Origin of the sequence: Hydrogenophaga atypica (assembly GCF_042665215.1) — a bacterium.
Lineage (GTDB): Bacteria > Pseudomonadota > Gammaproteobacteria > Burkholderiales > Burkholderiaceae_C > Hydrogenophaga > Hydrogenophaga defluvii_A.
This window is the reverse complement of record NZ_JBHTCA010000002.1, coordinates 1-56,756: the sequence shown is the minus strand read 5'-3', so window position 1 is coordinate 56,756 and position 56,756 is coordinate 1. Positions and strand designations below refer to the sequence as shown.

Annotated in this window: 49 protein-coding genes, 3 tRNA genes and 1 pseudogene (1 of these 53 running past the window's edge); 28 read left to right on the top strand and 25 right to left on the bottom strand. The window is 63.0% G+C overall.

Annotated elements, in window-relative coordinates; genetic code table 11:
- A protein-coding gene (prmA, locus tag ACFQPB_RS02640) for a 50S ribosomal protein L11 methyltransferase (RefSeq protein ID WP_382203186.1) crosses the window boundary here: on the top strand, positions 1–701 show its 3' portion. The gene continues 184 nt to the left of window position 1, outside the view; 701 of the gene's 885 nt are visible here — the last part of the coding sequence; the start codon falls outside the window, past its left edge; the stop codon is at positions 699–701.
- A 7-nt stretch (positions 702–708) separates the two neighbouring features.
- On the opposite strand, the gene ACFQPB_RS02635 is transcribed toward prmA, so the two are convergent.
- A complete protein-coding gene (locus tag ACFQPB_RS02635; RefSeq protein ID WP_382219562.1) occupies positions 709–1,875 on the bottom strand; it encodes a methyl-accepting chemotaxis protein in 1,167 nt (388 codons plus the stop codon).
- Positions 1,876–1,980: 105 nt separating this feature from the next.
- On the opposite strand from ACFQPB_RS02635, the gene ACFQPB_RS02630 reads away from it, so the two are divergent.
- Positions 1,981–2,913 (top strand): zinc-ribbon and DUF3426 domain-containing protein, encoded by a 933-nt coding sequence (locus ACFQPB_RS02630; protein ID WP_382219561.1) that lies wholly within the window; start codon positions 1,981–1,983, stop codon positions 2,911–2,913.
- 19 nt (positions 2,914–2,932) lie between these two features.
- A complete protein-coding gene (locus tag ACFQPB_RS02625; RefSeq protein WP_382219559.1) occupies positions 2,933–3,841 on the top strand; it encodes a carbohydrate kinase family protein in 909 nt (302 codons plus the stop codon).
- A 57-nt stretch (positions 3,842–3,898) separates the two neighbouring features.
- On the opposite strand, the gene ACFQPB_RS02620 is transcribed toward ACFQPB_RS02625, so the two are convergent.
- The 8 genes from ACFQPB_RS02620 to ACFQPB_RS02585 all read right to left on the bottom strand — a co-directional run bounded on the left by ACFQPB_RS02620 (position 3,899) and on the right by ACFQPB_RS02585 (position 14,019).
- Positions 3,899–4,384, bottom strand: coding sequence for a histone (locus ACFQPB_RS02620; RefSeq protein WP_382219557.1), 486 nt, complete (start codon positions 4,382–4,384; stop codon positions 3,899–3,901).
- A 210-nt stretch (positions 4,385–4,594) separates the two neighbouring features.
- Entirely contained in the window at positions 4,595–5,821 is a 1,227-nt protein-coding gene (locus tag ACFQPB_RS02615) for a ribonucleotide-diphosphate reductase subunit beta (protein WP_382203551.1), read from the bottom strand.
- A 154-nt stretch (positions 5,822–5,975) separates the two neighbouring features.
- Positions 5,976–8,873, bottom strand: coding sequence for a ribonucleoside-diphosphate reductase subunit alpha (locus ACFQPB_RS02610; RefSeq protein WP_382219555.1), 2,898 nt, complete (start codon positions 8,871–8,873; stop codon positions 5,976–5,978).
- A 362-nt stretch (positions 8,874–9,235) separates the two neighbouring features.
- Positions 9,236–9,799 carry a 1,6-anhydro-N-acetylmuramyl-L-alanine amidase AmpD gene (gene ampD, locus ACFQPB_RS02605; RefSeq protein WP_382219553.1) on the bottom strand — a complete coding sequence of 188 codons (564 nt, stop codon included), beginning with the start codon at positions 9,797–9,799 and terminating at the stop codon, positions 9,236–9,238.
- A complete protein-coding gene (locus tag ACFQPB_RS02600; RefSeq protein ID WP_382203191.1) occupies positions 9,789–11,258 on the bottom strand; it encodes a sigma-54-dependent transcriptional regulator in 1,470 nt (489 codons plus the stop codon). The genes ampD and ACFQPB_RS02600 overlap by 11 nt, the downstream gene beginning before the upstream one ends.
- Before the next feature lie 2 nt (positions 11,259–11,260).
- Positions 11,261–12,976: a sensor histidine kinase gene (locus ACFQPB_RS02595; protein ID WP_382219551.1), complete on the bottom strand. Its 1,716-nt coding sequence runs from the start codon at positions 12,974–12,976 to the stop codon at positions 11,261–11,263.
- 9 nt (positions 12,977–12,985) lie between these two features.
- A complete protein-coding gene (locus tag ACFQPB_RS02590) occupies positions 12,986–13,231 on the bottom strand; it encodes a PP0621 family protein (RefSeq protein ID WP_382203193.1) in 246 nt (81 codons plus the stop codon).
- Positions 13,228–14,019, bottom strand: a complete 792-nt coding sequence (locus ACFQPB_RS02585) for a cytochrome C assembly family protein (protein ID WP_382219549.1) — start codon at positions 14,017–14,019, stop codon at positions 13,228–13,230. Before ACFQPB_RS02585 ends, ACFQPB_RS02590 begins: the two co-directional genes overlap by 4 nt.
- A gap of 78 nt (positions 14,020–14,097) precedes the next feature.
- Here ACFQPB_RS02585 and ffh point away from each other — a divergent pair, with 78 nt between their 5' ends.
- From ffh to ACFQPB_RS02560, 5 genes are all read left to right on the top strand, one after another.
- Complete coding sequence (ffh, locus tag ACFQPB_RS02580) at positions 14,098–15,477, top strand: signal recognition particle protein (protein WP_382219547.1); 1,380 nt, start codon at positions 14,098–14,100, stop codon at positions 15,475–15,477.
- Between the two features lies 1 nt (position 15,478).
- Positions 15,479–16,105 carry a hypothetical protein gene (locus ACFQPB_RS02575; RefSeq protein WP_382219546.1) on the top strand — a complete coding sequence of 209 codons (627 nt, stop codon included), beginning with the start codon at positions 15,479–15,481 and terminating at the stop codon, positions 16,103–16,105.
- 62 nt (positions 16,106–16,167) lie between these two features.
- A complete protein-coding gene (lpxC, locus tag ACFQPB_RS02570; protein ID WP_382203196.1) occupies positions 16,168–17,091 on the top strand; it encodes a UDP-3-O-acyl-N-acetylglucosamine deacetylase in 924 nt (307 codons plus the stop codon).
- A gap of 26 nt (positions 17,092–17,117) precedes the next feature.
- Positions 17,118–17,294 (top strand): hypothetical protein, encoded by a 177-nt coding sequence (locus tag ACFQPB_RS02565; RefSeq protein WP_382203197.1) that lies wholly within the window; start codon positions 17,118–17,120, stop codon positions 17,292–17,294.
- An 85-nt stretch (positions 17,295–17,379) separates the two neighbouring features.
- Positions 17,380–18,258, top strand: a complete 879-nt coding sequence (locus tag ACFQPB_RS02560; protein ID WP_382219544.1) for a DMT family transporter — start codon at positions 17,380–17,382, stop codon at positions 18,256–18,258.
- Between the two features lie 6 nt (positions 18,259–18,264).
- Here ACFQPB_RS02560 and ACFQPB_RS02555 read toward each other — a convergent pair whose 3' ends face one another.
- The 4 genes from ACFQPB_RS02555 to ACFQPB_RS02540 form a co-directional block, all read right to left on the bottom strand.
- The gene (locus ACFQPB_RS02555) at positions 18,265–18,669 is read right to left on the bottom strand and encodes a type II toxin-antitoxin system VapC family toxin (protein WP_382203199.1); all 405 of its coding nucleotides are present in this window, start codon (positions 18,667–18,669) and stop codon (positions 18,265–18,267) included.
- Complete coding sequence (locus ACFQPB_RS02550) at positions 18,666–18,902, bottom strand: ribbon-helix-helix domain-containing protein (RefSeq protein WP_382203200.1); 237 nt, start codon at positions 18,900–18,902, stop codon at positions 18,666–18,668. Before ACFQPB_RS02550 ends, ACFQPB_RS02555 begins: the two co-directional genes overlap by 4 nt.
- A gap of 67 nt (positions 18,903–18,969) precedes the next feature.
- Positions 18,970–19,605: an FMN-binding negative transcriptional regulator gene (locus ACFQPB_RS02545; RefSeq protein WP_382219542.1), complete on the bottom strand. Its 636-nt coding sequence runs from the start codon at positions 19,603–19,605 to the stop codon at positions 18,970–18,972.
- 12 nt (positions 19,606–19,617) lie between these two features.
- On the bottom strand, positions 19,618–20,268 hold the full coding sequence (locus ACFQPB_RS02540) for a LysE/ArgO family amino acid transporter (protein WP_382220113.1): 651 nt from the start codon (positions 20,266–20,268) through the stop codon (positions 19,618–19,620).
- 81 nt (positions 20,269–20,349) lie between these two features.
- Between ACFQPB_RS02540 and ACFQPB_RS02535 the strand changes: the two genes are divergently transcribed.
- From ACFQPB_RS02535 to ACFQPB_RS02515, 5 genes are all read left to right on the top strand, one after another.
- Entirely contained in the window at positions 20,350–21,249 is a 900-nt protein-coding gene (locus ACFQPB_RS02535) for a LysR family transcriptional regulator ArgP (RefSeq protein ID WP_382219540.1), read from the top strand.
- Positions 21,250–21,328: 79 nt separating this feature from the next.
- A complete protein-coding gene (locus ACFQPB_RS02530; protein ID WP_382219538.1) occupies positions 21,329–22,387 on the top strand; it encodes an aldo/keto reductase in 1,059 nt (352 codons plus the stop codon).
- Between the two features lie 10 nt (positions 22,388–22,397).
- Positions 22,398–22,889 carry an aminoacyl-tRNA deacylase gene (locus ACFQPB_RS02525; protein ID WP_382219536.1) on the top strand — a complete coding sequence of 164 codons (492 nt, stop codon included), beginning with the start codon at positions 22,398–22,400 and terminating at the stop codon, positions 22,887–22,889.
- 17 nt (positions 22,890–22,906) lie between these two features.
- Positions 22,907–23,536 carry a glycerol-3-phosphate 1-O-acyltransferase PlsY gene (gene plsY, locus ACFQPB_RS02520; protein ID WP_382219535.1) on the top strand — a complete coding sequence of 210 codons (630 nt, stop codon included), beginning with the start codon at positions 22,907–22,909 and terminating at the stop codon, positions 23,534–23,536.
- Entirely contained in the window at positions 23,533–23,892 is a 360-nt protein-coding gene (locus tag ACFQPB_RS02515) for a RidA family protein (RefSeq protein ID WP_382219533.1), read from the top strand. The genes plsY and ACFQPB_RS02515 overlap by 4 nt, the downstream gene beginning before the upstream one ends.
- Positions 23,893–24,038: 146 nt before the next feature.
- On the opposite strand, the gene ACFQPB_RS02510 is transcribed toward ACFQPB_RS02515, so the two are convergent.
- Genes ACFQPB_RS02510 through ACFQPB_RS02500 form a run of 3 tightly spaced genes read right to left on the bottom strand, consistent with a single transcriptional unit; the run spans position 24,039 to position 26,151 of the window.
- Entirely contained in the window at positions 24,039–24,998 is a 960-nt protein-coding gene (locus ACFQPB_RS02510) for an HD-GYP domain-containing protein (protein ID WP_382203207.1), read from the bottom strand.
- An 11-nt stretch (positions 24,999–25,009) separates the two neighbouring features.
- The gene (locus tag ACFQPB_RS02505) at positions 25,010–25,657 is read right to left on the bottom strand and encodes a retropepsin-like aspartic protease family protein (RefSeq protein ID WP_382219531.1); all 648 of its coding nucleotides are present in this window, start codon (positions 25,655–25,657) and stop codon (positions 25,010–25,012) included.
- An 8-nt stretch (positions 25,658–25,665) separates the two neighbouring features.
- Positions 25,666–26,151, bottom strand: a complete 486-nt coding sequence (locus ACFQPB_RS02500) for a YajQ family cyclic di-GMP-binding protein (protein ID WP_382203209.1) — start codon at positions 26,149–26,151, stop codon at positions 25,666–25,668.
- Positions 26,152–26,189: 38 nt separating this feature from the next.
- Here ACFQPB_RS02500 and murB point away from each other — a divergent pair, with 38 nt between their 5' ends.
- Entirely contained in the window at positions 26,190–27,242 is a 1,053-nt protein-coding gene (gene murB, locus ACFQPB_RS02495) for a UDP-N-acetylmuramate dehydrogenase (RefSeq protein ID WP_382219529.1), read from the top strand.
- Positions 27,243–27,260: 18 nt separating this feature from the next.
- Here the strand turns inward: murB and ACFQPB_RS02490 are convergent, their stop codons facing one another.
- The 4 genes from ACFQPB_RS02490 to ACFQPB_RS02475 form a co-directional block, all read right to left on the bottom strand.
- Complete coding sequence (locus tag ACFQPB_RS02490; protein ID WP_382219527.1) at positions 27,261–27,971, bottom strand: response regulator transcription factor; 711 nt, start codon at positions 27,969–27,971, stop codon at positions 27,261–27,263.
- A 162-nt stretch (positions 27,972–28,133) separates the two neighbouring features.
- Positions 28,134–29,474, bottom strand: a complete 1,341-nt coding sequence (argG, locus tag ACFQPB_RS02485) for an argininosuccinate synthase (protein WP_382219526.1) — start codon at positions 29,472–29,474, stop codon at positions 28,134–28,136.
- A gap of 16 nt (positions 29,475–29,490) precedes the next feature.
- A complete protein-coding gene (ppnP, locus tag ACFQPB_RS02480) occupies positions 29,491–29,808 on the bottom strand; it encodes a pyrimidine/purine nucleoside phosphorylase (RefSeq protein WP_382219524.1) in 318 nt (105 codons plus the stop codon).
- Between the two features lie 30 nt (positions 29,809–29,838).
- Positions 29,839–30,183 (bottom strand): ArsC family reductase, encoded by a 345-nt coding sequence (locus ACFQPB_RS02475; RefSeq protein ID WP_382219523.1) that lies wholly within the window; start codon positions 30,181–30,183, stop codon positions 29,839–29,841.
- A 54-nt stretch (positions 30,184–30,237) separates the two neighbouring features.
- Here ACFQPB_RS02475 and folC point away from each other — a divergent pair, with 54 nt between their 5' ends.
- The 11 genes from folC (at position 30,238) to ACFQPB_RS02420 (ending at position 41,110) form a co-directional block, all read left to right on the top strand.
- Positions 30,238–31,599 carry a bifunctional tetrahydrofolate synthase/dihydrofolate synthase gene (gene folC / locus ACFQPB_RS02470; protein ID WP_382219521.1) on the top strand — a complete coding sequence of 454 codons (1,362 nt, stop codon included), beginning with the start codon at positions 30,238–30,240 and terminating at the stop codon, positions 31,597–31,599.
- A 44-nt stretch (positions 31,600–31,643) separates the two neighbouring features.
- Positions 31,644–32,372, top strand: coding sequence for an SPOR domain-containing protein (locus ACFQPB_RS02465; protein ID WP_382219519.1), 729 nt, complete (start codon positions 31,644–31,646; stop codon positions 32,370–32,372).
- A 34-nt stretch (positions 32,373–32,406) separates the two neighbouring features.
- Entirely contained in the window at positions 32,407–32,892 is a 486-nt protein-coding gene (locus ACFQPB_RS02460) for a CvpA family protein (RefSeq protein WP_382220111.1), read from the top strand.
- Between the two features lie 11 nt (positions 32,893–32,903).
- Positions 32,904–34,409: an amidophosphoribosyltransferase gene (purF, locus tag ACFQPB_RS02455; protein ID WP_382219517.1), complete on the top strand. Its 1,506-nt coding sequence runs from the start codon at positions 32,904–32,906 to the stop codon at positions 34,407–34,409.
- A gap of 3 nt (positions 34,410–34,412) precedes the next feature.
- Positions 34,413–35,609 (top strand): O-succinylhomoserine sulfhydrylase, encoded by a 1,197-nt coding sequence (locus ACFQPB_RS02450; protein WP_382219515.1) that lies wholly within the window; start codon positions 34,413–34,415, stop codon positions 35,607–35,609.
- Positions 35,610–35,611: 2 nt separating this feature from the next.
- The gene (gltX, locus tag ACFQPB_RS02445; protein WP_382219514.1) at positions 35,612–37,006 is read left to right on the top strand and encodes a glutamate--tRNA ligase; all 1,395 of its coding nucleotides are present in this window, start codon (positions 35,612–35,614) and stop codon (positions 37,004–37,006) included.
- Between the two features lie 89 nt (positions 37,007–37,095).
- Positions 37,096–37,171, top strand: a tRNA-Ala gene (locus tag ACFQPB_RS02440).
- A gap of 95 nt (positions 37,172–37,266) precedes the next feature.
- Positions 37,267–37,342: transfer RNA gene (locus tag ACFQPB_RS02435), tRNA-Glu, on the top strand.
- Positions 37,343–37,395: 53 nt separating this feature from the next.
- A tRNA-Asp gene (locus ACFQPB_RS02430) sits at positions 37,396–37,472 on the top strand.
- A gap of 188 nt (positions 37,473–37,660) precedes the next feature.
- A complete protein-coding gene (locus ACFQPB_RS02425; RefSeq protein ID WP_382219512.1) occupies positions 37,661–39,271 on the top strand; it encodes a DUF6538 domain-containing protein in 1,611 nt (536 codons plus the stop codon).
- A gap of 141 nt (positions 39,272–39,412) precedes the next feature.
- A complete protein-coding gene (locus ACFQPB_RS02420) occupies positions 39,413–41,110 on the top strand; it encodes a hypothetical protein (protein WP_382219510.1) in 1,698 nt (565 codons plus the stop codon).
- Between the two features lie 728 nt (positions 41,111–41,838).
- On the opposite strand, the gene ACFQPB_RS02415 is transcribed toward ACFQPB_RS02420, so the two are convergent.
- The 3 genes from ACFQPB_RS02415 to ACFQPB_RS02405 form a co-directional block, all read right to left on the bottom strand.
- Positions 41,839–42,153 (bottom strand): single-stranded DNA-binding protein, encoded by a 315-nt coding sequence (locus ACFQPB_RS02415; protein WP_382219508.1) that lies wholly within the window; start codon positions 42,151–42,153, stop codon positions 41,839–41,841.
- Between the two features lie 64 nt (positions 42,154–42,217).
- Complete coding sequence (locus ACFQPB_RS02410; protein WP_382219506.1) at positions 42,218–42,868, bottom strand: hypothetical protein; 651 nt, start codon at positions 42,866–42,868, stop codon at positions 42,218–42,220.
- A gap of 69 nt (positions 42,869–42,937) precedes the next feature.
- Positions 42,938–44,134 (bottom strand): hypothetical protein, encoded by a 1,197-nt coding sequence (locus tag ACFQPB_RS02405; RefSeq protein WP_382219504.1) that lies wholly within the window; start codon positions 44,132–44,134, stop codon positions 42,938–42,940.
- Positions 44,135–45,010: 876 nt separating this feature from the next.
- On the opposite strand from ACFQPB_RS02405, the gene ACFQPB_RS02400 reads away from it, so the two are divergent.
- The 3 genes from ACFQPB_RS02400 (at position 45,011) to ACFQPB_RS02390 (ending at position 55,180) form a co-directional block, all read left to right on the top strand.
- Positions 45,011–45,634 (top strand): hypothetical protein, encoded by a 624-nt coding sequence (locus tag ACFQPB_RS02400; protein ID WP_382219503.1) that lies wholly within the window; start codon positions 45,011–45,013, stop codon positions 45,632–45,634.
- Between the two features lie 291 nt (positions 45,635–45,925).
- A complete protein-coding gene (locus tag ACFQPB_RS02395; protein WP_382219501.1) occupies positions 45,926–50,650 on the top strand; it encodes a hypothetical protein in 4,725 nt (1,574 codons plus the stop codon).
- A gap of 273 nt (positions 50,651–50,923) precedes the next feature.
- On the top strand, positions 50,924–55,180 hold the full coding sequence (locus ACFQPB_RS02390) for an NACHT domain-containing protein (protein WP_382219499.1): 4,257 nt from the start codon (positions 50,924–50,926) through the stop codon (positions 55,178–55,180).
- Positions 55,181–55,390: 210 nt separating this feature from the next.
- Here ACFQPB_RS02390 and ACFQPB_RS02385 read toward each other — a convergent pair whose 3' ends face one another.
- Both ACFQPB_RS02385 and ACFQPB_RS02380 read right to left on the bottom strand, forming a co-directional pair.
- On the bottom strand, positions 55,391–55,657 hold the full coding sequence (locus ACFQPB_RS02385; RefSeq protein WP_382219498.1) for a hypothetical protein: 267 nt from the start codon (positions 55,655–55,657) through the stop codon (positions 55,391–55,393).
- Between the two features lie 389 nt (positions 55,658–56,046).
- Positions 56,047–56,630, bottom strand: a pseudogene (locus tag ACFQPB_RS02380) (IS5 family transposase); the annotation flags it as partial.
- Between the last annotated feature and the right edge of the window lie 126 nt (positions 56,631–56,756).

Below are 56,756 nucleotides of genomic sequence, written 5' to 3'. Positions count from 1 at the left end.
TGGCCTTGTTCGGTGAAGAGGCCGCAGCGCGTGAAGCGGCAGCGTTGCTGCAGGTGCAGGATTTTTTCGATGGCTGCGAAGTGCTGGCCATCACCACCCTGGCCGACCAGGACTGGGTGCGCCTGACACAGTCGCAGTTTGATCCGGTCGAGATCACGCCCACTTTCTGGATCGTGCCGAGTTGGCACGAGCCGCCGGCCCAGGCGCGCCAGGTCATCCGCCTGGACCCGGGCCTGGCCTTTGGCACTGGCACCCACCCCACCACACGCATGTGCCTGCGCTGGGTGGCCGCGCGCGATCTGGTGGGGCAGCGCGTGCTCGACTACGGTTGTGGCTCGGGCATCCTGGCCATAGGCGCGGCCAAACAGGGTGCAAACGACATCGTGGCGGTGGACATCGATCCTGCTGCCGTGGAATCCACCCGCTTGAACGCGGCCAACAACCACGTGGCCTTGCACGCGGGTTTGCCCGACCAGGCGCAGGGCGTCTACCAGGTGGTGCTGGCCAACATCCTGGCCACGCCGCTCAAGGTGCTGGCGCCGCTGCTCTGTGCTTTTGTTGCCGACGGCGGCCACCTGGTGCTGGCCGGCATCCTGTCGCGCCAGGTCGACGAGCTCAAAGCCGCCTACGCACCCTGGCTGGTGCTGGACGTGGCCGACGAACTGGACGGCTGGGTGCTGATGACCGCACGGCGTGGCTGAGCCAGCATCACGCTGCCCAGGCGATGGCCTGCTGTGATCCGCGCAACCTGAACATGCTCACGGCACCCACCAGTTGTTGCGCCTGCTGACGCAGCTGGTCGGCTGCGGCGGCAGATTCTTCCACCAGGGCCGCGTTCTGCTGGGTCATGTGGTCCAGGTCCTCGATGGCCTGCTGCATCCCCGTCACGCTGTGGGCCTGCTGTGTGCTGGATTGGCTCAGCCGCCCCATCACGCGGCCCACCTCGCCCACGGTGTGGACGATGTCCTGCATCGCCTGGCCGGCGTCGCGCACCAGTGTGGCACCGTCGGCCACCTTGCGCGTGGAGGTCGTGATCAGCTGCCGGATTTCGGCGGCCGCCGCGCCGCTGCGTGTGGCCAGCGTGCGCACCTCCGCCGCCACCACAGCAAAACCACGCCCCAGTTCGCCCGCGCGTGCCGCCTCCACCGCCGCGTTCAGGGCCAGGATGTTGGTCTGAAAAGCGATGCTGTCGATGACGCCGATGATGTCGTTCATGCGCTGGCTGTCCGCGTGCATGCCGTCCATGGTCAACACCACCCGGGTGACCACCTCGCCGCCTTGCTGGGCCGCCGTGGCAGCGCGGGCCGCCAGTTGATCGGCTTCCTGCGTTGCCTGACCGGCTTGAGCGATGTGCTGGCTCAGGGTTTGCATGTCCAGCACCACCTGTTGAAGGCGCTGGGCGCCTTGTTCGGTGCGCTGGCTCAGGTCCATGTTGCCTTGTGCCATCTCGCCCGACACCTCGGAGATGGTGTGGGTGGCTGTCTGAATGCGCCCCAGGCTGGACTGCAGCTGCCCCACCAGCTGACCCAGCGAGGCCATCAGGCTGCTTGCGGGCGCTTGGGGGATGTCCATGTCGAGCTGGCCCGCTGCCAGGTCCGAGAGGACACGCCGCGCGCGCGACGGATCGGCGCCGAGCACCCGGGTGGCGGTGCGCCTTATCCAGACCGTGAAGCCCAGGCAGGTGGCCACACAGGCAACGGTCAGCACCACCACCAGCCAGCCGCCGGTGGCGATCCAGGCCGCCAGTTGTTCGGGCGTGGCTTGGGCCGCCTGTGCGTGCAGCCACCAGGCGCCCAGTCCCACCGCACCGCCGGCGCCGGCCACCATGCCTGTGGGCACCAGCATGGAGAGTGTGAGTTTTTGCGTGTAGTTCATGGCATCTGAAGGCGAAACAAGGGAACCACTTTAGCGGCAACACCCGCCCCATGTGAAGCTGGCCCTGCACAAGGGGTGGCGTGCGCCCCCCTACAATCGCCGGCAATGAGCTTCGTCACCCGATGCCCCGCCTGTGCCACCCATTTCAGGGTGGTGTCCGATCAGCTCAAGATTTCGGATGGGTGGGTGCGTTGTGGGCAATGTGGCGAGGTGTTTGATGCCTCGGCCCATTTGACGCCGTTGCCACCGTCCGCCCCTGAACCAGCCCCCACGGTCGAGGCGCCAGCGGAAACCTGGTCGGCGGTGGTGCCCCCGTCGCCAGAGCCAGAGCCAGAGCCAGAGCCAGAGCCAGAGCCGCCGGTGGTGCCGTTGGCCGAGCCGCCGAGTGCCTTGCCATCCGATGACGATGCGCAGGACTCGATGTACGACCTGCCACCTGCGGCACAGCTGCTGCCGCCATCCGCACCCGAGGCAGACGATCTGGCGGCCAACGAAGCGGTGCTGGCCGCATTCCCCGAGCAGGTGGGGTTTGTGCGCCAGGCGCAGCGCCGCGCTTGGTGGGCGCGCCCAGCGGTGCGATGGGGTCTTGGCGTGCTGAGCCTGCTGTTGTGCGCTGGCCTGTTGTTGCAATGGGTGTTGTTCGAGCGCGATCGGATCGCGGCCCTGCGGCCCGATCTGCGCCCCGCCCTGGAAACCTTGTGCCAGCCGCTTGGGTGCCAGATCGAGCCGTTGCGGCTGGTGCAGGCGTTGAGCATCGACAGCACCACTCTGGCGCGCCGGGGCAACGGCCGCTACGCACTCGAGGTCGTTCTGCGCAACGCCTCGGTGTTCGAGCTCGCCATGCCCGCGCTCGAATTGAGTCTCACCGATGTGCGCGACCAACTGTTGTTGCGTCGCGTGATCCTTCCGGCCGAGTTGCCTGTGGCGCCGGCCACCGTGCCCGCCAACAACACCTTGACCTTGCGCATCGATGTGCTCATCGATGGGCCGGCGGGGGACGCGCTGGCCGGCTACCGGACCCTGGTTTTTTATCCCTGACCGCTCACCTCTTCACACCATGTCCATTTACGTTTGTGGCTCGCTGGCCTTCGACACCATCATGTCTTTTGAGGGGCGTTTTGCCGAGCAGATCCTGCCCGAGCAACTGCACATCCTCAACGTGTCCTTTCTGGTGCCCGCGCTGCGGCGCGAGTACGGCGGTTGTGCCGGCAACATCGCCTACGGTCTGCGCCAGCTCGGGGCAACGGTCACGCCGGTGGCCACGCTGGGCAACGACGGGCAGGACTACCTGGCGCGCCTGAAGGCCTTGGCCATCGACACCAGCCACGTGCAGGTGGCGGGGGCCGAATACACGGCACAGGCCATGATCATGACCGACCGCGACAACAACCAGATCACGGCCTTCCACCCCGGCGCCATGGCGCAGGCCCACCTCAATCCCATTCGGGCAGAGGGAGCAGGCCACATCGGCATCATCGCGCCCGATGGCCGAGAGGCCATGCTGCGCCATGCCGAGCAGTTCCATGCGGCGGGCATCCCGTTTGTGTTCGACCCTGGTCAGGGCCTGCCCATGTTCGACGGCGCCGAGCTGCGCCATTTCATCGAGCTGGCCGATTGGGTGGCGGTCAACGATTATGAAGGGCACATGCTCAGCGAGCGCACCGACTGGAGCCTGGGCGAGGTGTCGCAACAGGTGCGTGGTCTGGTGGTGACGCTGGGTGAACACGGTGTGGATCTCTGGGAACAAGGCCAGGCCCATCGTGTGACGGGCGAGCGTGCCGAACAGGTGCTCGATCCCACAGGGTGCGGCGATGCGTTCCGTGCGGCCTTGCTGTGGGGCTTGTCTCAGGGGTGGTCCCTGGCGCGTTGTGCGGCGCTGGGCAACCGGATGGGCGCGCGCAAAATTGCCAGCCGGGGTCCGCAGAACTACCAACTCAGCGACGCTGACCGCAACGTGGCGCCCTGACCATGAAAAAAGCCCGGTGCAATGCACCGGGCTTTTGGCTTTCAGCGAGGCCTGAAATCAGGGTTTGCTGGAAGTGGGGAAAGGCCATGCGGCCTGCGGGTTCAGCGTGGTTTGTGCTGCGGGTGCAGGGGCAGGCTTGGCGGGCGCCTTTTTCGCGGCGGCTTTTTTGGCGGGAGCGGCTTTCTTCGCCGGTGCAGCGGCCTTTTTGGGCGCAGCGGCCTTCTTCGCCGGAGCTGCCGCCTTTTTGGGCGCAGCGGCCTTCTTCGCCGGAGCTGCCGCCTTTTTGGGCGCAGCGGCCTTCTTCGCCGGAGCTGCCGCCTTCTTGGCTGGAGCGGCCTTCTTCGCCGGAGCCGCCGCCTTCTTGGCCGGAGCGGCCTTCTTCGCCGGAGCCGCCGCCTTCTTGGCCGGAGCGGCCTTCTTCGCCGGAGCTGCCGCCTTCTTGGCCGGAGCGGCCTTCTTCGCAGGCGCTGCCGCCTTCTTGGCCGGAGCGGCTTTCTTCGCCGGAGCGGCTTTCTTTGCCGCAGCTTTTTTCGCAGTTGCCATGTTGTTCTCCTTGATCAAGTTGCACAGTGCACCACACGCCCCAGGATGGACGTGCAGCGATTCAGCGGGTTGGGAGCCGGTGGATGCATGCCACTTGTGGTGCCCAGCGCGTTGAATGGGGAGACAAAACCCGCGCGCGGCGTTGCCACAGCGTGTTGGTCGGGTTTTGAAAATGAAGGCCGCATGTGAAGAAGGCGTGGTCTTGTCCGGTCAGTCCCAGGACAGGGCGCCGCCCGATTGGTACTCGATCACACGGGTTTCGAAGAAGTTGCGTTCCTTCTTGAGGTCGATCATCTCGCTCATCCAGGGGAACGGATTCTCTTCGTTGGGGAACAGGGCTTCGAGGCCAATCTGCGTGGCGCGCCGGTTGGCGATGTAGCGCAGGTAGCCCTTGAACATGGAGGCGTTGAGGCCCAGCACGCCACGTGGCATGGTGTCCTCGGCGTAGCGGTACTCCAACTCGACCGCCTTCTCGAACAGCGCCTTGATCTCGGCCTTGAACTCGGCCGTCCACAGGTGCGGGTTCTCCAGCTTGAGCTGGTTGATCAGGTCGATGCCGAAGTTGCAGTGCATGGACTCGTCGCGCAGGATGTACTGGTACTGCTCGGCGGCACCGGTCATCTTGTTCTGGCGGCCCAGGGCCAGGATCTGCGTGAAGCCGACGTAGAAGAACAGGCCTTCCATCAGGCAGGCAAAAACGATCAGCGACTTCAGCAGCGTCTGGTCGTTTTCGGGCGTGCCGGTCTTGAAGGACGGGTCCATGATCGCCTCGATGAAGGGGATCAGGAACTGGTCCTTGTCGCGGATCGAGGCAACTTCGTTGTAGGCGTTGAAGATCTCGCCTTCGTCCAGGCCCAGCGACTCGACGATGTACTGGTAGGCGTGGGTGTGGATGGCTTCTTCAAAGGCCTGGCGCAGCAGAAACTGGCGGCACTCGGGCGCGGTGATGTGGCGGTAGGTGCCCAACACGATGTTGTTGGCGGCCAGCGAGTCGGCGGTGACGAAGAAGCCGAGATTGCGCTTGACGATGCGGCGCTCGTCTTCGCTCAGACCGTTGGGGTCCTTCCAGGTCGCGATGTCACGCGACATGTTGACCTCTTGTGGCATCCAGTGGTTGGCACAGGTGGCGAGGTATTTTTCCCAGGCCCACTTGTACTTGAAGGGCACCAGCTGGTTGACGTCGGTCTGGCCGTTGATGATGCGTTTGTCGGCGGCCGAGACGCGGCCACCGGCGTGTGCGCTGCGCGGGGCAACGGCCGCTTGGGCCAGTGCCTGCGCGTGGGCCGAAGCCTGTGCGGCGGCCAGCGAAGCGGAGGCGGGAGAGGGGGTGTGCATCGCCAGAGACGGCGAGGCGGTCACACCGCTGGGGCTGTTCGATGCCGGCGGCGTGTGGGTGCGTTGCGGTGAGGGCGTGACTTCGTCGTCCCAGGTCAGCATATCGGTTTCCAAGTGTGCGAATTATCAAAGCTGCGAATCGAAAAGCAAAGCGGCATCTCGATCCATCGCGCGTGTTTGTTGTGTGGGTGCATCGAAAAAAGGCACAAGCACATGCGACACCTGAGTGACCACATGTGCCGTGCCTTGAGTCATGTCACTGGCAGGCTTCGCAGCCCGCGTCGTCGATGGCCGAGAAGGTCACGTCGGTGGCCGCCACCACAGCCACAGGGGCTGCCACGTTGGATGCCGCCATCGCGTTGTGCGCGCCACCAGAACCCCCCATGGGCACCGCATTGAGCTGCCCCGTGCGACCGGTGGATTTCTCCACGTGGGTGGCGCTGCGGGTGCGCAGGTAGTAGGTGGTTTTGAGGCCACGCAGCCAGGCCAGCTTGTAGGTGTCGTCGAGCTTCTTGCCCGAGGCGCCGGCCATGTAGATGTTGAGCGATTGCGCCTGGTCGATCCACTTCTGGCGGCGTGCGGCGGCTTCCACCAGCCAGTGTGTGTCGACTTCAAAAGCGGTGGCGTACAAAGCTTTGATGTCTTGTGGCACACGGTCGATGGGCAGCAGCGAGCCGTCGAAGTGTTTGAGGTCCATCACCATCACGTCGTCCCACAGGCCCAGGCGCTTCAAGTCCTTGACCAGGTAGCCGTTGATGACGGTGAACTCGCCCGACAGGTTGGACTTGACCGAGAGGTTGCCGAAGGACGGCTCGATGGACGCGTCCACACCAATGATGTTGGAGATGGTGGCGGTGGGCGCAATGGCCACGCAGTTGGAGTTGCGCATACCGTCCTGTGCGATTTTGACGCGCAGCGCATCCCAGTCCAACGTGGCAGAGCTGTCGGTTTCGACGTAACCACCGCGCTGTTCGGCCAGCAGGTTCAGCGAGTCCAGCGGCAGGATGCCACGGTCCCACAGCGAGCCCTTGTAGCTGCTGTACTTGCCCCGCTCCTTGGCCAGCTCGGTCGATGCCCAGTAGGCGTGGTAGCACACGGCTTCCATGGAGCGGTCGGCAAATTCCACTGCTGCCTCCGATGCGTAAGGCACACGCAGCTGGTACAGCGCGTCCTGGAATCCCATGATGCCCAGGCCCACAGGACGGTGGCGCAGGTTGGAGTCGCGCGCCTTCTTGACCGCGTAGTAGTTGATGTCGATCACGTTGTCCAGCATGCGCATCGCGGTGGCGATGGTGCGCTTGAGCTTGTCCTGATCGATCTGGCCGTCCTTCAGGTGTTGGGCCAGGTTGACCGAGCCCAGGTTGCAGACGGCGGTTTCCGTGTCGCTGGTGTTGAGCGTGATTTCGGTGCACAGGTTGGACGAGTGCACCACGCCCACGTGCTGCTGCGGGCTGCGCACGTTGCAGGCGTCCTTGAAGGTGATCCAGGGGTGGCCGGTCTCGAACAGCATCGAGAGCATCTTGCGCCACAGGTCAGACGCAGGCACCTGGCGGTAGGGCTTGATCTCGCCGCGCGCGGCCTTTTCTTCGTAGGCCACATAGGCCTTTTCAAAGGCGGTGCCGAACAGGTCGTGCAGATCGGGCACGTCGTTGGGCGAGAACAGGCTCCACATGCCTTTTTCCATCACGCGTTTCATGAACAGGTCGGGAATCCAGTTCGCCGTGTTCATGTCGTGGGTGCGGCGGCGGTCGTCGCCGGTGTTCTTGCGCAGCTCCAGGAATTCTTCGATGTCCAGGTGCCAGGTTTCCAGGTAGGTGCACACGGCACCCTTGCGTTTGCCACCTTGGTTCACGGCCACGGCGGTGTCGTTGACCACCTTGAGGAAGGGCACCACGCCCTGCGATTCGCCGTTGGTGCCCTTGATGTGGGAGCCCAGGGCGCGCACACGGGTCCAGTCGTTGCCCAGGCCACCGGCAAACTTGCTCAGCAGCGCGTTTTCCTTGATGGACTCGTAGATGCCGTCGAGGTCGTCGGGCACCGTGGTCAGGTAGCAGCTGGAGAGTTGCGAGCGCAGCGTGCCGCTGTTGAACAGCGTGGGGGTGGACGACATGAAGTCGAACGAGGACAGCACCTCGTAGAACTCGATGGCGCGCGCTTCGCGGTCGATTTCGTTGAGCGCCAAGCCCATGGCCACGCGCATGAAGAAAGCCTGTGGCAGCTCGATGCGGGTCTTGCGCACGTGCAAGAAGTAGCGGTCGTACAGGGTTTGCAGGCCCAGGTAATCAAAGCCCTGGTCGCGCTCGGCCTTGAGGGCGGCGCCCAGGCGCTTGAGGTCGAACTGCAGCAGCTTTTCGTCGAGCAGTTCGTTTTCCACGCCCTTCTTGATGAAACCGGGGAAGTAGTCGGCGTAGCGCGCGGCCATGTCGGCAGGCAACACCTCTTCGCCCAACACCTCCTTGACGATGGTGTGCAGCAGCAGGCGCGCGGTGGCGTAGGTGTAGTCGGGGTCTTTTTCGATCAGGGTGCGGGCCGCCAGGATGGAGGCCTTGTGCACCTCTTCCAGCGGCACGCCGTCGTACAGGTTGCGCAGGGTTTCGGTGACGATGGGCTCGGGCTTCACGTCAGCGCCCAGGTTGGCGCAGGCACCGGCGATGAGGGTTTGCAGGTGGCCCATGTCCAGCGGCACGCGCTGGCCGCCATCGGTGACGTGCAGTTGTGGTGCGGCAGCGGCAGCGGGCACGCCTTGCTGGGCGCGTTCTTGCGCGCGGCGCTCGCGGTACAGCACATAGGCACGCGCCACTTCGTGGTGGCCGCTGCGCATCAGGCCCAGTTCCACCTGGTCTTGCACGTCTTCGATGTGGAAGGTGCCACCGCTGGGGCGCGAACGCATGAGCGCGCGCACCACGGCCTGCGTGAGCTGGTCCACGTCTTCACGCACGCTGGCCGAAGCGGCGCCCTGGGTGCCATGCACCGCCAGGAAAGCCTTCATCAGCGCCACCGCGATCTTGTTGGGCGCAAACGGCACCACCGCGCCATTGCGGCGGATGATCTGGTAATGCGACAGCGCGTCTGCGCTTTGAGCGCGGCTTGCCTGGGTCGCCGCAGGCTGGGCGGCCAGGGACGCGTGGGTGGGGCTGGATTCGGTGATCTGCATGGGCTTCCTCTTGGGATGTTGTTGGGCCTGGCGCTGTCGATGGGGGTGTCTCAGCGGCGGATGTTCGGCGTGGTCGAGAATCTCGGAAGGCACTATAGCTAGTGTGTCAACTTCCGACAAGCCACTACAGGTAGTGTATCGACCCAGTTTTCAATAGGCAAAAAAAGACGCGCTTCGGCGAGAAAAAACGGCTGTTTCTGCGCGGGCCTGTGGGCGCCAATGGCCAAGCCTGTGTGCGTGTTGGAAACGGCTTGCCACGGGCCTTGGAGCGCCATTTGCCGCTGTACCCCGCACCGTGCTTGGGCTTTGGGTGGCCTTCGGTGCGTGGGGGCTGCGCGGGCCTTTCCAGGTCGGGGCTGCCGCTATTGGGGAAAACACCGGGCCGGCCACGCCAGCCGGTTTTGCAGCTGGGCCCAGTCAAAGCCGGCGCCTGGGTCGGCCTTGCGACCGGGGGCCACGTGTTCGTGGCCGGCCACCGCGCGCACGGGGTAACGCCGGGCCAGGCGCTGGCACAGGTCGACCAGTGCGCCGTATTGCGCGGGCTCAAACAGGCCACCTTCCAGCCCTTCGAGCTCGATGCCGATGGAGAAATCGTTGCAGTTGTCGCGTCCCGCCCAGTGCGAGCGGCCGGCGTGCCACGCGCGCTGGTCGCAGGCCACAAACTGGACCACCTCACCGTTGCGCCGGACCAGGAAGTGGGCCGACACCTCCATGCCCCTGATGGTCTGGAAATAGGGGTGGGCGTCCCAATCCAGCCGGTTGCAGAACAGGGCTTCGATTTCGCCGCCACCAAAACAGCCCGGTGGCAGGCTGATCGAGTGCACCACGATCAGCGAGATGTCGGTCGGGTCGGGTCGGGGGCCGAAGTTGGGCGACGGCACGTGGCGCACCCCCGGCAGCCAGTGGGGCGCCACCTCACTCGTCATGGTCCACGGCGTCTTTGGGCATGGGAATTTGCAGGCGCTGGATGCGGTAGCGGATTTGCCGCAGGTTCAGGCCCAGGCGGGTGGCGGCCAACGTGCGGTTGTAGTTGGCCTCACGCAGCGCACGCACCAGCACCTCGCGTTCCTGCTGGTCCAGAAAAGCCTGCAGGTCCGACGGTGCGGCGGCGGGCGGCGCTGCGGCCTCGGGCAGGGCCTCGTCGCTGGCCGTTGGTGGGGCGTCAGGCGTCGGTGTCTCGGCCCATTCGCCGGCCCCGTCGCTGAGGTCGTTCAGGGTGATGATCTGTCCGTCGCACAGGGCCAGCGCGCGGTGCAGCAGGTTCTCCAGCTCGCGCACGTTGCCGGGCAGCGGATGGTGGTTCAGCCAGTCCTGGGCCAGCGGGTCCAACAGGGGCAGGTGCTGGCCCGACTCGGTGCAGATGCGGCGCAGCAGCGCCTGCACCAGCTGGGGCAGGTCTTCGCGTCGTTCGCGCAGGGCAGGCATGCGCACCTCGATCACGTTGAGCCGGTAGAACAGGTCTTGGCGGAAGTGACCGGCCTTGACCTCAGCGGCCAGATCTTTGTGCGTGGCACTGACCAGGCGCACGTCGATGTTGTCTTCCTGCACGGCGCCCAGTGCGCGCACCTGGCGCTCCTGCACCACGCGCAGCAGCTTGGCCTGCATGGCCAGCGGCAGATCACCGATTTCGTCCAGAAACAGCGTGCCGCCGTGGGCCGCCTGGAAGTAGCCTTCGCGGTCTTGTGATGCGCCGGTGAAGGCGCCTTTGCGCACACCAAAAAATTCGGCCTCGATGAGCGACTCGGGAATGGCGCCGCAGTTGACCGCCACAAATGGGCCGCTGGCGCGGTGGCTGCAACCGTGCAGGGCGCGCGCGACCAGCTCTTTGCCGGTGCCCGACTCGCCCTGCACCAGCACCGGTGCCATGCTGCGCGCCACCCGCTCGATGCGCTGGCGCACCGCCACCATGGGTGCCGACACGCCCACGATGCGGGCCAGCGGCGGTGCGCCGCTTGCGTCCGGTGACGGCACGGCGCTGGCCCCCCGTGTGGCCAGCGGACCGCTGCCCGGCATGCTCTGCAGGGCCGAGGCCACCACGCTGCGGAACTGCTTGAGGTCCACCGGTTTGGTCAGGTAGTCGAAGGCGCCGCATTTCAGGGCTTCCACCGCGTTTTCGGCCGAACCGTGGGCGGTGATGACGATGGCGCGCTCGTTGCGCTGGGCCCGGCTGATTTCGCGCAGCAGCTCGATGCCCTGGCCGTCCGGCAGGCGCATGTCGGTGATGATGGCGTGAAAGCGCCGGCCTTCGAGGGCGGCGCGTGCCTCGCGCAGGTCCTGAGCGGCTTCCACCCGGTAGCCCTCGCGCAGCAGCGTGAGCTCGTAGAGGGTGCGCAGATCGGGCTCGTCATCGACGACCAGAATCTCGAAGGGCGGGGTGGTGGACATGGTCAGGCTTGGGGCGCGAGGCGGTTCAGGCGCGGCAGATCGACGGCAAATTCATTGCCATCGCGTTGCTCCAGCAGGCTGCGCTGGTAGCTGATGTGGGCACCATAACGCTCGCACAGTTCACGGCAAATGTACAAGCCCAACCCGCTGCTGCGGCTCTCGGAGGAAAAGAAGGGCTCAAACAGGTGGCGGCGCACGCCCGCATCCAGCGGTTGGCCGTCGCTCCACACGCTCAGGCGCACCCGGTGCAAGCCCACCGGCACGGTGCTCACCAGAATGCAGGCGGGCGTGCCGCTGGCGTAGCGCAAGGCGTTGTCCAGCAGGTTGACCAGCAGGCGCCGCAGGTGCTCGGGGTCGAAGCCCACATGTACCTGTGGGCAGTGTGCGCGCACCTCCACCAGCGGCTGGCAGCCATTTTGTTGTGCCCAGTCGTGGGTGATGGTGTGGGTGTGCAGATCCAGCGGCAGGGCCGGGCCCTGGCCCGTCGATGCCATGCCGGGCTCCAGCCGCGCCACGTTGAGCACATCGTCCACGATGCGGGCCAGCCGTTGCGCGTTCTGTCCGATCATGGCCGTGAGCCGGCGTTGGGTGGGCGCCTGCAGCTCTTCGTCGAGCAGGGCGTTGGCCTGCGAGATGGCCGCCAGCGGGTTGCGAATTTCGTGCGCCACGGCGGCCGACATGCGGCCCATGGCCGCCAGTTTTTCGGTGCGCACACGCGCTTCCATCTCGCGCAGGTCTTCCAGAAAGACCACGCACAGGTGCTCGGAGGCCTCGCCATGTTGCCCAGTCAGGTGGGTGCGCGCGAGCAGCTTGCGGTTGACACCCTGGCCGAGGTCAAGCCGCACCTCCTCCTCCATGGCGGTGCCGGTGGCAAAGGTGCGCTGCACCAGTTGCAGAACGGCCTGCCAGGCTTGTGGACTGCCCAGATCGACGGCGTTCGACGCGTCCACCGGGACGCCTTCGGTGTGCAACATGGCTTCGGCGGCCGGGTTGGCATGCCGTGCGCGGCCTTGCTGGTCAATCACCAACACCCCCTCGGACAAGCCCTCGATCACCAGTTCGTTCACCCGTGCTTGCGTGCGCGCGGCACGCTGGCTGCTCTGGGCCAGCGCCTCCTCGCGCGCCAGGCGCAGTGCCAGCTGGTTGGCCAGCAGCGCGACCAGAAAAAAGCCGGTGCCGGTCAGCCCGGTCTGCAACAGCCGGGTGGTCGATTCGGCGCCACTGGACAGCAGGTTCCAGCCCGTGTCGAACAGCAGGAACAGCGTGACAGCTGCTGCGGTGGCCAGGCTCAACAACAGCGTGCCCAGCACCGATGCCAGCAGCAAAGGCAGCACAAACAGCGGCGTGTAGTTGAAGTTGCCTTGCTGGAAAAACTGCAGGCAGCCGAAGGCCGTGATGTCGATGACCAACGTCCAGATCCAGCGCAGATCGACCCGGCGCCCACCATCGCTGCGTGGCGCCCACCGCAACGAGGCCAGGGTGGACACGAGGTAGGCGGCCGTCAGCCCCACCAGCCAGGGCGTGCTGCTGCCAGCCATGGTGTTGACCCAGGCCTGCAGCCCCAGCAACACCACTGCCACCAGCACCCGGGCCTGCATGAAAGCGGTCCACAGGCGGTTGAAGGACTGAGCGTGGGTGTCGCCGGGTGCCTGTGCACCGTGGTCGGACGGCTGGAACCAGCTGGGCACGAAGGTCGATGCCGCATCGGTTCGGTTCATGTCAGGGCCTCATGCCTCGTGTTGACGCAGGTGGTCCTGACTGCAGTAGGTGCCTCGCGCGCCTGCCACAGCGTCCAGGGCCGGGAGGTGCAGGCCACAGTGCGCACAAGACACCATCTCGGCCGGGGGCTGTGCTGCTGGCGGCGGCATGGGCGCCTGAGGCGCGGGCGGCTCGTCGCGGGCTTCTTCGGCGCGGTTGCGCCGCCACAGCCAGACGCCGGCCAGCACCACCAGGATGACCAGCACGAACTTCATGCGCGTTGCAGCAACACTTCGAGCACGAAGCGCGACCCCACGTAACCCAGCAGCAGCAGACCCGCGCCCGCGTACAACACGCGCACGGCGGTGCGGCCACGCCAACCCAGGCGCCAACGGCCCCACAACAGCACGGCGGTGGTCAGCCAGGCCAGCAGCGAAAACACGGTCTTGTGGTTCCAAACCCAGCCGCCGGTGAGCTCGTGGGCAAACCAGCCGCCGACCAGCAACGTGGCGCTCAGCAGCACAAAACCCGCACCCACAAAACGGAAGGTGAGGCCTTCCAGTGCCAGCAGGGGCAGACCAGGCGAGGCATCGCGGCCGGTGCGCATGGCCTGTTCGGCCCGGCGCATCAGCCAGGCGTGGAACACGGCCAGCGCAAACATGGCGTAGGAGGCCACGCCCAGTGCCCAGTGCACCGGCAGCCACTGGGTGGGCAGGTTGTGCTGGTCGCTGCCGGGAAACACCCAGGCCAGCAGCACCGCCAACGTGCCCAGGCCGGCCAGCGCCAGGGTGGATTGCAAGCGCGGGTAGACCCAGGTTTCCACGGCATAGACCGCCAACACCAGCCACGCGGTGACCGACAAGGCCGGTGCAAAGCCGAATTTGGGCGGATCGGCGCTGAAGCCGGCGATCAGGGCCGCCGCGTGCAGCAGCCATGTGGCGCTCATCAGGGTCCGCTGTGCAGGGGCCTGCCAGCGCAGGCGTCCCAGGGCCAGCGCGGCATAGCCCAGCGCGGCCGCCAGGGCCAGCGCGGTGTTCCACCAGGGGCTCGCGGCTAAAATCATCCGCACAGTTTAACGGTCCCGTCCCACCCGACGCGGCGCCGCTGCCGCCCGCAGGCGGCTTTCCAACCGGTTTTCATCATGGCCTCAGCCCTCTCCGAAAAACTCTCACGCATCGTCAAGGAAATGCGCGGCCAGGCCCGCATCACCGAAGCCAACGTGGCCGACATGATGCGCGAGGTGCGCCTGGCCCTGTTGGAGGCCGACGTGGCCCTGCCGGTGGTGCGCGATTTTGTGGCCCGCGTGAAAGAGAAGGCGCTGGGCCAGGAGGTGGTGGGCTCGCTCACGCCGGGTCAGGTGCTGGTGAGCGTGGTCAACCGCGAGCTGGCCGCCACCATGGGCCAGGGCGTGGCCGACATCAACCTCGCTGCCCAGCCGCCGGCGGTCATCCTGATGGCAGGCCTGCAAGGCGCCGGCAAAACCACCACCACCGCCAAGCTGGCCAAACACCTGATCGAGAAGCGCAAGAAAAAGGTGCTGACCGTTTCGGGCGACGTCTACCGCCCGGCGGCCATCGAGCAGCTCAAAACCGTGACCAAACAGGCGGGCGCCGAGTGGTTCCCCAGCACGCCAGACCAAAAACCGGTGGACATCGCCCACGCCGCGCTGGATTACGCGCGCAAACGCCATTTCGACGTGCTGCTGGTGGACACCGCCGGCCGCTTGGCCATCGACGAAGCGCTGATGCTTGAAATCAAGCAGCTGCACGCCACGCTCAACCCGGTGGAGACGCTGTTTGTGGTGGATGCCATGCAGGGTCAGGATGCGATCAACACCGCCAAGGCCTTCAAGGAAGCGCTGCCGCTGACCGGCATCATCCTCACCAAGATGGACGGCGATTCGCGGGGTGGCGCGGCGCTGTCGGTGCGTGCCATCACCGGCGCGCCCATCAAGTTTGCCGGTGTGTCCGAGAAGATCGACGGGCTGGAGGTGTTCGATGCCGAGCGCCACGCTGGGCGCATCCTGGGCATGGGCGACATCGTGGCGCTGGTCGAGCAGGTCACCGCCGGTGTGGACATGGCGCAGGCCCAGCGCCTGGCCGCCAAGGTCAAGAGCGGCGAGGGATTTGACCTTGACGACTTCCTCGACCAGATCCGCCAGATGAAAAAGATGGGCGGCCTCTCCAGCTTCATGGACAAGCTGCCCAGCGCCATGGCCGCCAAGGCCAGCGAGGCCGACCTGAGCCGCGCCGAGAAAGACATCAAGCGCAAGGAAGGCATCATCTGCAGCATGACGCCGCTGGAGCGCCGCAAGCCCGACGTCATCAAGGCCACGCGCAAGCGCCGCATCGCCGCCGGGGCGGGCGTCCACGTGCAAGAGGTCAACCGCCTGCTCAAGGAGTTCGAGCAGATGCAGGGCATGATGAAGAAGATGAAGGGTGGCGGCCTCATGAAGATGATGAAGCGCATGGGCGGCCTGCCAGGCATGGGCAAGGGCATGCCCAAGTTGCCGGGCATGTGACGTGCTCGTCTGGCTGGAGGCCACATTGGCCCTGCTGGCCTTGGCCGTGGCGTTGAGTCTGCGGCCCTGGCGCATGCTTCAGGGCGGGGCGCTCACGCCGTGGATGGCCACCATCGTGTTTTTGCCGCTGCTGTGGCTGTTGCCACAACGCATGCCACCCGGCTTGGCTGTCCAGTTCTCGGGCGCCTGTTTGCTGGTGCTGATGGTGGGCTGGCCATTGGCGGTGCTGGCTTTGTGTGTGGTCGCGTTGGTGGTGTGGGCCTTGGGTTCACTGAGCGCGGTGGCCGTGCTCTCGCAACTGGTGTGGGTGGGGTTGGTGCCCGCCACGCTCGCGCTGCTGTTGGGTGCGGCCCTGCGGCGCTGGTTGCCGCCCAACCCGTTTGTGTATGTGCTGGGCCGAGGTTTTCTGGGCACGGCAGCCTGTGTGTTTGTGGCCGGTGCGGTGCAAGAACTGCTGTACCGCCTGGTGGGCCAGGTGGGTTTGGAGCAGGCCCTGGTGGCGCACTGGCTCATGGCATGGGGCGACGCGTTTTTGACCGGTATGGGTGCGGCCATCTTCGTGGCTTTCGCCCCGCAGTGGTTGGCCACCTGGTCGGACACGCGCTACTTGCGCCCACCCGAGCCGTGACACTATGGCGGCCATAGCCTGATCAACCAGCAGCCAAACGCTCAAAAAAGTAAAATTGCGACGTGCTGCAACAACGAACCCTCAAATCCCTCACCCGCGCCGTGGGCGTCGGCCTGCACAGTGGCCAGCGTGTGGAGCTGACGCTGCGCCCGGCGCAGCCCGACACCGGCATTGTGTTCCGCCGTGTGGACCTGCCCGAGCCGGTGGACATCCCGGTGTCGGCCACGTCGGTCACCGATACCCGCCTGGCGTCCACCATCTCGCGCGATGGCGCCCGGGTGCACACCATCGAGCACCTCATGAGCGCCTGTGCCGGGCTGGGCATCGACAACCTCTACGTCGACATCACGGCCGAGGAAGTGCCCATCCTCGACGGCTCGGCCGCCTCCTTTGTGTACCTGCTGCAGAGCGCCGGCATCGCGCTGCAAAACGCGCCCAAGCGTTTCATCCGCGTGCTCAAACCGGTGGAAGTGCGCGAAGGCGAGGGCAAAAACGTCAAGTGGGCCCGGCTGGAACCGTACCACGGCTACAAGCTCAGCTTCGAGATCGAGTTTGACCACCCCGCCGTCAACGCCACCGGGCAACGGGTCGAGTTCGACATGGGCAGCGGCCAGTACGCGCGCGAAATCGCCCGCGCCCGCACCTTCGGCTTCACGCGCGACGTGGAAATGATGCGCGCCAACGGCCTCGCCCTGGGCGGTGGCCTGGACAACGCCATCGTGATGGACGACGTCAAGGTGCTCAACGCGGACGGCCTGCGTTACAGCGACGAATTCGTCAAACACAAAATCCTCGACGCCATTGGCGACCTGTATGTGGTGGGCAAGCCGCTGCTGGCGGCCTACAGCGCCTTCCGTTCGGGGCATGGGCTCAACAACCAGTTGTTGCGGGCCTTGCTGGCCCAGCCAGACGCCTTTGAGGTCGTCGATTTCGAACACCGTTCCCAGGCCCCGCGCGGTTTTGCCGAACCCGCGCCGGCATGGTGAAGCGCCTGATCTGAGGCCGCACACCCATGTTGCTGTTCCGCTGGGCCATGATGTTCCTGCTGCTGGTGGCGGGCGTGTCGTTCGCGTTTTACATCGGCACCGGCCAGGCCAAATACCGCCTTTTTGGTCTGCGTGTGCTCAAGTGGACGGTGATCGCGGCGCTGGGCTTCTTTGGCGTGCTCTTTCTTGAGCGTCTGGCCTGATGGTGACCCCCACGTTCCTCCGCTGCGCGGGTCACTGCCCCCCGAGGGGGCTGTTGCGCCTTGGGGCGGCCCGGCGGCGCAACTGATGCCGACGTCAGGAAACTTGCGCAGCATCCTCGCGATGCTGGGTGCGGTGGCTTTTTTCTCGGTCATGGACACCGTGCTCAAGCTGCTGTCGGCCCATTACCCGGCTTTGCAGGTGGCCGCCTTGCGTGGCCTCACCGCGATGCCGCTGGTGGTGCTCTACGTGGCCTGGCGGCGCGAAGGCCACACCTTGCTCAAGATCCGCTGGCCCTTGCACCTGTTGCGCGGCGTCATCGGGGTGCTCATGCTCAGCCTGTTCACCTTCGCGCTGCGCGAGCTGCCACTGGCCGAGGCTTACACCATCTTCTTTGTCGCGCCGCTGCTGATCACGGTCCTGTCCATCCCGGTGCTCAAGGAGCGCGTGCGCCCCGCCCACTGGGGCGCCATCGCGGTCGGTCTGGTTGGGGTGGTCATCGCCTTGCAGCCGCAGGGCGAGGGCTTTTTCACCTGGGGCGCGTTGGCGGTGCTGGCTGCCGCGCTGTGTTACTCCGTCTCGGCCATCACCGGGCGCCTGCTCAGCCGCACCGATTCGGCCGTGAGCCTGGTGTTCTGGTCCATGGCCATGATCGCGGTGGGCGCCGGCGTGCTGGCCTGGCCGAACTGGGTGCCGGTGCGGGCCGAGCACAGCTGGTTGTTGCTCGCTTTGGCTGGCACGGGTTTCATTGCCCAGCTGTGCATCACCGAAGCCTTCCGCCATGGCCAGGCGTCGGCGGTGGCGCCATTTGAATACACCGCCCTGGCCTGGGGTGCCGGCATCGACTGGCTGCTGTGGCACACCCTGCCACAAGCCCACACATTGACCGGCGCTGCCATCATCATCGCCAGCGGCCTGTACCTCATCCACCTGGAGCGGGGGCGGAACACGGCCTTGCCGCCTTGAGTTGTCTCAAGCCTGGCGCCAGTTCTCGATGCGCAGGCCGCCCACCCGCAAGAACTCCGACACGTTGGATGTGACAACCACCAGCCCACGCGCCAGCCCGCAGCCCGCGATCTGGCAGTCGTAAGGGCCTATGGGGCGGCCTGTCTGTCGCAGCGCCGCGCGCAGGCTTGCCGCCGCTTTGGCGTCGGCTTCTTCAAATGGCAGTGTGGTGATGGACGAGAGAAAGGCGTTGAGGACCGGTGCCAGTTTGTGGGCGCGCTGTGGGTTCAGCAGCAGACCGTAGTCGATTTCCATGCGCGTGACCACCGACACCGCAATCTCGTCTGGCGGCGTGCTTTTCATCGTTGTGAGCACCGCCGCGTCACCCCGCACAAAATCGCTCACGGTGCAGGTGTCGAGCAGGTACTTCATGCCAGTGGGTCGTCCAGTGCGGGCGCCAGGTCGGTTCGTCCCGCTTCGAACGGAGGCATGTCCGGGCTGCCGGTGTGTGACAGCACGGCCGCTGGCCATTGTGGCTGGTGGCGGCGTGCGAGCCACTCCTGCACCGCACGGCGGATCACAGCGTTGCGGTTCTCACCCGCCTGTTGGGCGGCCTCGGTCAAGCGCTGCCCGGTTTGATCGTCGAGATAGATGTTGAAGTGCATGCTGGCCTCTTTATCACACGTCGATATGTTATATCGCGGTGGGAGGTGATGTCCAGCCAGGGATGGATCAGTCCATGGCCTGCTGCACCAAGCCCGCCAGCAACCGTGCCTCCTCGCGCTGTTCGCCCAGCAAGCCGGCCACCGTACCCTCGCGGTCGGCCAGGGCTTCGTCCTGGCTGAGTTTGTGTTTGCCTTCCAGTCGCTCGATAGTGATTTCGATGCCCACGATGGCGCGCAGCAGGCGGTCGATGTAGGCGGTGGGCGCATCGGCCACGCGCCAGGGCTTGGGGCGGGCCGCTTCCTGGGCCTGTGTGAGGCGTTCCAGCATGGCCAGCAGCCAGTCGCGGTCGTTTATGGCGCGCGCCACGCCGTGGGCGTGGATCACCACGTAATCCCAGGTGGGCACCACCTCGCCGTGGGCCGTTTTGCCCGGGTACCACGCCGGTGTGATGTAGGCCTGTGGCCCTTGGAACATGACCACCGACGGCGCCGTGGGGTGCAGATCACGCCACACGCCGTTCGCCCGCGACACGTGCCCGATCAGGGTGCCGTGGGGGCCTCGGCTGCGGTCCAGCACAAAAGGAATGTGGTTGGCGATCAAGCCCTCGGTGCCGGTGCACACCCAGGCGCCCAGCGGGTGTTCGTCGATCAGGTTCAGCAGGGTGGCCGGGTCCTTGGCCTGGTGGTAGCGGGGCAGGTACATGGTGTGTGGGTGTCAGAGCAGGCCGTTCAGGGCATGGCGCACCAGCAGGGCCGTGAGCACCCACATGGTCAGGCCGATCAGGGCATCGAGCACTTGCCAGGCGCGGGGCCGTGCAAACCACGGGGCCAGCCAACGGGCGCCAAAACCCAGCAGGGCAAACCAGCTCAGGCTGGCGACGCTGGCGCCGGCCACGAACCAGCCCCGCAGCGACGCCGGCTGCTGCGCGCCAATGCTGCCCACCAGCAGCACGGTGTCCAAGTAGACGTGGGGGTTGAGCAAGGTGAAGGCCGCCGCCTGGGCCAGCACCGCACCCCGGCCCAGCCGGGCGCCGTCGCGGTTGGCCTGCAGTTGGTGGGCGTGCCGGGCGCGTTGCAAGGCCTGCCAGCCGTACCAGGCCAGGAAGGCCGCGCCTGCCAGCGCCAGCGCCCGTGCCACGCCGGGGCGTTCGCCCAGCGCCTGGGCCATGCCCAGCACACCGGCGCTGACCAGCAAGGCATCGGCCACGGCACAAAAGGCCACCACGGTGCCCACGTGTTCGCGGCGCAGGCCTTGGCGCAGCACAAACGCATTCTGGGCGCCGATGGCGACGATCAGGCCCAGGCTCAGCACCAGGCCCTGGACAAAAGCGGGGGCCACCTGGGCCCACACGAGGGGGTTGGACATCTCGTTCATGGCGCCAGCTTGCCTGTGTTATCAAATGAAGACAAACTGTCTTTGCTGTTGTTGATGAAGAAAAACTGAATCATGTTGGACTATGCCTCTTTGGCGGCGCTGGCCGCTGTGGTGCGTGAAGGCAGCTTTGAGCGCGCTGCCCGCGCCCTGCACGTGACGCCCTCGGCCGTGTCTCAGCGCGTGCGCCTGCTCGAAGAGCGGGTGGGCTGCGCGCTGGTGGTGCGCGGCCAGCCCTGCCTGGCCACCGACACTGGCCGGCGCTTGTGCCAACACGTGGACCGCGTGCGCCTGCTGGAACACGAGCTGCAGGCCGGGCTGCCCACGCTGGACCCGGCGGGCGAGGCGCGGGTGCGGCTGCCTGTGGCCGTGAACGCCGACAGCCTGGCGACCTGGTTTGCCCCCGCCGTGGCCGCCTTCGCTGCCAGCGCGCCGGTGCTGCTGGACGTGGCGGTGGACGACGAAGGCCACACCGCCGAGTGGTTGCGGGGTGGCGCCGTGCTGGCGGCCGTCACGGCCAGCGCGCGCGCCGTGGCGGGTTGCAACCACCGCCCGCTGGGGGCCATGCGCTACCTGGCCGCCGCCAGCCCGGCCTTTGTGCACCAACATTTCGCCGACGGGGTGGACGCGGCCAGCCTGGCACGCGCGCCCAGCTTGGTGTTCAGCCCCAAGGACGAACTGCAGACGCGTTGGGTGCGCCGCCTGTGTGGGCAGCACGTGGAATTGCCGCGCCACACGCTGCCCTCGTCGCAGGCCTTTGTGGTGGCCGCGGCCGCTGGCATGGGCTGGGGCCTGCACCCCGAATCGCTGATCGCCGAGTACCTGCGGCAGGGCACGTTGGTGGCGCTGTTGCCCAACCTGCCATTGGACGTGCCCCTGTACTGGCAGCACGCCCGCGCCACGTCGGCCTTGCTCGATGGGCTGACGCATGCGGTGCTGGCGGCGGCGCGGGCCCGGCTGGTGCCGGCCACTTGAACGCTCGCCACCGAGCGCGGTGCACCCCCGCGTGCTGGCATAAACTCAGCCGCTGTTTGTCCTTCCCGGAACCCCTGTCATGAATCTCGTTTCACTGGGTCAAAGCGACCTGCGCGTCACGCCCATCTGCCTGGGCACCATGACCTTTGGCCAGCAGGTGGCCGAAGCCGAATCGCATCACATCCTGAGCCGCTCGCTGGAGCGTGGCGTCAACTTCATCGACACCGCCGAGATGTACGCCGTCCCGGCCACGGCCGAGACCTGCGGTGCCACCGAAACTTTCATTGGCAACTGGTTGGCCAAGAACCCTGGGGCACGCCAGAAGCTGGTGCTGGCCACCAAGGTGGCCGGGCCGTCGCGCGGCATGCCCTGGATACGCGCCGGGCAGGGCATGACGGGGCAGGACATCCTGGCCTCGTGCGAGGCCAGCCTGCGCCGACTGCAAACCGATGTGATCGACCTCTACCAGATCCATTGGCCTGAGCGCAATGTGCCGGCCTTTGGCGCGCTGTATTTCGACCCCAAGAAGGACCGCGCGGGCACGTCCATCCATGAGCAACTGCAGGCGCTGGGCGAGTTGGTCAAGGCCGGCAAGGTGCGCTACATCGGGCTGTCCAACGAAACGCCCTATGGTGTGCACGAGTTCGTGCGCTTGGCCGAACAACACGGGCTCCCGCGCGTGGCCACGGTGCAAAACCCGTATTGCCTGATCAACCGCAGCCTGGACAACGGCCTGGACGAAACCATGCACCACCTGGGGGTGTCCTTGTTGGCCTATTCGCCGCTGGGCTTTGGCTTGCTGACCGGCAAATACGACGACACCGGCATCCACGGCGTGGCGCAGCCGCAGGGCCGCATGGCCATTTACGAGTCGATGCAGAAACAGCGCTGGGGCCGGCCCGAAGCCCTGGCCGCCGCCAAGCGTTACAACCAGCTTGCGCGCGACAACGGCCTCACGCCCGCGCAACTGGCGCTGGCCTTCTGCTACACCAACTGGCGTGTGGCCAGCACCATCATCGGCGTGACCTCGGTGGCGCAGCTCGATGAGTGCCTGGATGCGTGGGGCACCGAACTGTCGCCTGAACTGCTCAAGCAGATCGACGCCATCCGCTGGGAGTACCGCGACCCTGCACAGTGAGTCTGTTGCGATGGCGAAGAAGGCTCACGTCAGCGAAACACCGGCCACCGCGCTTTTAAAGGCACGGGCCATCGAGTTCACCGAACACCCCTACGAGTACCTGGAGCACGGCGGTGCCCAGCACAGCGCCCAAGTGTTGGGGCTGGACCCGTTTGCGGTTGTCAAGACCTTGATCATGCAGGACGAGAAGGCCCTGCCCCTGGTGGTGTTGATGCATGGCAACCGCACGGTGTCCACCAAAAACCTGGCGCGCCAGATCGGGCGCAAATCGGTGGAGCCCTGCAAGCCAGAGGTGGCCAACCGACACAGTGGCTATCTGGTGGGCGGCACTTCGCCTTTTGGCACCCGCAAAACCATGCCTGTGTTCGTGGAAGAATCCATTCTTTCGCTGCCGCGCATTTGGCTCAACGGCGGCAAACGTGGCTATCTGGTGGGCATCGCGCCGCAGGTCTGTGTGGACTTGCTGGGGGCCCAACCCGTGAGCTGCGCGCTTGAAGAATAAGGACCCACAAGGACCCCATGGAAACGCTTTACCCCGCACTGGCCACCTTGGCCGCCTACCTGATCGGCTCCTTGTCGTTCGCCGTCATCGTCAGCCGCCTCATGGGCTTGAGCGATCCACGCAGCTACGGCAGCAAAAACCCGGGCGCCACCAACGTGCTGCGATCGGGCAACAAGGCGGCGGCCGTCATCACGCTGCTGCTCGATGCCCTCAAGGGCTGGGTGCCGGTGGTGCTGGTGCAGCAGTTCGGCGCCGCTTACGGGCTGGGCGATGCCACGCTGGCGCTGGTGGGTTTGGCCGCGTTTCTGGGCCACCTGTACCCGGTGTTCTTCCGCTTTCAGGGCGGCAAGGGCGTGGCCACGGCGGCCGGTGTGCTGCTGGCTTTTGAGCCCTGGCTGGGTGTGGCCACCTTGCTCAATTGGGTGCTGATCGCCGGCTTTTTTCGCTACTCCTCGCTGGCGTCCATTGCCGCTGCGGTGTTTGCGCCGGTGTACTACCTGATGGGCAACGGTGTGGCCTGGTACATGGCCAAGCCGGTCCTGCTGGCCATTGCCGCCATGAGCGTGCTGCTGCTGTGGCGGCACCGCGAAAACATCAACCGCCTGCTGGCCGGCAAAGAATCCAAACTCGGAGCAAAGAAACCATGAGCGAGAACAACCTGCAGCGTTTCCACGTGGGCCCGCGCCTGAGCGAAGCGGCCGTGTTCAACGGTGTGGTCTACCTGGCCGGCATGGTGCCCGAGCGCGGGGACGCCGACATCCGCGGCCAGACCCAGGACGTGTTGGCCCAGATCGACCAGCGCCTGGCCGAATGTGGCAGCGACAAAACCCGGCTGCTGCGGGTACAGATCTACCTCAGCGACATCCGCGAGATCGGCGCGATGAACGAGGTGTGGGACGCCTGGGTGGCCCCGGGCCACACACCGCCACGCGCCACCGTGCAGGCCGCACTGGGCAACCCGGACTGGAAAATCGAGGTTATCGCCACCGCGGCGCAGTCTTGACGAGGCATTTGTCCAACGCGTTTTCCGCGAGCGACGCCCTTACCTGACCGGGAAACACCGCCGGGCCGGCTTCGCCGGACGGCTGGTGTTGCCCCCTTGAGGGGGGATGCGGCCACACGAAGTGGGCAAGCGACGGGGGTGTGCGATTACACCAGCGCGGCCATCTGCAGCAGCCGCGCGTGGTTCAGGCGCACCCGCACCGTGCGGGTGACAAGGGCGGCCTCCACCTGGTGGGGTTCGGCGTCGGTGTGCACCAGCACCGGGTCGGGAATGGGGTGGGCGTCGGCGTCGAGCACAGGCGCCACGAGGGGCGCGCCGGGCACGTCGGTGCGGCGCAACACCACCGCCACCGACTGGTCTTGCAGACGCACAAAGGTGCCGGGCGGGCAAATGCCCACGGTGCGCAGCAGGGCGTGGCCCACCGGGTCGGGCAGGTTGCCGTTGCGCGCCACCACGTTGCGGCCGGAGTCGGTGATGCAGCGGCCACTGCGGGTTTCGCGCGGGCTGATGAGCGCGGTGTAGCGGTCGGTGGCCATCAGCACGCGGGTCAGCAGGTTGATGGGGGAGGGGTCGTCCGATGGCAGCTCGGGCGCATCGTGGTGGCGGGCGACGATCTCCAGCCACACCGGATCGGACACACCCAGCGTTTCGAGCAGCGCCACGCCCGCGCTGGCGTGCGCGTCGATCTTCTCTTTCTGAGGCGGTGTGGGCTGGCCGGCCTGCAGCGCGAGTTCGTCCTGCACCTGCGTCATGGCGATGTTCATGGTCAGTGCCGCGCGGTTGAGGCTGCGGATCAGCCCGGGGTCGTCGATCTGGGTCGGCGCCACCAGATGGCACAAGCTGGCACACACCAGGGCGTGTGATCCGCTGTAGCCCACATTGCTGGAGGCCGCCAGTTGCAACATCAGGTAGAGCGAGCCGTCGGCATCGGTTTCCAGCAGGGCCACCATGTGCTGTTCGATGAACAGCAGGTCGTGCACAAAGTCGTCGGCCTCGTGCGGGGTGCGCAGCAGGCGCGACAGGCGGTTCTCCAGGTCGGTCCAGGCGCTGATGAGATCCTGTGTCAACCCGGCCGATGGCCATTGTTCGGGAGGAAGGGCTGGCATGGGCTGGGGCCTCAGTAGCGTTTTTCGAGAATGAGCTGGGTGTTGTCGCGCCTTAGCTGGAAGCGCGACAGAAAACTGTTGCCCAGCAGCACGTAGGGCATGGGCATGGGCATGACCACGGCAGGCACGTCGTACAGCGTGGCATCGCCCACCTTCACGCTGTTGAGCCGCACCTGGTAGCCCAGCACCGCGCCGTTGGCGGTGTTCATCTGCACGGGTTTGCCGTCGCCAGGTTTGAGTCCAATGCGTTCGGCATCGGCACGCCCCAATGACACCACCGTCGCGCCGGTGTCCACCATGAACTGCACGTGCCCGCCGTTGATCTGGCCGGCGGTGACAAAATGCCCACCCGGGCCGGCCTCCAGCACCACACGGTTGCTTGCCAATGGCGCGGCCTGTTGGCCCATGCCAATGGGCGCCTGGCCCAGGCGCAGCGTTCGGCGTTCGCCGGACACATCCACCTCCGCGCTGTCGGCCCCCAGGCTCAGCAGCCGCACGCCGGCCACGGTTTGCCCGGGGCTCAAAAAGCGGGGCGCCTCACCGTTGATGACCAGCAAGGCCTTGCCGCTGGACAAACCGGCCAGTTGCACCGCCTGGGCCCAGGCATGGGGCGACGCCGCCAGCACCAGCCAGGTCAGGACAGCGCCCAGGCGTGGCATGGTGGTGCTCAGTCGCGGAAGTTGTCGAAGGACAGGGGCAGGTCCGCCAGGTCCTTCTTGATGATGGCCATGGCGGCCTGCAGGTCGTCGCGCTTGGCGCCGGTGACACGCACGGCGTCGCCCTGGATGGCGCCTTGCACCTTGAGCTTGCTGGCCTTGAGCGCGGCCTGGATTTTTTTGCCGTCTTCGGTGGCGATGCCGCTGCGCACCTTGACCACCTGCTTGACCTTGTCGCCACCGATTTTTTCGATCTTGCCGGCGTCGAGGAAACGCACGTCCACGTTGCGTTTGGTCAGCTTGTTCTTGAGGATGTCATCGACCTGGCCGATCTGGAAATCGCTGTCGCCGAACAAGGTGATTTCCTTGTCCTTGAGTTCCACGGCAGCGCTGCTGCCCTTGAAGTCGAAGCGGGTGCCGATCTCGCGCGAGGTCTGTTCGATGGCGTTTTTCACTTCCACCAGGTTGGGGTCGAGGACGGTGTCAAAAGAAGGCATGGCAGGGGCTTTTCAGAGGCGAATGAGACAATTCGTGGATGTTAGTCGAGAACAACGTGGCGCTCCAGCCATACAACAGCTTCGGTATCGCCGCGCGTGCGCAGCAGTTGGTGCGCGTGCGCCGCAGCGCAGATGTGCAAGTGCTGCTGGGCGCGTCCGAGTGGGCCGACACGCCGCGTTTTGTGCTGGGCGGTGGCAGCAACCTGGTGATCACCGGTGACATCAAGGCGCTGGTGCTCAAGGTGGAAATCGCCGGGCGCCGCCTGGTGGAAGAAACCCCCAAAGGTTGGTTGGTGGAGGCCGGGGCCGGCGAGAACTGGCACGATTTTGTGGCCTGGACCCTGGCCCAGGGCTGGCCTGGCCTGGAAAACCTGGCCCTCATCCCCGGCACCGTGGGCGCTTCACCGGTACAAAACATCGGCGCCTACGGGGTGGAGCTGCAGGACCGTTTCCATTCGCTGGACGCCGTTGAACTCGACACCGGTCACGCCTTCACGCTGGACGCCGCCCAATGCGGTTTTGGCTACCGCGATTCGGTCTTCAAACACGAACGCGCGGGCGACAAAGGCTACGGACTGGCAGGCCGGGCCTTGATCACCCACGTGCGCTTCTGGCTGCCCAAACCCTGGAAGCCGGTGCTGGGCTACCTGGACCTGGAGCGCAAGATGGCGGAAACGGGCAACACCACACCGGACGCCACCACCCTTTTCGACTGGATCGTGGCGATACGCCGCGCCAAGCTGCCCGACCCGGCCGTCATTGGCAACGCGGGCAGCTTTTTCAAGAACCCCACCGTCACGCCCGAGCAGTGCGCCGACATCATTGCCCGCGACCCGAAGGTGGTGCACTACCCCATGGCCGATGGCAGCATCAAGCTGGCGGCTGGCTGGCTCATCGACGCCTGCGGCTGGAAAGGCAAAACCGTGGGCCACGCCGGTGTGTACGAGAAGCAGGCCCTGGTGCTGGTCAACCGGGGCGACGAAGAACACCCTTGCACCGGTGGCGAGGTGATGACCCTGGCGCGTGCCATACAAACCAGCGTCTACGAGCGTTTTGGCATCCGGCTGGAGCCGGAACCGGTGGTGATCTGACGGCGTGCCCGCGCCAATTCAAGTTGCCAGGGCGTCGTTCAAGGCTTCCAGCCGGTAGCCCTGGCGGTACACCGAAACCAGCTTGAAGCCCCGTTCGGGTTGCAGGCCCAGCAACGAGCGCAGCTTGGAGATGTGGGTGTCCAGCGTGCGGCTGGGCAGGGCCTGGGCGTCGGTGTGTTCGGGCGACCACACCGATTCGAGCAGGTGCGCGCGCGACAGCAGCCGCCCCGAGTTGCGGAACAAGAACAGCGCCAGTTCAAACTCTTTTTTGGTCAGCGTCACCGGCTGGCCTTCCACCTCCACCGCGCACTGGTCGGCCAGAAAACGGTAGGGGCCCCAGCTGAGGTCCTTGGGCACTTGCTCCGCATAACTGCGCCGCAGCAGCGCCGTGACCCGTGCGCTGAGTTCGCCCACGCGCACCGGCTTGACCATGAAATCGTCGGCGCCCGCACTCAGGCCTTCGATGATGGCCGCTTCGTCTTGGCGGCTGGTGAGAAACAGGATGGGCACCATTTCCTTGACGTGTTGGCGCACCCACTGCACCACTTCGGGCCCGGTGCTGTCGGGCAAAGCCCAGTCCACCATCAGCAGGTCAAAACTCTCCCGCAGGAGCATCTTCTGAAACTGTTTGGCGGTCAGAAACGTGTGGCACTCGTGGCCCATGGTCTTGAGTGCAAACCGGGTCTGCTCCAACTGCCCTTCGTCGTCGTCCAGGCTGGCAATTCTCATTGTTCTCTCCCTCTCGATGTCGGTCGCGTCCGGACTTTGGAGCCCGGTTTGCGTTGAACGAGAGGTGTAGCACAAAAGTCAAACTATGTAAATTGACGGCTTTGCTGTGTCTGGACCAAAAAAAGACGCCGAAGCGTCTTTTTTTGGTAGCGGGTCAACGCCTCACTTCTTTTTGTCGCCTTCCAGGCGCAGCATGCTGGCGCCTTCGCCCAGCGACAGCAGGCCGGTGTGGGCGTAGATGCCCAGCTTGGCGCGCGTGTCGGTGATGTCGAGGTTGCGCATGGTGAGTTGGCCAATGCGGTCCAGCGGGGTGAAGGGCGCGTCTTCCACCTTTTCCATGCTCAGGCGCTCGGGCGCGTAGGTCAGGTTGGGGCTGTCGGTGTTGAGGATGCTGTAGTCGTTGCCACGGCGCAGTTCCAGCGTCACCTCGCCGGTGACGGCGCGGGCCACCCAGCGCTGGGCGGTTTCACGCAGCATGATGGCTTGCGGATCGAACCAGCGGCCCTGGTACAGCAGACGGCCCAGGCGCAGGCCGTTGATGCGGTACTGCTCGATGGTGTCCTCGTTGTGGATGCCAGTGACCAAACGCTCGTAGGCGATGTGCAGCAGGGCCATGCCGGGGGCTTCGTAGATGCCGCGGCTCTTGGCTTCGATGATGCGGTTCTCGATCTGGTCGCTCATGCCCAGGCCGTGGCGCCCGCCGATTTCGTTGGCCTTGAGGAACAGGGCCACCGGGTCGGTGAAGGTTTCACCGTTGAGGGCGACCGGCTGGCCCTCCTCGAAGCGCACCGTCACTTCTTCGGCCTTCACTTCGACTTCAGGCTTCCAGAAGGCCACGCCCATGATGGGGTTGACGATGCGGATGCCGCTGCTCAGCAGCTCCAAGTCCTTGGCCTCGTGGGTGGCGCCCAGCATGTTGCTGTCGGTGCTGTAGGCCTTCTCGGCGCTCATCTTGTAGCCAAAACCGTTGGCCGTCATGAAGGCGCTCATCTCGCTGCGGCCGCCCAGCTCGTCGATGAACTGCTGGTCCAGCCAGGGTTTGTAGATCTTCAGGCTGGGGTTGGTCAGCAGGCCGTAGCGGTAGAAGCGCTCGATGTCGTTGCCCTTGAAGGTGCTGCCGTCGCCCCAGATGTTGACGTCGTCTTCCTTCATGGCCGCCACCAGCATGGTGCCGGTCACGGCGCGGCCCAGCGGGGTGGTGTTGAAGTAGGTGATGCCGCCGGTGCTGATATGGAAGGCGCCGCACTGGATGGCAGCAATGCCTTCGTGCGCCAGCTGGGTGCGGCAGTCCACCAGACGGGCCTGCTCGGCACCGTATTCCATGGCCTTGCGCGGGATCTCGTCGTAGTCCGACTCGTCGGGCTGGCCCAGGTTGGCGGTGTAGGCGTAGGGCACGGCGCCCTTTTGTTTCATCCACAGCAGGGCGGCGGAGGTGTCCAGACCGCCCGAGAAAGCGATACCGACTTTTTGCCCTTTGGGCAGGTTTTGCAGGATGGTGGCCATGGTGGAAAAGCGCTGATTAGCCGAAGTGGCAGATGTAGTGGTAGGCCTCGGTCACGCGGATGTCGAAGCTGCTGTTGCCGGGGACGCTGAATTTTTCGCCGGGGCCGGACTTGACCCAGGTGTCGCTGCCCTTGAGTTTGTACTCGCAGCCACCAGCCACACATTCCATGATTTCAGGCGCGCCGGTGTTGAAGGTCAGGGTGGCGGGCAGCACCACGCCCACCGACTTTTTGGTGCCGTCGGCGAAGGTGACGCCGTGGCTGACACATTTGCCGTCGAAGTAGACGCTGGCCTGGGTGTTGACGGACACGCCGTCGAGGGTGGTGGTGGTCATGGGTGGGTGTGGGCGGAAAAATCCAACATTTTAGATTCGGGCTTCCCAGTCCTCGGCTTTGAAGCCCACGGTCACTGCGTTGGCCCATAACACCACCGGGCGTTTGATGGTGCTGGGCTGGGCCAGCATGACGGCGCGGGCGGCGGCGGCATCGGTGACGGCGGCGCGGGTGGTTTCGTCAAGTTGGCGCCAGCTCGTGCCTTTGCGGTTGAGCACGGTTTCCCAGCCCACGGCGGCCAGCCAGTGGTCCAGCGCGGCCTCGGGCACGCCCTGTTTTTTGAAGTCGTGGAAAACGTGTTCGACGCCGTGTTCCGTCAGCCAGGTGCGGGCCTTTTTCACGGTGTCGCAGTTGGGGATGCCGTAGAGGGTGATCATCAGTGGATTGTCCCGTATCCGGCGCGGCCTGGGCAGGCCTGCGAAAATCGGTGGATGACCACCGCCGCCGCACCGCTTCCCGACACCCTGGCCGACTGGCTGGCCCATTGCGAACGCCAACACCCCAAGGGCCAGCAGGGCATCATCCTCGGGCTCGACCGTGTGCGCGAAGTGGCGCAGCGCCTCAATGGTGGTGCGGGTTTGCGCTTTGAGGTGCCCGTGGTCACCGTGGCTGGCACCAACGGCAAGGGCTCCACCTGCGCCATGCTGGAGGCCATCTGCCAGCAGGCGGGCTACCGCACCGGTGTCTACACTTCGCCTCACCTGGTGCATTTTGAAGAGCGCTGCCGCGTGCTGGGGCAGTCCATCGCGGCGGCCGAGCTGCTGCCGGCCTTTGCCGACGTGGAGCGTGCGCGCCTGGACGGCCCGCCCATCGTGCTCACCTATTTCGAGTTCACGACCCTGGCCATCCTGCTCACGCTGTCGCGCCAACCGCTGGACGTGGTGGTGCTGGAGGTGGGCTTGGGCGGGCGGCTGGACGCGGTGAACATCGTCGATGCCGACTGCGCCGTCATCACCAGCATCGACCTCGACCACACCGACCTGCTGGGGGCCGACCGCGAGGCCATTGGCTACGAGAAGGCCGGCATCATGCGCACCGGCCGCCCGGTGGTGCTGAGCGACCCCATGCCGCCCCAGAGCGTGATCGACCGCGCCCGCGAAATCGACGCGCCGCTGTGGCGCATCGGGGCCGACTTCCACTTTGCAGGTGACCGCCAACAATGGGGTTGGGCCATGCACCCCAGCCACGGCGGGCGCCGCTATGCCGGGCTGGCGTACCCTGCGCTGCGTGGCGCCAACCAACTGGTCAACGCCTCGGGTGTGCTCGCCGCGCTCGAAGCGCTGCGCCCGCGCCTGCCGGTGACGGCACAGGCCGTGCGCAACGGCCTGGCCATGGTCGATTTGCCGGGGCGTTTCCAGATCGTCCCTGGCCAACCGGCCCTGGTGCTGGACGTGGCCCACAACCCGCATTCGGTGGCCGCCCTGGCCGAAAACCTGGACGCGATGGGCTTCTACCCCACCACCCACGCCGTCTTCGGTGCCATGGCCGACAAGGACCTGGCGCCCATGCTGGCGCGCGTGGCGCCGTTGATGGACCGCTGGTACTTCACCGACCTGCCGTCGCCCCGCGCCGCGCCCGCCGCCCAACTGCTGGCCGCGTGGAACGACGCGGGCTTGGCAAAGGGCAAAAACGTGCCCGTGTCCACCCACGCCACCCCTCAGGCGGCGCTGGACGCGGCGGTGGCCCAGGCAGACCCCGCTGATAGAATCGTGGTCTTCGGTTCGTTCTACACGGTCGGCGGGGTGTTGCAAGCGGGTGTGCCGCGCCTGACGGCTCCGCATCTGGCGGCCTGACCCCGGCGCCTTCGATTTTTCCCCCGCGGCTTCCACGCAAACCCATGTCCAAGTCCCGTTCCGTCAGTCAGGGCGTTGCCGCCGCTCCCGAAAGCCTGGACGCCGTGCGCCGGCGCGCACGCCACCGGCTCATCGGCGCGGCGGTGCTGGTGCTGGTGGGGGTGGTCGGTTTTCCCCTGTTGTTCGATACCCAGCCGCGCCCAATCGCGGTGGACATCCCCATCGAGATCCCGTCGCGCCAGGCCGCCAAGCCCTTGCTCGCGCCGCCCAAGCCCGACGCCACGGCCTCGGTGAAAGACAGCCTGGACGAACGCGAGCAGGTGGTGGCCGCAGGCGCACCCGCCACGCCACCCGCGCCCGCCGCGGTGCCCAAGCCGGCACCGGTCGAGCCCAAACAGGAAGCCAAGCCGGAACCCAAGCCCGAAGTCAAACCCGAGGGCAAACCCGAGGTCAAGGCGGAGCCCAAACCCGAACCCAAATCGGCTGCCCGCCCCGATGCCACCGAGGGCGCGCGCGCCCAGGCTGCGCTGGAGGACAAGGCGGTCGAGCGTATCGTGGTGCAGGTGGGTGCCTACGCCGAACGTGCGCGCGCGCAAGAAGTTCGGCAAAAGCTGGAGCGCGCCGGCCTCAAAACTTACACCCATGTGGCCAACACGCCGGACGGCGAGCGCATCCGCGTGCGCATCGGCCCTTACGAGAACCGGGCCGAGGCCGAGAAGGCTGCGGCCAAGGTCAAGGGCCTGGGCTTGCCCACGGCCATCCTCACGCTGTGACGGCCTGGCCGTCCCGCTGGTCCGCCCCATGAACATCGCCACCGTCGATCTGCTGCTGCTGCTGGTGCTGTTGATCTCGGTTGTCATCGGCGCCTGGCGCGGCCTGCTGTACGAGGTGCTCTCGGTGATCGGCTGGGTGGCGGCGTTTGTGCTGGCGCAGTGGTGGGCGGTGGCCGTGGGCGAGTGGTTGCCGCTGGGCGAGGCGGCTGAGCCTTTGCGCTACGCCGCCGGTTTTGCGCTGGTGTTTGTGGCGGTGGCGTTTGCCGCCGGCCTGCTGGCTTGGCTGGTCAAGAAATTGGTCGAGTCCGTGGGCTTGCGCCCGGTGGACCGCACCCTGGGTGCGCTGTTTGGTTTGTTTCGTGGTGCTGTGGTCTTGCTGGCCGTGGCCCTGGTGGTGGTGATGACGCCACTGCGCGAGGCCGATGCCTGGCGCGAGTCCATGGGGGCCCAAACCCTGGGCCACACCTTGCACAACCTGCGCCCCCTGTTGCCCGAACCCCTGGTTACCTACATCCCCTGAGGACCCTCCCCATGTGTGGCATTGTTGGCGTTGTTCACAACGCACCCGTCAACCAGCTCATTTACGACGCCTTGCTGCTGTTGCAGCACCGTGGCCAGGATGCCGCCGGCATCGTCACCCAGCTGGACCGCAAGTTTTTCATGCACAAGGCCAAGGGCATGGTGCGTGACGTGTTCCGCACCCGCAACATGCGGGCCCTGCCCGGCCACACCGGTCTGGGTCAGGTGCGTTACCCCACGGCGGGCAATGCGTTCAGCGAAGAAGAGGCCCAGCCCTTCTACGTCAACGCGCCCTTTGGCCTGGTGCTGGTGCACAACGGCAACCTCACCAACGCGCACGCGCTCAAACACGAGCTGTTCCAGACCGACCACCGCCACATCAACACCGAGAGCGATTCCGAGGTCTTGCTCAACGTGGTGGCGCACGAAATCGAAAAGTCCACGCGCGGTGTGCCGCTGCAAGTGGACGATGTGTTCAAGGCCGTGCGTGCGGTGCACAAGCGCATCAAAGGTTCTTACGCCGTCATCTCGCTGATTGCCGGCCACGGATTGCTGGCCTTCCGCGATCCGTTCGGCATCCGACCGCTGTGTATCGGTCGCAACGCCGAAGGCGCTTTTATGGTGGCCAGCGAATCGGTGGCCTTGGAAGGCGCGGGTTTTGTGTTCGAGCGCGATGTGGCGCCGGGCGAAGCGGTGTTTGTCACCCTCGACGGCCAACTGCACAGCCAGCAGTGTGCCGATGCGCCGCAGCACTACCCTTGCGTGTTCGAGTTTGTCTACCTGGCGCGGCCCGATTCGGTGCTGGATGGCATCTCGGTCTACCAGGCGCGTCTGAACATGGGCGAGACGCTGGCCAAGCGCGTCATCTCGACCGTACCGCCCAACGAAATCGATGTGGTCATCCCCATCCCCGAATCGAGCCGTCCCAGCGCCATGCAGCTGGCGCAACTGCTGGGCATTCCCTACCGCGAAGGTTTCGTGAAGAACCGCTACGTGGGCCGCACCTTCATCATGCCCGGCCAGGCGGTGCGCAAGAAGTCGGTGCGCCAGAAGCTCAACGTGATTGGCAGCGAGTTCAAGGGCCGCAACGTGTTGTTGGTGGACGATTCCATCGTGCGTGGCACCACGTCGAAGGAAATTGTGCAGATGGCGCGCGACGCCGGTGCGCGCAAGGTCTACATGGCCAGCGCTGCGCCGCCGGTGCGTTACCCCAACGTGTACGGCATCGACATGCCGACCAAAAGCGAGTTGGTGGCGCACGGTCGCACGGTGGACGAAATCCGCCAGATCATCGGTTGCGACGCCCTGATTTACCAGGACGTGGATGCGATGAAAAAGGCCATCGGCTCGCTCAACCCCACGCTGGCGGGCTTTGACGCCTCGTGTTTTGACGGTGTCTACGTGACCGGCGACGTGACCTCGGACGACATCGTTCGCCTGAACGAAAAGCGCGTGGGCACAGAAGAGGGCGACGACGACACCTCGCGCCTGGCGCTGCCGAATTCGCAAGAGGGCTGACCCATGACCCGTGCTTTGCACCCCGACACCCTGGCCGTGCGCGAGGCGGTGGAGCGTTCGCAGTACGGCGAAAACTCCGAAGCGCTGTACCTCACCAGCGGCTACGTGCAGCCCAGTGCCGAAGCCTCGGCGCGGCGTTTTGCCGGTGACGAAGACGGCTTCACCTACGGCCGCTACGGCAATCCCACGGTGGCCAGCTTCGAGCGCCGCCTGGCGGCCATGGAAGGGGCCGAGGCCTGCATGTCCACCGCTTCGGGCATGTCGGCCATTCTCATGATGTGCCTGGGCCTGCTCAAGGCCGGCGACCATGTCATTTGCTCGCAGTCCATGTTCGGTTCCACCATCAAACTGATCGGCTCCGACCTGGCCAAGTTCGGCGTCGAGTCCAGCTTCGTGTCGCAGACCGACGTGAGCGCCTGGCAAGCGGCGGTGAAGCCCAACACCCGCCTGCTGTTTGCCGAAACGCCCACCAACCCGCTGACCGAGGTGTGCGACATCCAGGCCCTGGCCAACATCGCACACAACGCCGGCGCGCTGCTGGCGGTGGACAACTGTTTTGCCACGCCGGTGCTGCAAAAGCCCATGCGCTTCGGGGCCGACATCGTCATGCACTCCGGCACCAAATATCTGGATGGTCAGGGCCGTGTGATGGCCGGCGCGCTGTGCGCCAGCCAGCAATTGGTGACCGAGAAATTCCTGCCTGTGCTCAAGAGCGGGGGCATGACGCTGGCGCCCTTCAACGCCTGGGTGGTGCTCAAGGGGCTGGAGACGCTGGACATTCGCATGCGTGCCCAGACCGAAAAGGCCCATGCGCTGGCCGGCTGGCTGCAAGACCACCCGGCCGTGGCCCGTGTGTATTACCCCGGCCTGAGCAGCCACCCACAGCACGAACTGGCCATGAAACAACAATCGGGCCTGGGCGGCGCGGTGCTCTCCTTCGACGTCAAGGCGTCGGACGCCGACCAGGCACGCCAGCGCGCCTTCCACGTGCTGGATTCGCTGCAGGTGCTGTCGCTCTCCACCAACCTGGGCGACACCAAAACCCTGTGTGCCCACCCCGCCAGCACCTCGCACGGCCGCCTCACCGAGGGCCAACGCCAAGCCGCCGGCATCGGCCAGGGGCTGGTGCGCGTGGCCGTGGGCCTGGAACATTTTGACGACGTGACCGCCGACCTCGACCGCGGCCTCAGCAGCTTCTGAACATGACGATGACCACCCAGGTTCGCACCCGCTTTGCTCCCTCGCCCACCGGTTTCATCCACCTGGGCAACATCCGTTCGGCCTTGTACCCGTGGGCCTTTGCCCGCGCCAGCGGTGGCACCTTCATCCTGCGCATCGAAGACACCGATCTGGAGCGATCCAGCCAGGCCGCCGTGGATGTGATCATTGAAGGCATGAAGTGGCTGGGCCTGGACCACGACGAAGGCCCGTTCTACCAAATGCAGCGCATGGAGCGCTACAAGGCGGTGCTGGCCGAGATGGTGGAACAAGGTCTGGTCTACCCCTGCTACATGAGCGTGGCCGAACTGGACGCCCTGCGTGAGCGCCAAATGGCAGCTAAGGAAAAACCGCGCTACGACGGCACCTGGCGGCCCGAGCCCGGCAAGGTGTTGCCCGCCGTGCCCGATGGCGTCAAGCCCGTGCTGCGGTTCAAGAACCCGCAGGGTGGCGTGGTGGCCTGGGACGACAAGGTCAAGGGCCGTGTCGAGTTCAGCAATGACGAACTCGACGACCTGGTGATTGCACGCCCCGACGGCACGCCCACTTACAACTTCTGTGTGGTGGTGGACGACATCGACATGGCCATCACCCATGTGATCCGGGGTGACGACCACGTCAACAACACGCCGCGCCAGATCAACATCTTCCGCGCCTTGGGCAAAGAGCCGCCCGTGTACGCCCATTTGCCCACCGTGCTCAACGAGCAGGGCGAGAAGATGAGCAAGCGCAACGGCGCCAAGCCCGTGACGCAGTACCGCGAAGAAGGCTACCTGCCCGATGCCATGGTCAACTACCTGGCCCGCCTGGGCTGGAGCCACGGCGACGACGAGATCTTCAGCCGCGAACAGTTTCTGGCGTGGTTCAACCTCGATCACCTGGGCAGCAGCGCCGGCCGTTTTGACGAAGCCAAGCTGCGTTGGGTCAACGCCCAGCACCTCAAGGCATTGGGCAACGAGGTGCTTGCACCGCTGGTGACCGAGCAGTTGGCAAAACGCGGCATCACCGCCGATGCCCGCTTGCCCGCGCTGTGTGCGCTCTACAAAGACCGCTGCGACACCACCGTGGCCTTGGCCGACTGGGCGCAGGCCCACTACACCGACGTGACGCCCAAGGCCGAGGACCTGGCCCAGCACGTGACCGAAGCCGTCAAGCCCGCGATCGCCTCGCTGGCCCAGCGCCTGCAAGCCTGCGCCTGGGACAAGGCATCGATTGCCGCCGCGCTCAAGGAAACGCTGGCCGAACATGGCTTGAAGATGCCCCAGCTGGCGATGCCCGTGCGGGTGTTGGTCATGGGCACGCCCAACACGCCATCGCTGGATGCGGTGCTTGAACAGCACGATCGCGAAAAAATTTGTGCGCGCTTGCAAAAAGTATAAAAACTCCCCTATAATTTGAGGCTCGCTAGGTCGCAACGACAAACGGTGAAAACTGAATGTAAAAGTGATCAAGCGTTGCAGAGTTTGTTGGGGGTATAGCTCAGCTGGGAGAGCGCTTGCATGGCATGCAAGAGGTCAGCGGTTCGATCCCGCTTACCTCCACCAATAAAGCACAGAAAAACGCAGTTTTTAGGTGCTAGAATGCGAGGCTTCGGAAGTCGCAAGGCTTTTGAAGAAAACTGGAAACAGTCCAAGGTTTTGACCCTATCGTCTAGAGGCCTAGGACATCACCCTTTCACGGTGAGTACCGGGGTTCGAATCCCCGTAGGGTCGCCAAGTTGTAGCGCTTGGTTGGTTGATGTGAATTGACCAGCGAATGCTGCCTACCAGGAGTGGTAGTTCAGTTGGTTAGAATACCGGCCTGTCACGCCGGGGGTCGCGGGTTCGAGTCCCGTCCACTCCGCCAAGGTAAAAGCAAAACCGTTGTAAGTCGTTGACTTGCAACGGTTTTTTGTTTTTCAGACCGTTGTTTTGCTACCCCGTTCATGGGTCGGCAGTGCTACCCCGAAACGACTTCGGTGTAGCAGTTTGGCGGTGCCGAAGCCTTCGGCTACTCCTGTTGCTCGCCGAGGTCCTCAACGACCTGGAGCACCAATGAGTCAGCCCACTTTCAAGTCCCATGCGACGCCGTCTCAGCCAAGGTACAGCCTGTTGGCGGCACACTCTTCCACCAAAGCCAACCGGTTGCCGCAGTACCTGCACAGGCGTGGCAGTACCTACTATTTCAAGCGAAAAATTCCTCGAAGCGCGATGCAGGCGTTTCCAGAGTACCGCGAGCAGGTCTGGAAATCACTGGACACCGATGTCCTGGTCGTTGCCAAAGCGCGGCTGGCGGTTGAACTCACTGAGTTCAACCTCAGGTTGGCCGCATTCGAGCGTCAACAGGCGCTGGAAGCCAGCCAGCCGTACGAGAGCAGACCCAATGCGCAGGCCGACCATGCAGTTGAGTCAGCAGGGCTGCATGCGGCACCAAGGAGCACACCTGAACAAACAAGGAAAGCTTGCCTGTCTGTGCCTCGACAGTCACAACCGCCGCAAACGAGCTACGGCCATGGGAGTAGAACTGCGTCGGGCGAGCCCCCAGGCCGTCACGCTCCTGCCAAGGGGCGGGTCACCAAAGTGGCGAAGCCCAGTGTTGAGAGGTCTGAAAAAACCGCAGTGGCTCCCGTCAAAAGGGGCTTCAGGCACACCATGCTGCACCTCTTCGAAGACTGGAAGCTCAAGCAAACCCGTCATCGAACCGTAAGCGCGGTACAAAGTGTGGTGATGGAATTTCGACAGTTGCACGGACCGATAGCGGTTGAGGACATCACCCGACCCATGGTTCGTACCTATCGTGACCACCTCCTTGACCGCGGGTTGTCCAAAGGCACCATCGAGAATCGGATTGGATTTCTCTCGACCCTGGTTCGCCACGGCATGGTCGAACTTGTAGAGCATCTGGCCATCAATCCGTTCGAGCGAATTCAGGTGGTCGGAGCCGTTGGTCAAAACCCAGGCAAGAGCCGGCGTGCTTACGAAATCAGCGAGCTCAATATGCTGTACGCCAGCAAGCTGTACACGCAAGGCTACCGTCCACGAGGTCAAGCAGCGGACGCGGCTTATTGGTTACCACTGATGGGCCCGTTTGTCGGTGCACGCATCGAGGAGCTTTGCCAACTGACCATTGCCGACGTGCAGTGCGTCAACAATGTCTGGTGCCTGCGAATCTGCAACCTGGAGGAAGACCAGAGCATCAAAACTGTGGGGTCTTACCGCCGGGTACCTCTGCACGAAGAACTGGTGCGGTGTGGTTTCCTGCGATACGTGGCCGCCATGGCAGCCGCTGGCCACCGCCGGGTCTTTCCTACGCTGCAAAACGACAACGCCAATCGCATCTACTCGAATGCTGTGGGCAAGTGGTACGGACGGTACTTGGACTCAGTTGGTCTCAGTGACCCGCGACTGGACTACCACTCGTTCAGGTATCTGTTCAAGCAGCGGTGCAGTCTGTGTGGCGTCGACACCGAGGTCCGGGACGCATTGACCGGGCACTGGAGCAGCGACAACAACGCTGGCCGCGTCTACCTGAGAGCCGAAGAGCGGCAATACCCGTTCCCCAAGCTGGTTCAAGCGATAAATATGCTCGCATATGAGGAGCTCAAGCTCGACCATTTGTACGTCGACAACCCCTTACTGGGGGTTGAGGAACACCTGAAGCCATAAAACCTCTCCCAAAATGTGAGCTGGCTCACATTTTGGGGGTTTCCGGCAAAAAACGCATGTGAAAATCGGTCGTACTGAAATTCAATCTGAAGTGCGCCGGTCAATGCAACACAGAGATGTGAGGCTAGGCGTCAGCATGCCATGGAAACTCTGGACCCTATCAAAATCGACATCGATGTCGCTGTAAAAAAGAAAGACACCTCCGCTCAAATTGACAAAGCGAGGGCCTTGTATCTATACCAGCGCGCGGGAACTTACTATTTCAAACGCAAATATCCTACAGCATACGTACGCGCTCGCAGCGATTTATCCCAGCGCGGTGTGCAGATTTGGAAAACATTGGATACCTCAGATACTGAAACCGCACTCATACGACTGCAGTATGAAAATCAGAAATTCGAGGAGGATGTTGCTCGTGTACTCGCTAAGCCGCGCCGCACAGATGCGCTGAGACGACTTTCCGAGCCTGAAAGCACGCATTATCTGCTGCCAGAGCATATTCCCCATATTCTGCAGCGGTACGAATACGGAATTCTCAGCACAGACGACGACTATCGAAAAGAACTCTCACGTGAGGAGCGGCGTGCTGAAATTGTGTACTTGAAGGAGTGGATAGAGGAATTCAGGGAATGTTGTGCGGTTGAGGATTTTTCTCCAGTTGAGGATATAGCGGTAGAGCTTTTGAAGTGTGAAGGCCTGGTTGCCCCGCCCGGTTCTACAGTAAGGCAGCTACTGCTGTGGGAGCTGCTCAAGAAAGACCTCGAATTGGCAGAAGCACAGTTGGGTCGGATGCAAGGGCAGATGTACAAGACGCCGGCGCAATTGCCACTTGCGCCACGTGAGTTGCCTACCATGATGACTCTCTATCAGTCGTGGGCCAAAACACAAAAAGAGGTCCGCACGCGCGACAGCTATCTACGCCCGGTCGAGGAGTTCGAGGCGCTGTGCCGTCCCTTACCCGTGGTCGCGATAGACCACTATCAGCATGCACAGCGTTACCGCGACCACTTATCAGCAAGTCAACTCAAGCGCGACACCGTCCGCAATCGAATAGGCGCGCTGGCAACCATCGTCAGATACGGCATGCGTGAGGGAATGGTACGCCTTACCTCAAATCCGTTTGAGGGCGTGAATCTGGAGATGGTTCGAGAGACGCCCGCACATGAGCAACGCCGGTCTTTCACAAGTGGCGAGCTTCAAGTGATATTCGATTCACCGCTGTATACCCGAGGTGAGAAGGCCTCTGGCCAGAGTGTGGAGGTCGCATATTGGGGACCTCTGCTGGGCATTTTTGCTGGTTTGCGTATCGAGGAGTTGTGCCAGCTCAAAGCAGAAGACGTTTATCAGGTCAATGGTGAATGGGCTTTGCGAATTTCTAATTTGGACCCAGACCAGCATTTGAAGGCCTCGGCCAGCCATCGACTGGTCCCTGTGCATACAGAGTTGATTTCCTGCGGATTCATTGACCACGTCCAAACCCAACGAAAGAACGGCCATGAGAGAATTTTTCCATCCTTGAGGAATGACAATAAATACGAGCGCTACGCTAATGCGTATGGCAAGTGGCACTCAAGATTTTTAGACAGGCTTGACCTCGTGGATGGTGAGTTGTGTTATCACAGCTACCGATTTAATTTCAAGCAGCAGCTGGGTATCTGTGGTGTCAACGACGAGGTTAAGGACGCGTTGAGCGGTCACTGGCTCGACAAAGGTGTATCGGGGCGTAGTTATATGCGTACTGGACAGAGGCAGTATCCATTTCCGATATTACTAAATGCAATGCGCAACCTTCGATACGACGATATCAATATTGACCACCTTCGAATTGCCGCTGTCTAGTCAGCACTGAAGGTTGGGTGTTCATGACTTGATGGTCTCGATGCCTGGTTATGCGTGGCAGAAATATATTGAAAATAAAGCTGTTTGGTTGTTTAAAACTATTTTTCTATAACTCTTGAAAGGATTGTTTTGTGTCTAGCCATTTCGAAAAAATCGCACCAATCGACCTTCGGCTCCGATACTGGGCAAAATTTGTTGACTGGACCAATCGCTACCTATGCCGGAGCAAGTCTTCGGTGCCAGTGACATCCCCGGGCCGTATCTTCACAAAGGTGAGGAGGAGTTGCTCCCTGGTGACGTCTTGTTTGAGGGGGAGTGCAATCACCATCGCCGCATGGACCGCGGTTGGACGTACTGGGTCACTGTTTGCCAAAAAGACGGTGAAGTTCTGTGTCTTAAGTCTGGATTCGGTGAGGAAAAAAAGTGGCTTAAGCAGCAAGGAATGTCGCCTGAGTATCTGAAAGGGTCTGGCGATATTGCCGGGATGGTGCGCATCGCACACGGGATGCGCCAAGGTTTCTTGCTAGTAGAACCAGAGGCGAAGGGTGCCCCCAACTCGCCCGGCCCAGTACCGTCAGAGGTGCCAAAGCTGCGTGCGTAAGAGCAGCGTACATCTCAACGCACACCCTAGCCATCGCGAAAAAAGCGGGCCACCAGAGGTGGCCCGCTTCAATCAACACAGTACGCCTTCACTTTGAATGTGACGACGCATCCTGGCTTCCTGGTTGTTAAGTTGGTACTTCCTCAGCCAGGATTGCTGGCTTTGAAATTTTTGCCGCCTCAAACGCAATAATCAGCAGGGTGCCAGTTGGCTTGCCTTCGCGGGAAAGGTAAAAATCCGCTTTGAGCTTACCAGTCACCTTCACAAAGTCCCCTTTGTCAATTTCGGGCTTCTTCTCCTTCATCACGCGCACGGTGTACCAAGTTGGCTGAGTATCGATGCCGCGTTGCGACTCCGCGATTCGAAACTCGTAGTACTTCTTACCCGTTGTCTTGCTCTGTTTGCACTCGGGTTGGGTGGCGATATTGCCAAAGACCTGCATCAAAAATCTCCTGATATGACCGGGGGATAGTCCCGCAATTTGTGTAGCTACCGAATGTGTGTTTTCAGTGGAAGGATGCATTGAGCTGACCTGGCGAGTGCAGCGCCTCTGGCAGTACAAACGACACGCTGACGTCAGTTACATGTTCGTCCTGCAGCAGGCTTGGAATCGCAGCTACGCCACCCACAGTAAGAACAGCTGCAGCAAACCTCTCAAAATGCTCCGCTAAGCTGCTCTGACCACTGTCCTTGCAAAACACACGTAGGTCTCGTGCATAGAAGCCCAAAGGATGGCCAGGTATCACCATTGCCAGGTTTTGCCCCCCTTGTCCAAGCGAATAGCAAAAGGGCTGTTCATCCAGAGCGTGCACAAACTCTCTGCATAGGCGGTCGTAGAGAGGGAGCAGGAACCTGTGTTGGTGACCCTCGGTCTGGTGAGTTGTCACAAGATACGTGTCCCCGAAGTTCGAAGTAAAAACGCTGAACCGGGAGGCAATCTGTACTTCACGGTGCCGCTGAAAAACTTCGAACGATGATTCCTTCAAATCACCACACAGCGCCCATACCGCATCAAGTGCCACCTGCTCATGCGCCGGGTGGTTGTGCGTGGCTGCAGAGACTTCTTGAGGTGTCATCAGTCGTGCGGAGTAGAACTCCGTACGAGCGCAGGCTTCTTGAGTCGGAAGATACAACGCAGATAGTGCATTCGTATTCATGGTTGTCCTATAGGTCGCGCAACATTGCGCACTACGTATAGACACCGGCATCAGGTACGGCCTGGAGCCTCAGCCACCCTTGTGGTGTGACAAAAGTAGGGACATGGGATATGGCCATTCGGCCATGTCGGCAGGTCGGGTGTACGGCAGGGCGTTCTCATCGAACCATCCGCGCATCGACCAATTCCCCCGACCGTCCACCCTGACCCGAGGCAGCCAAATCGGCAGCTCTTGCAGCAGGACATGTCCAGCGAGTCGGTCAACCAATTTGGCTCGTCCATCACGCAGCGTGACCTCGAAAGATTGGTACACCTCGTAGCAACCGTCGTCAACTTTTGTGAGTCGACGGCGGCCTTCAGCCAATCCGTGGTCAGCGGAGTTCTTGAGCAAGCTGTCCAGGGTCGCTGATATTCGATGGTGGATGCGACTGGTACGGCTGAAAACAACCACCCGCCGTAGAGGTTGCCCGAGGGTCGTCTTGGCGCCCATTGAGAGCACCAGGGCCCGCAATGAAGCTGCCCTGTCCGACCCTCGGGCACTGCGGTCTACCTCAAACCAAGTGAGGCCATCGCTTTCAATGGCCAGCGCATCGGGGCGTAGCGTCAAGGTCCGACGTTTGCCGCCCGAGAGGCTGGTCACACTCAGCAAGCCCTGAGCGGATTTCTCGCCCGGCTTCAGGGGGCGGTTTAGCGCGAGCATCAACTCCTGTTCGGTCATCGCCTGGAGTCCTCGTGCCTCGGCACAAAGAGTCAGGAACTGGGACCAGAGGCGGTGTTCGGGGTTGGTCATGTCCACGACCCTGCGCACCGATGCCGAGGCTTCGAACCCGCGGCCCTCAAGCCACTCGACACCCCGGACCGACAGACCGTAAATTGTCATGAACCTGTCTGTGCGATATCGGGTTAGCAATCGAGCCTTCACCATGCCGCGGACAGCGCGCTGTGCTGCACTCAGAGCCGCCTTGAATGGCCGCTCCGCGAAGCAGTGCACCGCGATATCAATCGTACGGATGACCCGAAACCGGTCGACCAGCAAAAGCGACCTAGCCCATATCCGGTCCTGCAAAGCCAACGTACTGACCTGGGTCGTCAGCCCGCGGGGCACTCTTCGGGGCTCTTCCGACCTCGACGCTGTCCGTGTAGACAAGGGGTGTTTTGTCCTGGTGACAGGAGGCGGTTCGTCCGGGGAAAAGCTCCTTCCTGTCCCCAGTTCAATTTCGGTATGTTCCCGTGGTGCGCCGGGCGTGTCTTCGTTGGTTTTTTTCATGGTGAGTCTCCCTTCAGGTGTGTGTCCGGCACCCCAGGCAGCCCTTGGCGACCCGTTGACCTGTGCCGGCACTACATACGTGTAGGTACTTCCCCGAGCGACCGCGCTACCCAAGGGCAACACCCAGCACACCTCGCGCCCCAGGCAATCGTTGGGCGTGCTCAATGACCCACTGACCGGTCTCCAGAGGGCAGGGGGCAGGCGTGTTTTCCCCTCTGTAGACCTCACCCGCACGGGGGCGGGTGTCAGTGGCGTTTTCGTCGCGACGTCCATCAAGGCCACAGTGCTCACCGCCCGGCTGCGCCGGTGCGAACCGCCGCCGCCCCAGATGTTTTTTCGAGGGAAAACGTGTCTTCGGACGGCTTGCCCAACTGTTCTCTCTGCGTGCCCTGCGGTCCCGGCTGACCCCAAGTCCGCCAGAAGCATTCGTTCTTTCGGGCGGCCCCGGGGACCCCGGCCGGTCAGGGGAGCTGCGCCCCCCCGTTCTTCCGAGGTCGGCACGCGCGGGGCCGGCGGCGGTTCGCACCGCCTTGCCGTGCCCAGTCGCGAGCAGCTGTTCCCTCACAACCGTGACCCAAAGACAACTGCGACCCCAACACGCAGCAGCTGACCAGCAATGAACCGTGCTGGACGCACGGCCATCCGCCCGCTGGCCTCATCGAAAGCACCCTGCAGCGCCCTCGGGCCGGTCGTTTCTAGATGCTGTTCGAAACAACGCCGAGGGTGCTCTCATCCCTCGCCCCGACCTGGGTGCAGCCCGGCTGCACCCAGTGGTCAGGTCCCCAGCTGTCTCCGGACCGCACACCTTCTTGTCCTCAGGGGCAGGCATCCGGTGTCTACACGACACAACCCACCTGTCCACCAAGGAGCTCCCTCATGAAAATCAACCTGCGCGGCCGACGCGCCTACCTCTACCGCCGCCGCTGGGTGCCAGCAGGCCCAGACGTTCCGCATGCCCATCCGGCTGAGGACTACCTCGGGGCTCTCGACGCCGACGCCGAGTTCATTCCGCCCGAGCTGCTCTCGGTGCTGACGGAGGCCGAGCAGGCCCAGCTCCGAGAAAAAGTCCTTCTGCCAGCAACTCAGGCTCGTGCGGCCGCAGCCAAGCGTGAGCTGGACCCTCTGTGGCGCATTGCTGAAGCCAGTCGCTTGTTAACAGAAGCTGCGCACTGCAGCCAATCAGCCTTGGTGCCAGGCTCCACGCTCACCGCCGCCAGGAAAGCCCTTGAGAGCATCCGCTTGATTGACCACGTGCCCACGCGGCCGTCGGCACCACCGCCTCGAGCCAAGGACCAGAGGCTTGAAGAGGCCCTGGCTGCCATCAAAGCAGCCGCCGAGGCGGTGCGCAACGGAGAATACGGAAAGGCCCCTGTCGAGGGGGCACGAAGCACCAGAGCTTACCGTTTGTGGTCAGAACTCTACCGCGCTGTTGAGGGAGATGAGCGTAGCCTGCTCAGAGCGCTACAAGAAAAGGGGTTTGTGAAGTGGCGAAAAGGCTGAAGGTTATGAAGGCTAATTGAGCGAAAGAATGGAGCTCCATCACCGATACTGCCAGCACAGGCAGAATTGAAAAACCAAGTGAGCAGAACAACGACCGGTATTCCGTAAGAGCCCAGAGCAGTTGTTCAGAGCCCAAATGTTCTGAATGACCCGGGTGCTTAATGCGATAAGTGGCCCCTGCTACTGGGCGTGGTGCGCAACAAAAATGCGTGCCGCACGTTCTCCAGGGGCAGAACGCACTGCCGATTTAAGTCTGCTGGTGCAGGCGGTACGAATCTTTAGTCACAGGGGGTGGACAAGATGGCAACAGGTAGCGCGAGTTCCGCAAAAACAGCACTCCTTAGTACGCTCAGGACGGAACTTGAGAACGTCGACGATGGCGATGCGGAACATCTTGCTGCGGACTTGCTTAGCAAGCTTCTTGATGGTATCGGCGTCTACGTCGCAAAGACAGGGTCTCAGTTTGGCGGTGATGCCGGCACCACGGGGATGAGACGTCGCGACATCCGAGTGGAGTCTAAGCGCTACAAGCAGAGTACTCGTCTGTCGCCACGAGAGCTAGCTGGCGAAATCGTTGAGGCAAGTCACGCAGACCCGCACCTAGAAGTTTGGATTCTGGTCGCGACCAAGTCCGTCAGCGAGACAGAGCGCAGGCTTGCTCGCTATGAAGCGGATAAGCGGGGTTTCCCGATGGTCGTCATTGACTGGACGGCGCCTGCCGCGGGCGGTGGCATCAATCCACTGGCAGCCCTGTGCGCGCGTTGGCCCGACGTCGTTGAGGCCCACGTCAACAAGGCGGCAGCCGATGCCGCCAGAGGTCTGACGGCTGACGTTGGTTCAGCAGTCGAAGACCTGCGCGACAACCTTGAGATGTGGAACATCGGTTTCGAGAGCCTGCGCAAGAAGACTGCTACGCACCTGCGGCGCGTGTGGGTTGATAGCGCTCAGGCCAAGGCCTACCTTAACCAAGATGCCGCCGGTGGCAAGGCTGGAGTCCACCTTATCAAGCGCAAGGATGTCCTGCAAGGGCTTTCGAACTGGTGGCTGGCCCCCTTGGACATCCGGTCGCCGGTAGTCGTTACAGGGCTGGAGGGAATGGGCAAGACTTGGGCTGCGCTCGACTGGGTCAATCAGAGTCTGGGCATGCTACCAATCGTGCTACCGTTCCCGGCCAGTTCGTTTGTCAGCAACCAGGACTTCTCCGACACGGGTGTTCGGGACCTGATTGCTAGCAGTCTTCGGCGCATCACAAACTCGCATCAAAGTCGTGAGTACTGGCGGCTGAGGGTTGATAGGTTGCTGGAACGACCGGTGACGGACGGCGCGGCATTCTTGCTCTTAGTCGACGGACTTAATCAGCAACCTTTCACTCCGTGGCCGACGCTCGCGCAATCCCTTCAAGGAGATACGCTTGCCGGCAAGGTGAGGCTGCTGTGCACCTCAAGAAGGCACTACTTCGAAGAGGATATGCGGCATTTCAGAGCGCTTGTTGTACGTCCTGTGCAGGTGTGCGTTGGCGCCTACAAATCAAGCGAACTCGAAGAACTCCTAGGTCTGCACGGCGTGGGCAGCTCTGACCTGCCGCCTGGTCTGCTCAGCCTGGCCTCCACGCCCAGGCTATTTCCGCTTGTGATGCGCCTCAAGGATAAAGACGCGATTCGCTCGGATACGTCCGTCCTGCGGCTGCTGTTCGAGTACGGAAAGGACGTCCATCAAGTTCGGCAGCAAGGTGCTCTCACTGACAGCGATTGGGTTCAATGGCTTGCCGGTAGGGCAAACGAATATCGAGAGCTCTTGCTGAAAACGCAGGTGCCTCAGTTCACCACCAGCATCACGGCCGTCACAAATAGCCTGGATATCGCCAGCGTGTCCCGAGAAGATGTTGCCAGAAGGCTTAGCGACGTCGTTGATGGCCAGTTGTTTGAGAAACAAGCATCCGTCACCGGGGCTCAAAAACTTGTTCTGAAGGAGGAACCCACGACCCTAGGGTTGGGTATCGCGCTACTGGACACCGTCTCAGAGGCTACAGATACCTTTGAAGGTATGCAGACCAGAGTTCTCGAGTGGTTGGAACCTGTTGCGGCAATTGACCTAGCGGCGGATGTCTTGAAAGCGGCGCTTGCAATCCTTTCAGCGACCGGTACGCCTGATGCGAGTTCAATCACTGATGTGCTCCTCTTACTCTGGATGAATGGGCAGAACCCGTCGGTCGATTTTGAGAAGGACACATTCGCGTTCGGAGAGGCCTTCCCACGTTCGATGCTGGCAGTAATCGAGCGGTCGTCGCAAAGCTCTCAGTCATCGGCGTTCCACTACGCCGCCCAGAGTCTGCGGCGGCTGCCACGCTCAAGGACAAGCGACTGGGGGAGCATCCGTAGCCGCATGTTGGTCTGGGCTAGCTGCGTTACTTTGCCGGAAAAAGACAAGCTGGACGACCCGAACCACTATGCCAAGCGACACCACGACTATTTGCTGCAGCGAATTGGCATCGCCGAGCCCTCGACGCGCGTTGTTCACGGCGAGGAGTTGAAGCTCGACTACTCGCACCCGGGGGACCCTTCCGTAGCTATCGCTGGAATTTTGGAGGGGCACGAACTGAGTGCCTTCATGCCAGTGATTCGCCGGATGGCTGTACGGGAGGCTGTTAGTGTTGACCACAATGACCGAAGCTGGGAAGGCATGCGTTGGGTTCTGCTTATTGGCTGCCAGAACGCATCTGAGGCGCGGGATGACGTCGCCCAGATGGCCGAGGAGCTGCTTCTCAGTACGCCTGAGAAGGGCGTACACCCGCGGATGCGCAATCGCGCCGCAGCCTACTTGTTGCGATTGACCGGTGTTCAGGCGTACGAGGAACGGGCTGCAGAGGTGAACGAAACGTTCGGACAAGGGTGGAAATATCAAAGCGACTACTTGGAAAAGCCCGGGCGGTCCCTTTTTGAGTTGGAGTTCAGGCACATCGACGCTGTGCTCGGTGACACGGAGCTGAACACCGCGCAGAAGCTGGACCGACTGTCCCGCTTCTTGGCACTACCGGTCTTTCAGCTCCCAGACGAACTCCTTCAACCCATCATCGAGGGGCTGCAGCGCCAGACGTTCGATAGGGTCGATACGTACGCACAGGCAACGGTTGAAGACCACAACTTGGAGCGGCTGGTCAGTCTAGGGGCGCGCTTTGCACCATCTCAACTTGCGGAGATGGCGCGCCGGTGGCTATCCGCGCTGGCAGACAGGAGAGACGACCAGAAGTACTGGGCAGCACTTGCCGCGCCCGAGTTTCTCCTGGTGGCAGACGAGGAACGCAGCGCCAAGTTCGCGTTGTTCCGAACCGCCAGTTCGGCTGGCGAGCGCAATATGCTGGCGAACACATGGAGCTTGCAGCTGGAATTGTTGCACAAGGGTCTGTGCGAACAATTGCAATTACTGTTGGAGGCCCATGATTACCACTTTCTCCATGACCTTGTCGATATGGTGCAGCCCGCTCAAGCAAGCCAGCTACGTTCATTCCTCCAAGCAGCGGTAGCGGAATCTCGCGACAAGGCGGCCTACATCGTTATGCAAGTGATGGCGCATCAGCGAACGGAGAGCACTGACGAACTTGCTCAGGACCTCTTGCCCTACCTTGGGAGCGAGAAGCGAGAGGTCCGGGGCATTGCGTTCGTGGCTCTCAGTCTATGCGCCCCCGAAGTCACAGGGCGAGAGTTGCTTGCAATGAACTGGATGGCGGACGCGGGTGACCCGTTGCCGGCGCACTATGGCAGTAAGGCGTTAGTCGCCGCCGGCAAGCACCTCGACATCTCTGACGTCTTACCTCTCGTGACGCCCTGGTTGTGGCTGGAGGCGGCTGTGTGTCGGGGGGCGGTTCAAGCCGAACTCGAAATCGTGTCCCGCCGACTGGTGTCTGTAATTTGTTATCCCCTGCAATCAGCTCAAGATGCGGAAGGAGTACTTTCAGTACGCATGCCTAGACCTTCGGAAATGGCTCACGTCCTGGTCGCAGAGCCTGACGGCGCAAAGGGTGACTTGGAGGAGACCCTCAAACGAATGACACGAGACCCTGAGGAGGTCAGTAAGCGCATGCAGCAGCTGGCTCAGGACGCGGCGGCGACCATCGAAAGGATGCGTCGCCAGGGGCACAGCCTGTACCTGCACACTTTCGAGTTCGAGGCCTTGGAGGCAGCCTACAAGGCCGCGCCGACCGCTTGGGACCCGCTTCTGGAGGGCGCCGATGTTCAGTCGAAGGAGTTCCAGCAACGTGTTCGGATGGCGGAGGGGTTGTACTTGTGTCTTTGCGATGTGCTGCTTACACACGCCCCCGCCGAGGGACTACGACTCTGGCGCGCCCTATCCCATAGTTTGAGGGTGCGCTTCAATGGGCCCGCCAATATCCAGGAACTCGTACACATTGCCTTTCGGGCGCCTGATTCCAAAGAGGTTCTCGCTGCGCGTGCCGACCTGGCGACCATCCAGCACTGCAACACTGACAAAGACATGTTCGAGATGGTCATTGCGGCGCAGATGCATGGCCGGCAAGCATGGCTCGAGGCGCTGATAGCGGAGGACGAAGCGTCAGACCTGTTATGGAGGCGCAAGCGGGCTATCGTCCTCAGTGGGTTTAACACGCTCCCTGCTGCGGACAAGTTGCAATGGCCGGAAGGCTCACCCGTGGGCTCTGCTGAAGCGCTCAAGCACAGAATGCTTAAGTGGACCAACAAGGGAGCCTTAGCGAAGTACTGGTGGGACAAGTTCGTCGGTGCTACCGAGGCGGACAGTGCATATGCGTCGTGGCACGTATTCCTCGGTCTAGCTGACCGTCGGGCGTGGGTGTGGCGCCGAGCACGACCTCTACCAACAACCGATTTGGACCGCCTACGTGAGGTGCACCTGAGGTCCAACAAGGACCTGTTCGCCAGGACATTGAAAAGGCAAGAAGAAGGAACGGCGAAACTTGGAGAGAAATTCCTCGGGGTGGACAAACCTGCCAATTGGCTGATGTTGGACGGAGTGCTCTCCAGGTGAAAAAGTCAAAAGACGGCAGTCAGCTACGCAGCCGCCGCACTCTCATGTATTCGTTTCTACTTGTCGCATCCAGATACACGTTGAATGAAAGACCTGCACATGAGGAAGCAAGGGGGTGGCCGCAGCAAGCCTTAGCAGCCTCCGCCTCGTCGACCATGGCAGCGAGCCATGCGGGAAGAAGTGCGCGGTGAGCGGGGGCCATGCGGCCGTTTGTAGCACCAACGGGGGGCGAGGCCAGACTTTCTCGTCCCGGCCATCGGGTAGGCTAGCCAGATGCTTATCGCCCTACAACGCTCCTTCTCAGAGTATGCAAGCGCGTCAGCCGACGTCCAAGATGAAGACTGGGGAGCCTTCCTCGGCCTGCGCAAAGGTGGGCACGCGTGGAGCGACCTGCACGAGAGGCCACTCGTTGTCGTTGTCGGCGAGGCTGGCATCGGCAAGACCATCGAGTTCAAGCAGGAAGTCGCGCGTCTTACAGCAGAGGGGAAGGCAGCGTTCTTCCTGCCTCTGAATCAGCTACAAGAATTCGACTCTTGGACGCTTGCCCTGACTGGGAGTGACGACGCCTACACAACTTGGGCGGCGTCCACAGCTCTAGGCTATTTCTTCCTTGACGCCGTTGACGAGGCCCGACTGAAATCGCATGCGGACTTCGAACGCGCGCTGACGGTGGTTCAACGAGCTCTTGGCCCTCACCTTTGGCGGGTCCGCGTCGCCATATCTTCTCGGATTACGGATTGGTCAACTGCTAGCGTCCGAGCTGCGGTCGATACCCGGCTGGCAAAGCCCATTCAACGGGCAGTCGGCGCCAAGACGGCTTCCGAAAGGCCACTCTCGTTAGACGAGACTTCACCCGTTTCGCTACCGACGGATGGTGACACCGCAAAAGTCGAAGCCTTTGTGGTCGCGCTGGACCCCCTGTCGAACGCCGAGGCACGGCGTTGCGCCCAGGCGTTCGCGCTCCAGGACGTGGAGCTGTTCTGGTCGGCGGTCGAAGATGGTGACTACGAGTTCATGGCGACCCGTCCATTAGACCTTCATTGGATGGTTAGCCTTTGGAATCAGCAAAAGACACTTGGCTTCTACCGCGACCTTATTGAGGTCAACATTGCGAACCGCCTTCGGGAATTCAATGACAGCTACGAAGCTGCAGGCGAGGTCTTGTCGGTTGACCAGCTCCGGTCAGGAGCAGTTGCGCTCGCTGCGGCCGCGGAGTTCGGAAGCTCCGCGTTCTTTGTCCTAGAACCGGGCGTTGTTCCGGCCGCAGGTGAGCTCGCTCCGCACACCATCTTGACTGACTGGGGCCCAACGGAGGTTCGCAGACTGCTGGCGACCGCGGTCTTTGACGAAGCAAGTTTTGGCCGGGTTAAATTTCATCACCGCTCCATTCGAGAGTACCTTGCAGCGCATTGGGTAATGCGGCAGTTGGAGCTTGGTGTTCCCTTGCTCCGCTTGCAAGGCCTCTTCGCCGCCAGCCCCTACGGCGCACCTGTCCTCATCCCATCACGTCGTGCGGCGCTCAGCTGGCTAGCGACCATTAGCGTAGAAGTGAGGGAATGGGTGGTCCGAGACTTTCCTGAAGTCCTCTTCTTCGAGGGCGACCCGCAGGCATGGGATGGGCTGTCGGCAGACAAGGCCTTCGACAACTTCGTCGCCGGCTCCAATCTCGGCCTCCGGGCAAACTGGTTCAAGAGCGCAAGCGAATACATGCGCGTCGGCAGGTCTCTCAGCGCCGGCAAGGTTGCTGCTGCCCTTGTGGACTTGTCAAGTTCGCCACAGGTTCGGAGTTTGTGCTTCCACATTGCCCGACACGCCAAGCTGGCGGATTGCGCGTCCAGCGCCTTCGACATCTACAGGAGCACTACAGCGCAAGAGTGGGAGCGCCGATACGCACTCGAAGTCCTCGAGGTAGTTGCAACGCCTGCGCACCGCTCGGCCGTCTTGGCCGACCTGCAGTCGTCAGCTCTCGGCTCCAACGAACTCATTGCTCGCGCACTGTCGGTTGTCGACTGGCGCTCACTAACCGTAGCTCAGTTGTCCTCCATCTTTGACTCAACCCGAAGTGAGGCCGCGTTTGGCGGTGGGCCAATGGTAGGGGCCCTTAGGAGCGAGCTGCTGCCTTCGGCTGACGTTCTTGAGGCAACATTACTGCTCAGCGCGGTCATAGCCTCGCTGCCACGTCCAACTTCAGGTAAGCGGTTCGCGCGCTTCCCCGATTCCGACCAACCTGAACGCGCTTGGCTGCTGGACGCTCTGCCTCATTGCTATGAGCGCGTCCTTGAATTGCTTCAACCTACGTCTGCCGCGTACCCGGAGGTCTGCTTAGACGCGGCAGAGCGACTCGAAGCGCAGCGGGACTCCGGTTTTTCAGACCGTGATGAGTTCGGTCGGCTCCACAAGGCAATCGCCCAACATCCAGGTCTTCGCTGGAGCGTGGCACTCGCCATCGCAGAATCCGACGATATCCGTCACTCCACAAGTCGGCTGACCTGGGGTGCCTCATGCATCGTCAGCTTTGATGTAGACGACCTACCTGAGCTAACACGACGCGCCAACGACTCGGCTCTGCCCGCCTCCGAGCAGGAGGTCTGGTTTTCCGTTGCGGTGGATGTTGCATTCAAGAATATGCGACAGAGGTCGCGCGCAGACGCTCTCCGAGCACTTGGACTGCAAGGCAAGACTTCGAAGCGAGGCACTCTTGTCGGAGCTGAGTACAAGCGATGGCGGCAAGGCGCCGCTCGGAATCGACAGTGGCAGGCAGAAGAGAAGCTGAGGAAGGCGGCAACCGAAAAAGACCTAGAAGCGTTCAAGACGAATCTGACAACGCACCTTCCTCAGATTCGGACTGGTACCCACTTCGGGGGGCTCCAGCGCCTTCTTCAGTATTCTTTCGGCCGCTCCGGAGCCAACGACTATTCGTCGATTGACTTCGATGCGCTGGCGACCAGCCTCAGCCCGCAAATCGCAGAAGCATTCGAGGAAGGCCTGAGGGCATACTGGCCAACGTTGGCCCCGCCAAACCCGTCCAATTTCTCCAATGGCCAGGTCCCATGGACTGCGCTCGTCGCTCTTGCTGGGGTACGCCTGACCCTGCGGAGTGAGGCTGTCATCACCTCGCTCTCAGCGACGGAAGTGGGCAAGGCTGCCCAACTTGCAGTCTGGGAGTTGAACGGTCCTCCCTCCTGGCTCGAACCTTTGGCAAGGAATCGCTCGGCTACGGTCAACGCCGCACTTACGGCCTGGGTATTGGCAGAGGCCCAATCGGCCAATCCTGGCAACGGTGTACGAGGGGCATTGGAGATGGCGCTGCGTTGTGTGCCAGATGTTCGTAAGGGACTTATAGCTGCGCTGGTTCCGTTGGCCGTTGGCGGCATCATCGTATGCAGTGACACCCAAAAGGCAGTGATTGACGCGCTTAAGGAAGACGGACTGTTGCCGGTTGCCACCCTCGCCGCGCTGTGCCAAAGCAAGCTTGCCTCCTCGGTAGGGCCAACGGGCAGGCTCGCCGAGATGGCGTGGCTTCGAGTCTGGATGGATGCCGACGCCCACAGCGCCTGGGCGTGGTTCGTTGAGCATGTTCAAGGTATGGCGGGTGACGTTGAGCCTGAGGTGAGCGGCTTTGCCGCTGCGGTGGGCGACCTGAAATGGCTGAAGGTGCCTCTGGACCCCCCCACGGCCGACGTGCTCCTCGGCATTGACTCGATGCTAAGCACGTACCCTCCGACGGCGTCCACCCCGTCGAAGGACGGTGATAGTGACTTCTTTGGCCCCCCTTCAAAACGCCTGCGTGAAGGTATCGCCAACGCATTCCTAGGGACTCGCGGACCAATAGGGCATCAAGGCTTGGTGTCTTTGCTCGCCGGATATTCGGACCCGGCCGAAGTCAGTTGGATGATGGGGCGGGTGACCGAGCACGCGTCATTGGATGCCGAACAGGCAGCAAACAGGACGGCCGCTGAGTTGAAGGCGATTGGCTCCCCGTTTCAGTCAGAACCGCGAACCGAGGCCCAACTCTACGAGCAGGTCCTGGCCCGACTGGAGGAACTTCGCAAGAACCTCGAAGAGGGCCCCTTTAGTGAGCGGGACCTCTTCAGGCCGGACATCCCGGAGAAGTTTCTACAGCGATGGCTAGCAGCGAAGTTTCGCGAAACCCAGAATCGTCGATTTAGCGTCCACAGAGAAGAAGAAGTTGACGACGACAAGATGACTGACATTCAACTTAGCTGCCCTGCAGGAAATGTCTGCGTCGAAATCAAGCCCGTCAACTCAGGTCGCGGCTACTCTGCAAACTCGTTGACTGACACTCTAAGAACCCAGATTGTTGGCCAATACCTGCGTGGCACCAATAGCACACGGGGAATCCTGGTTCTCATGCAACTCGACAACAAACGTTGGAGCATCCCAGGCGATGCAACCGGTCAGGCGTTTCCCGCATTGGTGAGCTACCTAGAGACCCAGGCACAGACTATCAAGGCCGTCTCTGATGGAGTCAACGAGCTAACCGTCTTCGGCATTCGATGCGTCGTTTAAGAGCCGTCGTTATTTCGTTGGCCCAATAGTCGACTGATGGCGCCTCAACTTTCGTAGGAAACTGTCCTGAGGCCCGCAAGAATACGGTCGCGAGCGACTCGTTCTGGCCGGTTAACGCCAGCAGAGATGCCATCCTTGAGATGGCAGAGGTGGTAAGTTCAACCGGAATACGCAGCCTGCTGTGGCAAGCCCCGTTTGGAAGCCAGTACTTCAGGCGTCTTTGAGTTCAATCCACAAGGCCTTCCAGGATTCCAACGGCCCTTCTTCTGCGACCAAAGCCAGTTGAAGCGCATCGTACAAGGCAACAGATTGCCCCTTCGTCAGTGAAAACAGCGCGACCGGCTGACCGCAAGGATGCTGCCAGTTCACTTTTGTGAGCATCCAGAACCTGATGACAAAGACCCGCGGGGTGGGCATCATGGGCCCATGACGCACCGTTTCTCTGAAGTCAAATGCCCCAAGTGCGGGTGGGTTCATGTCGCCATCCCGATTGATGTCGCTCGTGAGAATTCAGAGACCGACGAAGACTTGGAACGGTACCTCAAGTGTTTTCGGTGCCGCGAGCCAACGTTCGATTTCGTGCCCGCGCTGGAGGGGGATGCGCCGATGGGGTGTACCTTGCAGGCCGTCGTTTTGACCGCTTCGGATTAGGAGCGGAATGTGAAAGCCAGGCTTGCCGCCACGGCCGTGAGCATGTCTAAGTTCAAGATGGGACCTGCAGCAGTGCTCAGAGGGGCAAATCACCGCCCAGTGGCGGTTCTCAAGCGCAATCGAGTCGCCTTTTACGTGCTCGAGCCACGTCTGTTCGAAGCAATGATGGATGAATTCGCCGACCAAGAACTCTGCGGCAGGGCAGCTAGGGCCTGTTAACACAAACCGCGAAGTCCATCCGCTACCAGGACAAAGCTGAGGAAGCCGAGAAACATGGTGTCGAGCTTCTCGAACCGGGAGAAGATTCGCCGATAGCCCTTCAAGCGCCGGAACAGCCGCTCGACTTCGTTGCGACGCCGGTACATGGCGCGGTCGTATTCCCAGAGGTCAAGGCGTGTCCGCGTTGGAGGAACGACCGGAATGAAGCCCAAGTCCAAGGCCAATTGGCGCGTCTCGTTGCCTTCATACGCACGGTCCATGAGCAGGTGAATAGGCCGACTCGTTGGCCCCAGACTTTGCAGGAGACGACGCCCCTCAGGGGCATCATGAGCCTGTCCGGGGGACAGGCTAAAAGTCACGACCGTTCGAGCATCCGCGGCAACCAGATGAACCTTGGTGTTCCATCCGCCTCGGGACTTTCCGATGGATTGCGGGCCGCTTTTTTTAACGCGCCGGTGCCATCTGGGTGAACCTTGATGCTGGTGGAGTCGAGCGAAACGGCTTCGATGCGAATACGCACCACCTGCTCGCGCTGGAGTTCTTGGAACATCTTGTCCAGCACACCGGCCCTCTCCCAGCGTAAGCGGTCAATAGACCGCACCCCTTGCGCAGTCCTTCCGTTCAGGTCTTGAGCGCAGCGATGCTCCAGGGCAGCAAGGCCTCGTAGTCATCGACGGTCTTGGCCCGTGGAAGTGCCACCAGGAGC

Coding starts and splice junctions, on each gene's coding strand:
- ACFQPB_RS02490 (WP_382219527.1), bottom strand. CDS start 27,971: ATGAGAATTGCCAGCCTGGACGACGACGAAGGGCAGTTGGAGCAGACC.
- argG (WP_382219526.1), bottom strand. CDS start 29,474: ATGGCCACCATCCTGCAAAACCTGCCCAAAGGGCAAAAAGTCGGTATC.
- ACFQPB_RS02385 (WP_382219498.1), bottom strand. CDS start 55,657: ATGAACCCACCCGCACTTGGGGCATTTGACTTCAGAGAAACGGTGCGT.
- ACFQPB_RS02610 (WP_382219555.1), bottom strand. CDS start 8,873: ATGCAGATCACCGAATCCAGCCCCACCCACGCGTCCCTGGCCGCCCAG.
- ACFQPB_RS02585 (WP_382219549.1), bottom strand. CDS start 14,019: ATGATTTTAGCCGCGAGCCCCTGGTGGAACACCGCGCTGGCCCTGGCG.
- ACFQPB_RS02540 (WP_382220113.1), bottom strand. CDS start 20,268: ATGTCCAACCCCCTCGTGTGGGCCCAGGTGGCCCCCGCTTTTGTCCAG.
- ACFQPB_RS02515 (WP_382219533.1), top strand. CDS start 23,533: ATGAGCGAGAACAACCTGCAGCGTTTCCACGTGGGCCCGCGCCTGAGC.
- ampD (WP_382219553.1), bottom strand. CDS start 9,799: ATGACGAGTGAGGTGGCGCCCCACTGGCTGCCGGGGGTGCGCCACGTG.
- ACFQPB_RS02410 (WP_382219506.1), bottom strand. CDS start 42,868: ATGAATACGAATGCACTATCTGCGTTGTATCTTCCGACTCAAGAAGCC.
- ACFQPB_RS02560 (WP_382219544.1), top strand. CDS start 17,380: ATGCCGACGTCAGGAAACTTGCGCAGCATCCTCGCGATGCTGGGTGCG.
- ACFQPB_RS02545 (WP_382219542.1), bottom strand. CDS start 19,605: ATGTACCTGCCCCGCTACCACCAGGCCAAGGACCCGGCCACCCTGCTG.
- ACFQPB_RS02465 (WP_382219519.1), top strand. CDS start 31,644: ATGTCCAAGTCCCGTTCCGTCAGTCAGGGCGTTGCCGCCGCTCCCGAA.
- ACFQPB_RS02405 (WP_382219504.1), bottom strand. CDS start 44,134: ATGAAAAAAACCAACGAAGACACGCCCGGCGCACCACGGGAACATACC.
- ACFQPB_RS02595 (WP_382219551.1), bottom strand. CDS start 12,976: ATGAACCGAACCGATGCGGCATCGACCTTCGTGCCCAGCTGGTTCCAG.
- ACFQPB_RS02630 (WP_382219561.1), top strand. CDS start 1,981: ATGAGCTTCGTCACCCGATGCCCCGCCTGTGCCACCCATTTCAGGGTG.
- ACFQPB_RS02390 (WP_382219499.1), top strand. CDS start 50,924: ATGCTTATCGCCCTACAACGCTCCTTCTCAGAGTATGCAAGCGCGTCA.
- purF (WP_382219517.1), top strand. CDS start 32,904: ATGTGTGGCATTGTTGGCGTTGTTCACAACGCACCCGTCAACCAGCTC.
- ffh (WP_382219547.1), top strand. CDS start 14,098: ATGGCCTCAGCCCTCTCCGAAAAACTCTCACGCATCGTCAAGGAAATG.
- ACFQPB_RS02615 (WP_382203551.1), bottom strand. CDS start 5,821: ATGCTGACCTGGGACGACGAAGTCACGCCCTCACCGCAACGCACCCAC.
- ACFQPB_RS02425 (WP_382219512.1), top strand. CDS start 37,661: ATGAGTCAGCCCACTTTCAAGTCCCATGCGACGCCGTCTCAGCCAAGG.
- ACFQPB_RS02535 (WP_382219540.1), top strand. CDS start 20,350: ATGTTGGACTATGCCTCTTTGGCGGCGCTGGCCGCTGTGGTGCGTGAA.
- ACFQPB_RS02505 (WP_382219531.1), bottom strand. CDS start 25,657: ATGCCACGCCTGGGCGCTGTCCTGACCTGGCTGGTGCTGGCGGCGTCG.
- ACFQPB_RS02530 (WP_382219538.1), top strand. CDS start 21,329: ATGAATCTCGTTTCACTGGGTCAAAGCGACCTGCGCGTCACGCCCATC.
- ACFQPB_RS02450 (WP_382219515.1), top strand. CDS start 34,413: ATGACCCGTGCTTTGCACCCCGACACCCTGGCCGTGCGCGAGGCGGTG.
- ACFQPB_RS02625 (WP_382219559.1), top strand. CDS start 2,933: ATGTCCATTTACGTTTGTGGCTCGCTGGCCTTCGACACCATCATGTCT.
- ACFQPB_RS02590 (WP_382203193.1), bottom strand. CDS start 13,231: ATGAAGTTCGTGCTGGTCATCCTGGTGGTGCTGGCCGGCGTCTGGCTG.
- ACFQPB_RS02420 (WP_382219510.1), top strand. CDS start 39,413: ATGGAAACTCTGGACCCTATCAAAATCGACATCGATGTCGCTGTAAAA.
- ACFQPB_RS02500 (WP_382203209.1), bottom strand. CDS start 26,151: ATGCCTTCTTTTGACACCGTCCTCGACCCCAACCTGGTGGAAGTGAAA.
- ACFQPB_RS02565 (WP_382203197.1), top strand. CDS start 17,118: ATGTTGCTGTTCCGCTGGGCCATGATGTTCCTGCTGCTGGTGGCGGGC.
- ACFQPB_RS02400 (WP_382219503.1), top strand. CDS start 45,011: ATGAAAATCAACCTGCGCGGCCGACGCGCCTACCTCTACCGCCGCCGC.
- folC (WP_382219521.1), top strand. CDS start 30,238: ATGACCACCGCCGCCGCACCGCTTCCCGACACCCTGGCCGACTGGCTG.
- ACFQPB_RS02620 (WP_382219557.1), bottom strand. CDS start 4,384: ATGGCAACTGCGAAAAAAGCTGCGGCAAAGAAAGCCGCTCCGGCGAAG.
- ACFQPB_RS02510 (WP_382203207.1), bottom strand. CDS start 24,998: ATGCCAGCCCTTCCTCCCGAACAATGGCCATCGGCCGGGTTGACACAG.
- ACFQPB_RS02475 (WP_382219523.1), bottom strand. CDS start 30,183: ATGATCACCCTCTACGGCATCCCCAACTGCGACACCGTGAAAAAGGCC.
- ACFQPB_RS02415 (WP_382219508.1), bottom strand. CDS start 42,153: ATGCAGGTCTTTGGCAATATCGCCACCCAACCCGAGTGCAAACAGAGC.
- gltX (WP_382219514.1), top strand. CDS start 35,612: ATGACGATGACCACCCAGGTTCGCACCCGCTTTGCTCCCTCGCCCACC.
- plsY (WP_382219535.1), top strand. CDS start 22,907: ATGGAAACGCTTTACCCCGCACTGGCCACCTTGGCCGCCTACCTGATC.
- ACFQPB_RS02635 (WP_382219562.1), bottom strand. CDS start 1,875: ATGAACTACACGCAAAAACTCACACTCTCCATGCTGGTGCCCACAGGC.
- ACFQPB_RS02555 (WP_382203199.1), bottom strand. CDS start 18,669: ATGAAGTACCTGCTCGACACCTGCACCGTGAGCGATTTTGTGCGGGGT.
- ACFQPB_RS02600 (WP_382203191.1), bottom strand. CDS start 11,258: ATGTCCACCACCCCGCCCTTCGAGATTCTGGTCGTCGATGACGAGCCC.
- ppnP (WP_382219524.1), bottom strand. CDS start 29,808: ATGACCACCACCACCCTCGACGGCGTGTCCGTCAACACCCAGGCCAGC.
- ACFQPB_RS02525 (WP_382219536.1), top strand. CDS start 22,398: ATGGCGAAGAAGGCTCACGTCAGCGAAACACCGGCCACCGCGCTTTTA.
- murB (WP_382219529.1), top strand. CDS start 26,190: ATGTTAGTCGAGAACAACGTGGCGCTCCAGCCATACAACAGCTTCGGT.
- ACFQPB_RS02550 (WP_382203200.1), bottom strand. CDS start 18,902: ATGCACTTCAACATCTATCTCGACGATCAAACCGGGCAGCGCTTGACC.